Here is a 57671-nt window from a genome sequence, read left to right as displayed (position 1 = left end):
CCCGGGGCCGATGGAGGTCGTGACGGCGTGCGCGGACAGCCGGTTCGACTGCCGCGCGTAGCCGACCGCCGCGTGCACCATGGACTGTTCGTTACGGCCCTGGTGGTACGGCATGACCGGTGCCGCGGGCGGTGTCCCCCCGCCGGGCACGGTGGCGTAGTCGATGAGCGCCTGGCCGAGCCCGGCCACGTTGCCGTGGCCGAAGATGCCCCAGGTCGCACTGATCAACCGCCGCCGTACGCCGTCGCGTTCGGTGTACTGGGCGGACAGGAAGCGTACGAGCGCCTGTGCGACCGTGAGCCTCGTCGTTGAGGTCATCGGTGTTCCTCCGTGTGGTCCGGGTGCAAGCTGATCCGCAACTCCGGTACGGCTCCGCGACCCCGTCCGACTCGATGCCCGGGGCCGGGAACCTCAGTGCGCATGCTCCAGCACGCAGGGTGATCGGCCGTGTTGGAGACCTCCGGCGCGGGGCCGTAGCAAGCGGGGAGTCGTCGCTCGCACTTCGCTCCTGCCAGGGCGAAGCGGTCTCCCGCGCCGGAGGCGTTCTGTGCCCGGGCGAACACACTGTCCTCGCCCGGGAGTTGGACCTTTTGGTCCGTAATTCGCACGGTACATCCACCGCTGAGCGGAAGCACGATCCGCTGCCCGTCACCGGCGGCCGTCACAAGCCGGCCCTCACAGCAGACCAACGGCGGTGTCGACGGCGGCGGCTACATCTCCGTCCGGCGGATAGAGCAGTGAACGGCCGACCACCAGGCCCCGCACGGTGGGGAGCTGGAGGGCGCCGCGCCACTTCTCGTAGGCGCCGTCCTGGTCGTCGCCGACCTCGCCGCCGAGGAGGACGGCGGGGAGCGTGGAGGTCTCCATGACCTGGGCCATGTCGTCCGGGTTCTCGGTGACCGGGAGCTTGAGCCAGGTGTAGGCCGAAGTGCCGCCGAGGCCCGAGGAGATGGCGATGGACTTGATGACGGCCTCGGCGGAGAGATCGTTCTTCAGCCTGCCCTCGTCGGTGCGGCGGCTGATGAACGGCTCGACGAACAGCGGGAGTCGACGGGCGGCCATGTCGTCGATGGCGCGGGCGGTGGACTCCAGGGTGGTGAGGGAGCCCGGGTCGTCGTAGTCGATGCGCAGCAGCAGTTTGCCGGCGTCGAAGCGGAGCCGCTCGATGTCCTCGGCGCGGTGGCCGGTGAAGCGGTCGTCGAGTTCGAAACTGGCGCCCTGGAGGCCGCCGCGGTTCATCGAGCCCATGACGACCTTGCCGTCGAGGGCGCCGAGGAGGAGCAGGTCGTCCAGGATGTCGGCGGTCGCGAGGACACCGTCGACGCCGGGCCGGGACAGCGCCAGGCAGAGGCGTTCGAGCAGTTCGGCGCGGTTGGCCATGGCGAACTTGCGGTCACCGACGCCGAGCGCGCCGCGGGCCGGGTGGTCGGCGGCGACGATCATCAGCCGGCCGGCGTCGTTGAGCAGGGGCCGGCGGACGCGCCGGGCGGCGGCCTCGGCGATCGCCTCGGGGTGGCGGGCGCGGACGCGGACCAGTTCGGAGATGTCCACGCGGGGGCCGGTGCCGGAGTCGTGACCGGTGACACCGTCGCCGCCCTCGTGGTCCCCATGCGCGTGCGTCACGCCGCTCCCGTCCCTGTTTCCGTCCCCGCCCTCGCGTCCGTGCTCGTGCTCGGCACCCGCCACGCGGCCGGCCCTCACAGCACCGCTCCGGCGGCGATCGCGCCCTCGACCTCGGCGACCGTGGGCATCGCGGACGAGCACTCCAGGCGCGAGGCGACGATCGCCCCGGCCGCGTTGGCGTGCCGCATGATCTTCTCCAGGTCCCAGCCGGCCAGCAGTCCGTGGCAGAGCGAGCCGCCGAAGGCGTCACCGGCGCCGAGTCCGTTGAGCACGTTCACGGGCAGCGGGGGCACCTCGGCCGACTCGCCGTCCCGGTTGACCGCGAGGACGCCCTTGGGGCCCTGTTTGACTACGGCGAGTTCGACACCGGCGTCCAGCAGCGCGCGGGCGGCGGCGTGCGGCTCGCGCACTCCGGTGGCGACCTCCACCTCGTCGAGATTGCCGACCGCGACGGTGGTGTGACGCAGGGCCTCCTCGTAGAAGGGGCGGGCCGCGCTCGGGTCCTTCCAGAACATCGGCCGCCAGTCGAGGTCGAAGACCGTCGTACCGGACTTGGCGCGATGCGCGAGGGCCGCGAGCGTCGCCGTGCGGCTGGGTTCCTCGCTCAGGCCCGTGCCGGTGATCCAGAAGATCCGGGCCTCGCGGATCGCGTCCAGGTCGAGCTCGTGGGCGTCGATCTCCAGGTCCGGGGCCTTGGGCTGCCGGTAGAAGTACAGCGGGAAGTCGTCCGGCGGGAAGATCTCGCAGAAGGTGACCGGGGTCGGCAGGCCGGGGACCGGGGTGACCCAGCGGTCGTCGACACCGAAGTCGCGCAGCGCCTCGTGCAGGTAGGTGCCGAAGGGGTCGTCGCCGGTGCGCGAGACCAGGGCGACCTCACGGCCGAGCCGGGCGGCGGCGACGGCGACGTTCGCGGCCGAGCCTCCGAGGAACTTCCCGAAGGTCGTCACCTGGGGCAGCGGCACGCCCGTCTGCAGCGGATAGAGGTCCACCCCCAGCCGCCCCATGGTGATCAGGTCGTACGCCATCGACTTCCCCTTCATTTCGGCTCTCCCCGGTTTCTAGTCCCGCGGCCCGAGCCCTGTCAATGTTTTGTCCAGACATTCGGACGAGAGGGGCGGGACTGGTTGTTCGTCGGGTGCGGGTCCGTTGCGGCTTGTCGCGCCCACGCGGCGGAGCCGCAAATCGAAACAGCCCCGCACCCCTTACGGGGCGCTGTAGAGCCGTAGGACTATCAGTGGATGTCTGTTGCCTTGCGCATTCGTACCGGGCATGGGCCCGGCGGGTCCTGGGAGACCGTGCTTGGGGTGCCGCATCCTCGACTCCGTCCCGGCGTCATCAGTTACCGCGGGATACGGCTTGCCCTGGCGCGGCCCCGGGCCCGGCTTGAGGCGCCGATAGGGGCCGCGACGCTGCTCCTCGGGTTCGAAGGAGTCGTCCGGATCTCGCGGGTCGGGCGGGCGCCGGCCACGCTCGGGTCCGTGTTCTGCGGTCCTACGACCACTGCCGCGCTCGGTGAGCACAGCGGGCGGCTCGCGGGGGTCGAGGTGCTGTTGATGCCGTGGGCCGCGTTCACGCTGTTCGGTACGGCTCAGCACGAGCTCGCCGACCGGGCGGTGGACCCCGACGAACTTCCGCACGCGCTCGGCTCCCGCTGGGCCGGCGTCGGTGAACTGGCCGCCGCGCTCGCCGCGTTGCCGACCTGGACCGCCCGGTTCGGACTACTGGACGAGGTGTTCACCCGCTGGTCGGCGGCCGGTACGCCGAGTTCGGCGCGGGTGGAGCGGGCCTGGTCGGAGCTGGTGCGGAACTGGGGCGCGGTGCCGGTGCCCCGTCTCGCCGACGAAGTGGGCTGGAGCGTACGGCAGTTGGAGAACCGCTTCCGGGAGCAGATCGGACTCGGTCCCAAGGCGGCGGCACGCGTACTGAGGCTGCAGCGCGCCCGGCGGCTCCTCGCGGCCGGCCACGGCCAGGCGGAGACGGCGGCGGTCTGCGGCTTCTACGACCAGGCGCATCTCAGCGGCGAGTTCAGGGCGATGACGGGGTGCACGCCGGGCCAGTTCACGGTGGGCCGGGCGAGTCCGCCGGTGGCGCAGCCCGGGATGCCGGCCGGGGACCGGATGACGGGCGAGGCGACGAGTCTGCTGGTCGCTCCCGGTCGGGGTGCGGATTTCTCCAAGACCGGCCGGGCACGTTGATGCAGGCTGACCACCTGGCCGGTTGATCCTCGGGGACGCGCAGGCCTCCGGGGACCGGCCGGTCCGAGGGGGATGCGGGGGAGCCGGTGGGCCGGGCCCGGCGCAGCGGGTCCGGCCCACCTTGCTGTGCGCCCTGCTTCGCTGCGCCCCTCTTTTTCGCCGGGCTTCCTTCCTCGCCGCGGATGCCATCGGCCCTTCGCGCCAGGTGTCAACGCGCCGCGCCCCCGCGCCCGCGTGCGCCTTTGCGTCACTTGCGTCACAAAAGCCCCTTTCATGTCACGCATGTCGCGTGTACGCGGGTCTTGGGTCACACCCGGTCCACAGGCACTTCCCGTTCCTCACTCTGTGTCGTTGACCGGGCACAGGCTTTGTGATCGCCAGCGCAGCGCACGGCTCCCCCGACGGCCGGCCCCGGCCGCCGCCGCGGCGCGCGCAGGGAGGTGCACTGATGACCGACCGACGGCTCTGGTCGTACAAGGAAATCGCGGCCCACATCCGGGTCCAGCCCGACACCGTCCGCTCCTACCGCAAGCACGGCCTGCTGCCCCCGCCCGACCACGTGGAGAGCGGCAAGCCCTACTGGTACGCCGACACGGTCCGGGCCTGGGTGGCCTCCCGGCCGGGCAACCGGGGGCGCAGGGACGACTGACCGGAGCCGGCACGGTGACGCGGTCCGGGTCCGGGTATCGAGTGCCCGGCGCGCCCGGTTCCGCGTCGGTGCGGGTTCGGACCCGCCCGGTATCGCGTCGGCGCGGTCCTGGCTCCGCCCTCACCGCCACGGCTCGATGACCGTCACCCCCGCTCCCGGTGCCGTGCCCATCGCAGCGAGGGCGGCCGGGGTCTCGGCCAGGGTGATCGTGGACGTGGTCAGGAGGTCGGGGCGGAGTACTCCCGACCGGACCAGTTCCAGCATGGGCGGGTAGGTGTGGGCCGCCATGCCGTGGCTGCCGAGGAGTTCGAGTTCCAGGCCGATCGCGCGGGCCATCGGGACCGGGGTCGTACCGGAGGGAGAGGGGAGCAGGCCCACCTGGATGTGGCGGCCCCGGCGGCGCAGGCCGTTCACCGAGGCGGCACAGGTCTCCGGTGAGCCCAGGGCGTCCAGGGAGAGGTGGGCGCCGCCGCCCGTGAACTCGCGGATCGCCGCCGCCGTGTCCGGGGTGCTCGCACCGTCCACGCACTCCGCCGCCCCGAACTTCCGTGCCAGGTCCAGCGCCTGGGGCGAGATGTCGACGGCGACGACACGGGCGCCCGAGGCCGCCGCGATCATCACCGCCGACAGGCCGACCCCGCCGCAGCCGTGCACCGCGACCCACTCCCCCGCGGCGACCCGGCCCCGCTGCACCACCGCGCGGAACGCCGTCGCGAACCGGCAGCCGAGCGAGGCCGCCGTCGCGAAGGACATTCCGTCGGGGACAGCCACCAGGTTCACGTCGGCGTGGTCCAGTGCCACGTACTGGGCGAAGGAGCCCCAGTGCGTGAAGCCGGGCTGGGTCTGCCGCGCGCAGACCTGCTGGTCGCCGGCCGCGCATGCCTCGCAGGTTCCGCAGGCGCACACGAACGGGACGGTGACTCGGTCGCCGGGGTGCCAGTTGGCCACCCGGGTGCCTACCGACTTGATGACACCGGCGAGTTCATGGCCCGGTACGTGCGGGAGTGTGATGTCGGGGTCGTGGCCCTGCCAGCCGTGCCAGTCGCTGCGGCAGAGGCCGGTGGCCTGGACCCTGACGATCACTCCGTGGGCTGCGGGGGTGGGGTCGGGTACGTCTCGCACCTCAGCGGGGTCACCGTATTGCTCGAACACCACCGCTTTCATTCAGGCTCCCATCGCCGTTGTTGTCTGCGGGTACATCGCGGCTGGTCGCGCCGTTCCCCGCGCCCTCAGGTGGGTTCTCTCCCCCTTCGCTGAGGCCGAACCGGTCATGCACTTTCCGCAACCGACCCGGCGCCCACCAAGTCGCCCGCCCCGTCAGCCTCATCACCGCCGGAACCAGCAGGCTGCGTACGATCATCGCGTCCATCAGGACCGCCAGCGCGATGCCCAGGCCCAGCATCTTGGTGTTGGTGACTCTGGACGTGCCGATCGCGACCATCACCACCGCCAGGATCACCGCCGCCGCCGTGATGAGGCCACCGGTGCGCTGGAGGCCGTGGCGGACCGCCTGGTTGTGGTCGCCGGTGCGGTCGTACTCCTCCTTGATGCGGGAGAGCAGGAACACGCCGTAGTCCATGGAGAGTCCGAAGGCTACGCAGAACATGAGGACGGGCAGGGTCGTCTCTATGGAGCCGGTGCTGGTGAAGCCGAGCAGGCCCGAGAGGTGGCCGTCCTGGAAGACCCAGACGACCGCGCCGAACATCGCGGTGAGGCTGAGCGCGTTGAGCAGTACCGCCTGGAGGGGGATCACCACGCTGCCGGTCAGGAGGAAGACCAGGAGCAGGGTGACCACGGTGATGAGGACGGCCGCCCAGGGCAGGCGGCTCGCTATCGCGTGCTTGGAGTCGACCAGGACGGCCGCCGTGCCGGTCACCTGGGTCGTGAAGGGGGCGTCCGTGGCGCGCAGGGCACCGACCAGGCGCTGAGCCGTGGCGTCGACCGCCTCGCCCTTGGGGAGCACCGTGAAGTACGCCGAGTCGCCCTGCACCACGGGTCCGTCCACCCGTACCACCTCGGGCAGTTGGGCGATCCTGGTCCGGTACGCGGTGTACTGCGCCGGCGTCGCCCGTCCCTCGGCGAGTACTTCGAGGGTGCCGCCGGGGTTGCCCGGGAAGCCGTCGCGGATGTGCTGCTGCACGACGTGGGCCTCGGCGCCCGAGGGCAGTTGGCGGTCGTCGGCGGTGCCGAACTTGACGCCCAGGAAGGGCAGTCCGAGGAGGACGAGGACGGCTGTGGTGGCGAGGGCGAAGAAGGGGGCCCTGCACATCACGAGGGTCGCCAGGCGTGCCCAGGCCGTGCCCTCCTCGCCGGAGCCGGATGTCCGCGGGGGCCGGCCTCGGCGGAACATGCGCCGTAGATCCAGGGAGTTGACCCGGTGGCCGAGCAGCAGGAGTGCCGCCGGGAGCAGGATCAGGGCGGCTGCCGCCGCCAGGAGCACCACGGCGATGCCCGCGTAGGCGAAGGAGCGCAGGAAGTACATCGGGAAGACGAGCATCGCGGCCAGGGACACCGCGACCGTGAGGGCGGAGAAGAGCACTGTGCGGCCGGCCGTGCGCAGGGTGGTGGCGATGGCGGGCAACGGCTCGGCGCCGGTGGACAGTTCCTCGCGGAAGCGGCGGACGATGAACAGGGCGTAGTCGATGGCCAGTCCTAGGCCGAGGGCCGTGGTGAGGTTCATCGCGAAGACCGAGACGTCGGTGAACTCGGTGAGGCCGCGCAGCACCGCGTTCGTCCCGAGGATCGCGACGATGCCGATGCCCAGGGGCAGCAGGGCGGCGATCGCGGAGCCGAAGACCATCACCAGCAGCAGGAGGGTCACCGGCAGGGCGATCATCTCGGCGCGGGCCAGGTCCTCCTTGATGGTCGTCTGCATCTCGTGGCGGACGGCGACGATGCCGCCGACCTTGACCCGCACCGGGCCGTGGGTGCCGCGAAGGGCGGGCGCGATGCGGTCCAGGGTGTCGGTCGTCGTCTTCTCGTCGCCCGTGAGGTGGGCGGCGATCAGTGCCTCGTGTCCGTCCTTCGCGCGCAGGGCGGGGGATTTGGTCTGCCAGTAGGAGCCGACGCCTATGACGCCCTGCTCGCCGGTCAGCCGGGCGGTGAGCCGGTCGGCCTCGGCGGTGACCGCCGGGTCGTCCACCGAGGCGCTGCCGGAGTCGACGAGGAGCAGGAGGTTGGGCTGTGAGGCCGGGAACTCCCGCTCCAGTGCCTTGGTCGCGTACGTCGACTGGGCCGTCGGGTCCTCCCAGCCGCCGCTGCCCAACCGGTCGGCGACCCCGCTGCCGGCCACCACGGCGAGCGCGGTGAGCACCAGGGCCACGAGCAGCGACAGCCGGGGGCGGGCGGTCACGAAACGTGTCCACCCTCCGAGGTGCGGTGGGCTGTTGACTTCGGTCATCGTGCGGTGCTCCCCTTCACCATGACCCGTGCCTCCGCGCAGGCAGGTGGCAGGGGTCGGCATTGCCATAGAATGGGCAAACACGAGAGATCGCTCGCGTTTCGCCAGGATCAGAATGCGAGTGACCGCTCGCGTTTGTCAACGCCGTTCGGAGAGCTGGGGATAACTCGTGTCCGTGGACCAGGAGAAGGCCGGCCCCCGCCGCCAGGCCCGCGGCGAGCGCCGCATCGCCCAGCTGCTGGAGGCCGCCGCCAACGTCTTCTGCACGACGGGCTACACGGCCTCCAGCACCAACGCCATCGCCCGCGAGGCAGGCGTCTCACCGGGCACGCTCTACCAGTTCTTCCCCAACAAGGAAGCGATCGCGATCGAGCTGGGCGACCGGCTCATCCACCGGATGCGGGAGACCACCGGCGAAGCGCTCGCCGCGGTCGACCCGTCGACCCCACTGGAGGAGGCGATCGGCACCGTCGTCGACCGTTTCACCGCCTTCAGCTGCCAGCACCCGGTGTTCTTCGCCCTGATGCACGGCCCGGACATCCCCGGCCGGCTCACCGAGGAGCACGACGCGCTGCACGCACACCTGCTCGGCCAGGTCGAGGCACTCATCGCGGCGTTCCTGCCCGGCGCCCCCGCCGCCGACGTCACCCGTACCGCGCACCTGTGCCTGGGCCTCTACAAGGCCGGCCTGGAACTGGTCCTCTCCCACGAGGGCGCCGAACGCGACGCGTACGTCCGGGAGTTGAAGAACGTCCTGATCCGCTATCTGGAACCGCTGCTCACCGAGTACCGGGCCACCGCGGACCTCACCACGACTCGGACCCCCTGACCGCCCCTTCCGCACCGACCGGCGCCACCGCGCCCGCCGTCTTCAGGACCTTGCCGTCGGCCCCGATGGCGGTGATGGCAGTGATGGCGACGACCAGGGGCAGCGCGGTGGAGGCGAGGGCGGTGAGGGCGCGCCGCGTCCCGCCGTAAGGGATCGCGCGGGGCGAGGACGTGGACCGGAAAGCCGCGGACGAGGACGAACAGCGCCAGGAGCGTCACGAGCCGTACGGCGAACCGACGGCTGCCGTGCAGGCCATGGCGATGACCGGCCCCGCCCGAACTCCCCCACCCCGCCGACCGCCGGCATCACGGACCCGAGGCGCGAGTGCAGGTTCCCGGCGTCGCGAAGCACCGGCAGGGCCGTGCCCGGCATCGTCAGACCCAGGTCGGATCGGACGGGGTGTCGATCACCTGTCCGTCGCCCGCCCAGCCGAGTACGGCCGGCCCCGCGAGGACGCCGGCAGGATCTCGAAGACGACCGGCGGGACCGGGAGCCGGCGGCCGGTCCCGTAGGCCGGCAGGGGTGCCGGTACGGCGACGGCCATGATCAGGGCGAGCGTCCCGGACTGCGGCATGGGGTGTATCTACCATAAAGTGCCGGTAAATCTGCCCTGTAGGAGTACGAGGGGATTTGCCGTGACCTACTCTCCGCCGCCCGGCGCGCCCCGGGCCCGCATCCCCGGGCCGCAGCAGCCGCCGCCGACGTACCCCCAGATCCGCACCGGCCTGTGGAGGCACTGCCTGGGCGGCGGGCTGGCACTGTGGGCGCTGACCGCGCTGGTCACGTACGAGACGCGGAACACCACCCTGCTGCCGACACTGATCCTGCTCGGCAGCTTCCTGGTGCCGGTGACCTTCGTCCTGTGGGCGTACGAGCGGCACGGGCGCGACCTGGGTGTCAGCGTGATCCTGGGCTGCTTCCTGACCGGCGGCACCCTCGGGGTGCTCGGCGCCTCGGTGATGGAGTACTACCTGCTGCATCCCTCCCTGGGGATGTTCGCCGGCGTCGGGCTGATCGAGGAGGCCGCGAAGCTCGGGGCGCTGATGTTCGTGCTGCGCCGGCAACCGCGGCTGCACGGGATCCGCGCGGGACTGGTGCTCGGCGCGACGGTCGGCTTCGGTTTCGCGGCCCTGGAGAGCGCGGGGTACGCCTTCAACGCGGCCGTCTCCACCAGGGGCATCGATCTGCGGGCGCTCCTGGAGACCGAGATCCTGCGCGGGGTCCTCGCGCCCTTCGGGCACGGCCTGTGGACGGCGGTCGCGGGTGCGGTCCTGCTCTCCTACCGGCAGCTGAACGGTCGCTTCCGCTTCACCGGCCCTGTCGTCGGCACCTACCTCGGCGTCTCGGTGCTGCACGCCCTGTGGGACTCCACGCACGGCATCGCGATCTGGCTGGTGGCACGGCTGTCCGGCGCGGGCCTGGACAGGCACCTGTTCGCCCAGGGGTACATCCCCCGGCCGACCGACCAGCAGGAGCACCTCTTCACGATGTTCTCGATGGGCGGGATGGCCCTCGTGGCACTGCTCGGCGTCGGCTGGGTGCGGTCCCTGGCCCGCCGCGACCCGTCTTGGAGAAATACCCCCTAGGGGTATACCCTGGGTTCCAGAGTGGGCCACCGTGGGCCACTCCGACCCAAACTGCCTCCACACGCCTCCACGAGGAGAACGACATGAGCGCCCAGACCGACACCCAGCATTCCGTCACCACCGTCTACAAGGTGAGCGGGATGAGCTGCGGACACTGCGAGGGCTCCGTCTCCGGCGAGATCTCCGAACTGCCCGGCGTCAGCTCGGTGAAGGCCGTCGCGTCGACCGGCGAGGTCACCGTCGTGTCGGCCGCCCCACTCGACACCGAGGCCGTCCGCGCGGCCGTCGACGAGGCGGGCTTCGAGCTCGTCGGCCAGGTCTGAATCAGCGCCAGCACGACACTTCCGTTGTCTCCGACCTGGCCGTGCCGACCAGCTGATACTGGCTCCGCGCGATCCGGTCCGATGTCTGGAGTCCGGACATGACCAGCACCACCACAGACACCCGCACCACCACAGTCACCGGCACAGCCCCGGCCACCGAAGCGGCCGAGGTCGAGCTGCTCATCGGCGGGATGACCTGTGCCTCCTGCGCGGCCCGCGTCGAGAAGAAGCTCAACCGCATGGACGGCGTCAGCGCCACCGTCAACTACGCGACGGAGAAGGCGAAAGTCAGCTACCCGGCGGGCATCCAGGTCGCCGACCTCATCGCGACCGTGGTGAAGACCGGGTACACCGCCGAGGAACCCGCGCCGCCGGAGCCGGAGGCACAGCCCCGTCACGACGATCCCGAACTCGCCTCCCTGCGCGAGCGGTTGACCGTCTCGGCCGTCCTCGCTCTGCCCGTAGTCCTCCTCTCGATGGTCCCGGCCCTGCAGTTCGACAACTGGCAGTGGCTCGCGCTCACTCTGGCCGCGCCGGTCGTCGTCTGGGGCGGACTCCCGTTCCACAAGGCCGCGTTCACCAACGCCCGGCACGGCGCCGCCACCATGGACACCCTGGTCTCGGTCGGCACAATGGCCGCGTTCGGCTGGTCGCTGTGGGCGCTGTTCTGGGGCGACGCGGGCATGGCCGGCATGCACGACGAGTTCCGTCTCACCGTCTCGCGCACGGACGGCGCCTCGACGATCTACCTCGAAGTGGCCGCCGGAGTCGTCGCGTTGATCCTGCTGGGCCGCTATCTGGAGGCCCGCTCCAAGCGGCGGGCGGGCGCGGCCCTGCGCGCACTCATGGAGTTGGGCGCCAAGGACGTCGCGGTCCTGCGGGACGGTCGTGAAGTACGGCTCCCGGTCGGCGAGTTGGCGGTCGGGGACCGTTTCGTCGTACGGCCCGGGGAGAAGATCGCGACCGACGGCACCGTCGTCGAGGGCGTCTCGGCGGTCGACGCGTCGATGCTGACCGGCGAGTCGGTACCGGTGGACGTGGCACCGGGTGACACCGTCACCGGCGCGACGGTCAACGCCGGCGGGCGACTGGTCGTAGAAGCGAGCCGGGTCGGTTCGGACACCCAACTCGCGCGCATGGCGCGGCTGGTGGAGGACGCGCAGAACGGCAAGGCCGAGGTGCAGCGGCTCGCCGACCGGATCTCCGGGATCTTCGTGCCGGTGGTGCTGCTGATCGCGCTCGGCACCTTCGGGGTGTGGCTCGCGGTCACCGGCGATGCGGCCGCCGCGTTCACCGCGGCCGTCGCCGTGCTGATCATCGCCTGCCCGTGCGCGCTGGGCCTGGCCACCCCGACCGCCCTCATGGTCGGCACCGGCCGCGGCGCCCAACTGGGCATCCTGATCAAGGGCCCCGAGGTCCTGGAGTCCACCCGCCGCGTCGACACCGTCGTCCTCGACAAGACGGGCACGATCACCACCGGCCGCATGACTCTCCAGGAGGTCCACGTCGCCGAAGGCACCGACGAGCACGAGCTGCTGCGGCTCGCGGGCGCCCTGGAGCACGCCTCCGAGCACCCCGTCGCGCGGGCCGTGGCGGCGGGCGCGGAGGAGCGGGTGGGACCGCTGCCGTCGGCCGAGCATTTCGAGAACGTGCCCGGACGCGGCGTGCGCGGGCGCGTGGAAGGCCGTGAGGTGGCCGTGGGGCGCCTCTACGACACCCTGCCCGAGGAGTTGACCCGAGCCGCCTCCGAGGCCGAGAGCCGCGGTCGTACGGCCGTGGTGGTCGGCTGGGACGGAGAGGCGCGCGGGGTCGTAGCGGTCGCCGACGCGGTCAAGGAGACCAGCGCCGAGGCCGTACGGGAGTTGCGCGCGCTCGGGCTCACCCCGGTGCTGCTGACCGGCGACAACCGCGCGGTCGCGGAAGCGGTGGCCGCCGCCGTCGGGATCCCCCCCGGGGACGTCATCGCCGAGGTACTGCCCGAGGACAAGGTCGACGTCGTACGACGGCTGCAGAGCGAGGGGCGGACCGTCGCGATGGTGGGCGACGGGGTCAACGACGCCGCCGCGCTCGCCACCGCGGACCTGGGGCTCGCGATGGGCACCGGGACGGACGCGGCGATCGAGGCGAGCGATCTGACCCTGGTGCGCGGGGACCTGCTGGTGGCCGCGGACGCGATCCGGCTCTCCCGGAGAACGCTCGGCACCATCAAGGGCAATCTCGTATGGGCCTTTGGATACAATGTGGCGGCGCTTCCGCTGGCCGCCGCGGGCATGCTGAACCCCATGATCGCGGGGGCCGCGATGGCCTTCTCCTCGGTGTTCGTGGTCTCCAACAGCCTGCGACTCCGGACATTTCGCTGAAGTTCCCCAAAGTTACCGGGAGTTACCGGGACCTGAAGTAAGAGTCCCTCTAGAGACCGACGACGGCCTCACATAAGCTCTTCACAAGCCTCGCGCATCATCCTTACGCTGGGGTCCCGACCGCGACATCGGGGCTCTTGCGCATCTAACGGACATATGCAAGAGACGCAGATCACAGTGATGTGAACGTAACCATCGAAGGGGTTCGAAGGTCTAAGTTGACGATGTCAGCAAGCGTCTTGGGGGGCGCGAACTGGCATCTGAGGATGTCTTGGGGGACTTCCTCAGAGATGCGTTGCCGGGACACGTACACCGGGGAGCTTTGAGCGGCCCTCCCGTCGTGCGGTGTCCCGGCAGATCGCACACATCACTGGCTCCACCCAGTAGTACGAGGAGTTTTGCTCGTTCTGCTCAGTTCAACGAAGCTCAGTTTCACCGAGCTTCGGCACGACAGCGATTCAGGCGCTGGTTCTCACAGGCGCCCGGCCGGATCCCGTGGGGGGAATCCGCACCGGGACATGGGAAGGCGCCCTGTACGCCGGCCCGTGGGGGGACCGTCGGCAGGGCGCCTTCTTCCCCTTCTTTTTTGAGGCTCGGTTCGCCTCCGGGGCGGCGAAGTCGGGGCTGAGAGCGCGATCGTGCTCGACCCTGCGGGCCTCCGCGCTCTCGACACCGGCGCGCCCCTTCGGCTCACTCGCCGCTTGAGGGGAGGGAGTCGAAGGGGCGCCGTGTTGCAGCGGACCCGTTCTTAGGGGTTTTCAGGGGCGCGGGGCTGTGACATGTGCGGCTCCGCCGCGTGGGCGCGACCAGCCCCCACCGGGCCCGCAGACAAGAATCGGCGGACCCAGCGGAGCGTCTAGCGACCCTCGACCGGCACGAAGTCGCGCTCGACCACGCCCGTGTAGATCTGACGCGGGCGCCCGATGCGGGAGCCGGGCTCCTTGATCATCTCGTGCCACTGGGCGATCCAGCCCGGGAGGCGGCCGAGGGCGAACAGGACCGTGAACATCTCGGTCGGGAAGCCCATGGCCCGGTAGATCAGGCCGGTGTAGAAGTCGACGTTCGGGTAGAGGTTGCGCGAGACGAAGTAGTCGTCCGACAGCGCGTGCTCTTCGAGCTTGAGCGCGATGTCCAGCAGCTCGTCGGACTTGCCGAGGGCCGAGAGGACGTCGTGCGCGGCGGACTTGATGATCTTCGCGCGCGGGTCGAAGGACTTGTACACCCGGTGGCCGAAGCCCATCAGGCGGACGCCGTCCTCCTTGTTCTTCACCTTGCGGATGAAGGAGTCGACATCGCCGCCGTTGGCCTGGATGCCCTCCAGCATCTCCAGGACGGACTGGTTGGCGCCGCCGTGCAGCGGGCCCCACAGCGCGTTGATGCCGGCCGAGATCGAGGCGAACATGTTGGCCTGCGAGGAGCCGACGAGGCGGACCGTCGAGGTCGAACAGTTCTGCTCGTGGTCCGCGTGCAGGATCAGCAGCTTGTCGAGCGCGGAGACGACGACCGGGTCGAGGTCGTACTCCTGGGCGGGGACCGAGAAGGTCATGCGCAGGAAGTTCTCGACGTAGCCGAGGTCGTTGCGCGGATAGACGAACGGGTGGCCGATCGACTTCTTGTACGCGTACGCCGCGATGGTCGGAAGCTTGGCGAGCAGCCGGATCGTGGAGAGGTTGCGCTGCTTCTCGTCGAACGGGTTGTGGCTGTCCTGGTAGAAGGTGGACAGCGCCGAGACGACCGACGACAGCATCGCCATCGGGTGGGCGTCGCGCGGGAAGCCCTTGTAGAAGTTCTTGACGTCCTCGTGCAGCAGGGTGTGCTGCGTGATGTCGTTCTTGAACACGGTGAGCTCGTCGACGGTAGGCAGCTCGCCGTTGATGAGCAGGTAGGCGACCTCCACGAAGGTGGAGCGCTCGGCCAGCTGCTCGATCGGGTAGCCGCGGTACCGGAGGATGCCCTGCTCACCGTCGAGGTAGGTGATGGCGGATTTATAGGCGGCGGTGTTCCCATAACCGCTGTCCAGCGTCACCAGACCGGTCTGGGCACGGAGCTTCCCGATGTCGAAGCCCTTGTCGCCGACGGTGCTGTCGATCACCGGGTAGGTGTACTCGCCGTCGCCGTACCGCAGTACTACAGAGTTGTCGCTCACGTCATCCCTCACCGACGTTGTGCCTCTTCTTCGAGGTTGCCCTGACTGTCTCTACCATCCCCCATTTGGCGCAGGAGAGTGCACTCGGGGTCGACCATTGGGCCTATTGACGGCACTCAGTGCCGCCAACCTGTTCATCCTGCCCCCTCCACCCCGGCAACTGGAAGTGCTGTGTGACCTTCATGACTCATTTGATCGATCATTTTTTACGGTCAGTCTGAAGTCCAGCGCCGTGCAGCGCCGCCCGGCCGACACGGTACGCACGGCCTGGCCGATGGCCTTGCGCGATCCGACCAGCACGACCAGCTGTTTGGCCCGGGTGACGGCCGTATACAACAGGTTCCGCTGAAGCATCGTCCACGCGCTCGTGGTGACCGGGATCACCACAGCCGGATACTCACTCCCCTGCGACCGGTGGATTGTCACCGCATACGCGTGCGCCAACTCGTCCAGTTCATCGAATTCGTACGGAACCTCCTCGTCCTCGTCCGTCAGCACCGTGAGGCGCTGGTCCACCGGGTCGAGTGAGGTGACGACGCCGACCGTGCCGTTGAAGACGCCGTTGGCGCCCTTCTCGTAGTTGTTGCGGATCTGGGTGACCTTGTCGCCGACCCGGAAGACCCGGCCGCCGAACCGCTTCTCGGCGAGGTCGGGCCGGCCGGGCGTGATCGCCTGCTGCAGCAGCCCGTTGAGGTTGCCCGCGCCCGCCGGTCCCCGGTGCATGGGCGCGAGCACCTGTACGTCCCGGCGCGGATCGAGCCCGAACCTGGCCGGAATCCTGCGCGCCACGACGTCCACGGTGAGTCGGCCGACCTCTTCCGTGTCGTCCTCGACGAAGAGGAAGAAGTCCTTCATGCCGTCGGTGACCGGATGCTGCCCGGAGTTGATCCGGTGCGCGTTGGTGACCACACCGGACTGCTGGGCCTGGCGGAACACGCGCGTGAGGCGCACGGCGGGGACGGGCCCGCCGTCGGCCAGCATGTCCCGCAGCACCTCACCGGCGCCCACGCTGGGGAGCTGGTCCACGTCGCCGACGAAGAGGAGATGGGCTCCCGGGGGAACGGCTTTGACAAGCTTGTTGGCGAGGAGGAGATCAAGCATGGAGGCTTCATCCACTACGACCAGATCGGCGTCCAGGGGCCGGTCCTTGTCGTAGGCTGCGTCGCCCCCGGGCTTAAGCTCCAGCAGCCGGTGGACGGTCGACGCGTCGGCGCCGGTGAGTTCGGCGAGTCGCTTGGCAGCACGGCCGGTTGGGGCGGCGAGGACGACCTTGGCCTTCTTGGCGCGGGCGAGTTCGACGATCGAGCGGACCGTGAAGGACTTGCCGCAGCCGGGCCCACCGGTCAGTACGGCGACCTTCTTGGTGAGCGCGAGCCGGACGGCGGCCTCCTGCTCGGGCGCCAACTCCACGCCCGTACGACCCTTCAGCCAGCCCAGCGCCTTGTCCCAGGCAACGTCGTGGAAGCCGGGCATGCGGTCGGCCTGCGTGTGCAGGAGGCGGCGGAGCTGGGCGGCGAGGGAGAGTTCGGCACGGTGGAAGGGGACGAGGTAGACGGCGGTGACGGGTTCCGAGTCGCCGTCGGGCCCGGGGACCTTCTCCCGTACGACGCCGGGGTCGCCCGACTCCTCGTCAGGGAGGGCGAGTTCGGCAAGGCACTCGATGACGAGCCCGGTGTCGACCTGCAGCAGCTTCACCGCGTCCGCGATCAGCCTCTCCTCGGGGAGATAGCAGTTGCCCTGGTCGGTGGCCTGCGAAAGGGCGTACTGGAGGCCCGCCTTGACGCGCTCCGGGCTGTCATGGGGAATCCCGACGGACTGGGCGATCTTGTCGGCGGTGAGGAAACCGATGCCCCAGACGTCGGAGGCGAGGCGGTACGGCTGGTTCTTGACGACGGAGATCGACGCGTCGCCGTACTTCTTGTAGATGCGCACCGCGATCGACGTGGACACCTCGACGGTCTGGAGGAAGAGCATGACCTCCTTGATCGCCTTCTGCTCCTCCCAGGCCTCGGCGATCTTCTTGGTGCGCTTGGGGCCGAGCCCCGGGACCTCGATGAGGCGCTTGGGCTCCTCCTCGATGATCTGGAGGGTGTCCATGCCGAAGTGCTGGGTGATGCGGTCCGCGAAGACGGGTCCGATGCCCTTGACGAGGCCTGAGCCGAGGTAACGGCGGATGCCCTGGATGGTGGCCGGGAGGACCGTCGTGTAGTTCTCCACGGTGAACTGCTTGCCGTACTGCGGGTGCGAGCCCCAACGGCCCTCCATACGGAGGGATTCGCCGGCCTGGGCGCCGAGGAGCGCGCCTACGACGGTGAGGAGATCGCCGCCGCCGCGGCCGGTGTCGACACGGGCGACCGTGTAGCCGTTCTCCTCGTTGGCGTAGGTGATCCGCTCCAGGACGCCTTCGAGGACGGCGAGGTGGCGCTCGCCTGTGGGGTTCCCCGGGGGTGTCGGCTGCTGGGTGGGCATGGGTCGACGGTATCGGGTGGGTGTGACAGTGGGGTGGGGAGTCAGAAGTGGGGGTGCTGTCGCTTCAGGGCTTCGACGAAGGCGGTGAAGGCGGGGGTGGGGAAGGTGAGGGTCGCGCGGGTCGGGGTCTTGGAGTCACGTATGGCTATGTGAGTGGGGCGGTTGGCGATCTCCACGCAGGAGTTGCCGTCCCCGGCGCCTGAGTACGACGACTTCCGCCAGTGCTCGCGCATGTCCATGGAGTGCCTCACAGCTCTTTGGCCCGCCCATTAATGAAGTCACGTGACCGCTCGGGACTGAGCGACATGCCTTCTACCCTACGGAAGAGCGTTCGAAATACGCCGAGCTGGGCCTCGGAATCGACGAAAGCTGCAGCGTGAGGCGCATCGCCGACGGCCGTGTCCAGCCTGGGTACGGCACCGCCTGCCAGCATCATGGCGGCCCAGGACCCGCCGAAGCCATCCAGATCGAACGGGACGACCCGCACGGTGACATTGCCCGCCTCGGAGGCTTCGAGAAGGCTGGCGAGTTGGGCCCGCGAGGCGGCGCGGTCGCTGACGCGGACGCGGAGTGCTGCCTCGTGGATGATCCCTTCGTAGGGTTTGGGATCGGGGCCTTCGAGGATCACCTTGCGCTGCATCCGGTGCCGCACGCGCAACTCCAGGTCTCCATCGGGGAGTTCAGGGATCCCGTCGGAGAAAATGGCGCGAGCGTAATCCTCGGTCTGGAGCAGGCCGGGGATGTACTGGAACTGGACCTCACGCAGGAACGTCGCGTGATGTTCCAACTCGGCCAGGCCGAGGAAGGACGTGGGCAGGGATCCCCGGTACTCCTCCCACCAGCCTCGCGTCCGGTCGGTCGCCATGGCAACGAGGGCGTCAATGAACTCCCCATCCGTGGCTGCATAGTTGGCCGCCAGGCGACGCAGCCGCTTTTCACTCACGCCGGCGAGGCCCGCCTCGATCTGACTGATCTGCGCGGGGCTCACTCCCAGCAGCGCCGCCCCCTCGCGGGCCGCGAGGCCTGCTGCGTCGCGGAGTCTGCGCAACTCGATCGCCAGGCGCATCTGACGTGCCGTTGGCTCGCGCCTCAATGCCACGACTGCCTTCAGTGACGCGACGCACACACTGCGGAAACACCGGGACACCGGAAGCGCACCACTCCGTCCTGCCACGACGGCTGTGGCAATGCCACCGCTCGCAACCCCCGCGGCCCTCCGAATCCCCACCACCGAACCGGAGTTGACGCATGCCCGAAAGCCCGATCCCACCCAGCCCCTGGGAGTACTGCCTCTGCGTCCCGAACGACCCGCGTGCCGTCACCGTCAGCCGCCGCACCCTCCGGCTGATCCTCACCATGCACGGTCTGATCCGGCTGGCGGACACCGCCGAGCTCCTCGCGACGGAGCTGGTCGCGAACGCCGTACAGCACACGAAGGGGCCCGCCGCCCTGCGAGTCGAATGGTCCGACGGAGTCCTCCGGCTCGGGGCCTGGGACGCCGACCCCGAACCGCCGGACCCGCCACGGTCGTTGGAGGAACTCGGCGACGCGGAGGACGGGCGCGGTCTCGCGCTGGTCCGAGCCTGCGCCGATCAGTGGGGCTGGCAGCCGCTGTCCAGAAACGGCAGCCAGGGGAAGCTCGTGTGGTGCGAGCTCGGCGCCGCTTGAGCACTGGTCTGCCGGGACTGCCGGACTGCCGCGCAGGGCGCGCCAGTTCAGGGGACGGATCAGACGTTCACACCAGCCCGCCCCTCCTGCAGGAGCGCACCCGAAGCCGGCCGGCATCCGCAACTCCGAGCCGCAGCGCGGTAATAGCCGAGGTCGTACAACCCGCCCTGCGGCGAGGCGAGCAGATCAAGGTCCTCCGGTAGCTCGAAGCCGTTGAACTCGGCACGCAGTTCCAGCACGTTACGGAAGCCCGCCGGGCTCAGGGCGGCGCGTCTGGAGAGACCGTCGGCGGCGACGTCGAGGTCGTATATCTTCGCGGCGAGCTCGGGCGAGGTCTCGTCGTCCACCAGTAACTGAACGGCCGCGTCACGGTGGCGTCGGTCGAACACCCACGTCATGCCGCGAATGAAGGCTCGGAGGAAGCGGACGGCCGTGCCGGGGTTGTCCTTGAGCCAGCCGCGACTCGACGCGAGCATTCCTCCCTGGTACGGCTGGACGGTGTCCGCCACGACCCCGATGACCGGCAGGCCGGCTTCCCTGGCGCGCACCACGCCTTCGGCGTTGATGATGGCCGCTTCCCACAGCCCGTCGAGCAGGCCCTGAAAACGTGCCGGTGTGCTACCGGCCGAGATCAGCGTGTAGTCCGTTCCGGCGACCAGTCCGGCGTTGAGCATGATCTTCTCGGCGGGCAGCCCGAATCCGGAGTGCGGGACGTCGACCCCCACCCGCCGATGCCGCAGGCTCTCCGCCGTCGGGTACCCGGCCGCCCCTACGAGCGCCAGCCCCAGGCCGAGGTCGTGCGCCGCGACGATGACGTTGTCCAGGATCCGCCCAGCCGGATTGCCCGGGTTCAACTGGTAGTTGATGGCGTTGTCCGTCGCGGAGACGATGAATTCGATCTCGCGCTGGTCGACCTGGATGAACGTGGGGCGGGACGACACGAACTGCGCGTAGTCGACGTCGAGGTTCTCCTCGACGAAGTACTGGTTGGCGATGGCCGCCAGAATCGGCAGCGATCTCGAAGCGGAGCGGACACGGACCAGGGGCGGGGCCGTAGCGGCGAGTGCGGCCGGGTCGGCAGAGGGGCCGGCGGCCCACGCCTTCGCGCCCGGGACCAGGGCGCCCGCCGAGGCGGAGGCCAGCAGAACGAAGGATCGTCGCGAGAGATTTCCGAGCGCCATGCCGGCCAGCTCCTGTCGAGAGTGACTCCGCGATACGCGGAACAGACGCGCCCGTGCCAAGGAGGGATCGGGCAGCTCACACCCGGGTCTGCCCGCCAGGTCAGGAGAGCGGGTCACCCCGGACAACAGGGCTGATTCGCGTCTTGTTGATCAGGCGGCGTTGGCGTTCAGGGCAGCCCGATCAGCACGGCCAACCATCACCGCGAGCCGTCCCGCGAACCACCGGGCTCCACCGGGCACCGTTCATCACAATCCGGTCACAGCCCCTTGTTAACTTGCATGTAATCGATTCCAATCCTCGATGTAATCGATTCCACGAGGAGGTGGAACGGCGATGGCAAGCATCAAGGACGTCGCTGCCGAGGCCGGGGTTTCCGTCGCCACGGTGTCGCGTGTCCTGAACGACCATCCGTCGGTCAGCGACGACGCACGTACCCGCGTGCTGGCCGCCGTAGAGGCGCTGGACTACCGTCCGAACGCCGTCGCCCGTTCCCTGCGCACCGATCAGACCCGCACCCTCGGGCTGGTCATCAGCGACGTGCTGAACCCCTACTTCACCGAGCTGGCCCGCTCCGTCGAGGAGGAGGCCCGCGCGCTGGGGTACAGCGTGATCATCGGGAACGCCGACGAGCGGCCCGAGTTGCAGGACCACCACGTGCGGACGCTGCTGGACCGTCGTATCGACGGGCTGCTCGTCTCCCCCACCGACGGCGGCTCCCCCGGGATGCTGGACGCCGCGCGGGCCGGCACCCCCATGGTGTTCGTCGACCGGTGGATCCCGGGGCTGGACGTGCCCGTCGTGCGGGCCGACGGGCGGGCCGCGATCCGGGATCTCGTCGCACATCTGCACGGGCTGGGGCATCGCAGACTCGCCATCATCGCGGGGCCCGCTGCCACCACGACCGGCAGTGAGCGCGTCGACGCGTTCCGGGACGCGCTCGCCGAGTACGGGATCCCCCTCCCCGACGCCTACATCGGGCAGGGCGACTTCCAGGCCGAGAGCGGGCGGCGGGCCACCGAGGGCTTCCTGGATCTGCCCGAGCCGCCCGAGGTCGTCTTCGCCACCGACAACCTGATGGCGCTCGGAGCCCTGGACGCCGTACGGGCGCGTGGGCTGCGGGTTCCCGACGACCTCGCGCTGGCCGCGTTCGACGACATCCGGTGGTTCGTGCACACCGATCCGCCGATCACCGCGATCGCCCAGCCGACCCCCGAGCTGGGGCGGGCCGCCGTGCGCGCCCTGGTCGACCGGATCGAGGGGCGGGTGCCGGAGTCCGTCACCCTTCCCGCCCGGCTCGTCGTGCGCCGCTCGTGCGGTGAGCCGGGCCCCGCGCAACCCCCGGTTCCAACTGCCCCTGTTCAAACTGTTCGAAGGAGCAAGTCGTGAGCAACGACGACGAGTTGCTGCGCATCGAGGGCATCCGCAAGACCTTCCCCGGTGTCGTCGCGCTGGACGGCGTCGACTTCGATCTGCGCCGGGGCGAGGTCCATGTGCTGCTCGGTGAGAACGGCGCCGGCAAGAGCACCCTCATCAAGATGCTCTCCGGTGCCTACCGTCCCGACGGCGGCCGCATCCTGGCCGGTGGCGAGGAGGTGCGCATCCACAGTGCGCAGGACTCCGCGCGGCTCGGGATCGCCACCATCTACCAGGAGTTCAACCTCGTTCCCGATCTGACGGTCGCCGAGAACATCTTTCTGGGGCGGCAGCCGCGCCGGCTGGGGATGATCGACCGGAAGCGGATGGAGGCCGAGGCCGCCGTTCTGCTGGAGCGCGTGGGTGTGAACGTGTCACCGCGCGCCCGTGTGCGTGAACTCGGCATCGCGCGGCTCCAGATGGTCGAGATCGCCAAGGCGCTGAGTCTCGACGCGCGTGTGCTGATCATGGACGAACCCACCGCCGTCCTCACCTCGGAAGAGGTCGAGAAGCTGTTCTCCATCGTGCGTCAACTGCGCGCCGACGGCGTCGGGATCGTCTTCATCACCCACCACCTGGAAGAGATCGCCGCCCTCGGCGACCGCGTCACCGTCATCCGGGACGGGAAGTCCGTCGGGCAGGTGCCTGCCTCCACCCCCGAGGACGAGCTCGTACGACTCATGGTCGGGCGGTCCATCGAGCAGCAGTATCCGCGTGAACGGGCCGACACCGGCGCCGCGTTGCTCTCCGTCGAGGGGCTCACCCGGGACGGTGTCTTCCGCGACATCAGCTTCGAGGTGCGGGCCGGTGAGGTAGTCGGCATCGCCGGGCTCGTCGGGGCGGGTCGTACCGAGGTCGTACGGGCTGTCTTCGGGGCCGACCCGTACGACCACGGGGCCGTGAAGGTCGGCGGTTCCGCGTTGCGCGGGCACGACGTCAACGCGGCGATGACCGCAGGGATCGGGCTCGTGCCCGAGGACCGCAAGGGTCAGGGGCTCGTCCTCGACCAGTCGGTGGAGGAGAACCTCGGGCTCGTCACCATGCGGGCCGCCACCAAGGGCGGTCTCGTCGACCTCAAGGGGCAGCGCGAGGCCGCCGGGCGGATCGCGAAGCAGCTGGGTGTGCGGATGGCCGGACTCGGCCAGCAGGTACGGACGTTGTCCGGCGGCAACCAGCAGAAGGTCGTCATCGGCAAGTGGCTCCTCGCCGACACCAAGGTGCTGATCCTCGACGAGCCGACGCGCGGGATCGACGTCGGCGCCAAGGTCGAGATCTATCAACTCATCAATGAACTCACGGCCGCCGGTGCCGCCGTACTCATGATCTCCAGTGATCTGCCCGAGGTCCTCGGCATGAGCGACCGGGTGCTGGTCATGGCCCAGGGGCGCATCGCGGGTGAGCTCTCCGCCGAACAGGCCACGCAGGACTCCGTGATGGCACTCGCCGTCAGCACACCGACCCAAGCAACTACCGCTGTGGAGGGCCACCGTGGCCACTGAAACGCTCAAGAGCACGCCGGGCGCGAGTGGCGCCTCGGGGATCCGCCGACTGCTCCTGGACAACGGGGCGCTGACCGCGCTCATCGTCCTCGTCATCGCCATGTCGGCGCTGTCCGGCGACTTCCTGACCACCGACAACCTCCTCAACGTCGGTGTCCAGGCGGCTGTCACCGCCATCCTCGCCTTCGGTGTCACCTTCGTGATCGTCTCGGCGGGCATCGACCTGTCGGTCGGTTCCGTGGCGGCCCTCTCGGCCACCGTGCTGGCCTGGAGCGCCACGCAGCACGGCGTCCCGGTCGTCCTCGCCGTCGTCCTCGCGATCGCCACGGGCATCGCGGCGGGTCTCGTCAACGGTTTCCTCATCGCCTACGGCAAACTGCCGCCGTTCATCGCGACGTTGGCGATGCTGTCGGTGGCGCGCGGGCTGTCGCTGGTGATCTCGCAGGGCTCCCCGATCGCCTTCCCCGACTCGGTCTCGCACCTCGGTGACACGCTGGGCGGCTGGCTGCCGGTGCCGGTCCTGGTGATGATCGTGATGGGGCTGATCGCCGCCTTCGTGCTCGGGCGGACGTACATCGGCCGGTCCATGTACGCGATCGGCGGCAACGAGGAGGCCGCGCGGCTCTCGGGGCTGCGGGTCTCCAAGCAGAAGCTCGCGATCTACGCCCTGTCCGGTGTGTTCGCCGCCGCCGCGGGCATCGTCCTCGCCTCCCGGCTCTCCTCCGCGCAGCCGCAGGCCGCCGACGGCTACGAGCTGGACGCGATCGCCGCGGTCGTCATCGGCGGCGCCTCCCTCGCGGGCGGCACCGGCAAGGCGTCCGGCACGCTCATCGGCGCACTGATCCTCGCGGTGCTGCGCAACGGCCTCAATCTCCTTTCGGTGTCGGCGTTCTGGCAGCAGGTCGTCATCGGTGTCGTCATCGCGCTGGCTGTCCTGCTGGACACCGTGCGACGCAAGGCGGGCGCAACTCCCGTCTCCGGTACGGGCGTCGGCGGTAGCGGTGGCGGACGGGGCAAGCAGGCGACCACGTACGCCCTCGCCGCCGTCGTCACGGTCGCGATCGTCGGCGCGACCTCCTTCCTGCACAACGACTCCTCCACGACGTCGAAGCCCAAGCTCGGTCTGTCGCTCTCCACGCTCAACAACCCGTTCTTCGTGCAGATCCGGTCCGGTGCGCAGGCCGAGGCGAAGAAGCTGGGCCTGGACCTGACGGTGACGGACGCGCAGAACGACGCCTCCCAGCAGGCCAACCAGCTGCAGAACTTCACCAGTTCCGGCTACGGCGCGATCATCGTCAACCCGGTGGACTCGGACGCGGCGAGCAACTCCGTGAAGGCCGCCGACAAGGCGAAGATCCCGGTGATCGCGGTCGACCGCGGCGTCAACAAGGCGGCCGTGGACACGCTGGTCGCCTCCGACAACGTCGTGGGCGGTGAACTCGCCGCCAGGACCGTCGCCGAAGAGCTGGGTGGCAGCGGCAAGATCGTCATACTCCAGGGCCAGGCGGGTACTTCGGCGGCGCGCGAGCGGGCCGAGGGCTTCGCCAAGGGGCTGAAGGCCTACCCCGGCATCCAGGTCCTCGCCCAGCAGCCGGCCGACTTCGACCGCACCAAGGGCCTCGACGTGATGTCGAACCTGCTCCAGGCGCACCCCGACGTCCAGGGCGTCATCGCGGCCAACGACGAGATGGCCCTCGGCGCCATCAAGGCTCTCGGTTCCAAGGCGGGCAGGTCGGTCTCGGTCGTAGGCTTCGACGGCACGCCCGACGGGCTGACCGCGGTCAAGCAGGGGACGCTGTACGCGTCCGTGGCGCAGCAGCCGAGCCAGTTGGGCAAAATCGCCGTGGACAACGCGCTGCGCGCGGCTCAGGGCAAGAAGGTGGAGACGACGGTGAAGGTGCCCGTGAAGGTGGTCACCAAGGAGAACGTGGCCGGCTTCACCGGCTGACAGCGCACAGGTCACCGCACCAAGTCACCACTGTGGGGAGTCAATTGATGTACGACTACGACCTGCTGGTCGTCGGATCGGCCAACGCCGACCTCGTGATCGACGTCGAGCGGCGGCCGGGCGCCGGCGAGACGGTCCTCGGTTCCGACCTGGCCGTCCACCCCGGCGGCAAGGGCGCCAACCAGGCGGTCGCCGCCGCCCGGCTGGGAGCCCGTACGGTCCTGCTGGCCCGGGTCGGCGACGACGCGTACGGCAGGCTGCTGCTCGACTCGCAGCGGGCCGCCGGGGTCGACACGGTGGGCGTGCTGGTCGGCGGGGCGCCGACCGGGGTCGCGCTGATCACGGTGGACCCGTCCGGCGACAACAGCATCGTCGTGTCGCCGGGGGCCAACGGGAAGCTTTTCCCGGTCGACATCCAGGCCGCCGCCTGTCTCTTCCACGCCTCCCGCGTGGTCTCCGTGCAGCTGGAGATCCCGCTGGAGACGGTCGTGGAGGTCGTACGGAGTCTGGCGCCCGACAGCAGGTTCGTGCTGAACCCCTCGCCGCCCCGGCCGCTGCCGTCCGAAGTCCTGGCGGCCTGCGACCCGTTGATCGTCAACGAGCACGAGGCGAAGGTGATCCTCGGGGACGCGTGTGTGAGCGAGCGGCCCGAGGACTGGGCGCGGATCCTGCTGGCGAAGGGGCCGCGTTCGGTGGTCGTGACGCTGGGTGCGGAGGGGGCGTTGGTGGCGTCCAAGGACGGGGTCACCCGGGTGCCGTCCGTGAAGGTGGACGCCGTGGACACGACGGGTGCGGGCGACGCGTTCACCGCGGCGCTGGCCTGGAAGCTGGGCACGGGTTCGTCACTGGCGGAGGCGGCATCGTACGCGGCGCGGGTCGGGGCGGCGGCCGTCACCGGGAAGGGCGCCCAGGAGTCCTTCCCGACGGCGGACGAGGTCTCGGCACTGTGAAGAAGGCAGGGATTCTCAACCGCCATCTCTCCGGCGCGCTGGCCGAGTTGGGGCACGGGGACGGGGTGCTGGTGTGCGACGCCGGGATGCCGATCCCGGCCGGCCCCCGGGTGGTGGACCTGGCGTTCCGGGCCGGGGTGCCGTCGTTCGCGGAGGTGCTGGACGGACTGCTGGCCGAGCTGGTGGTGGAGGGCGCGACGGCGGCGCGCGAGATCCGCGGCGCCAACCGGGCCGCCACCGCCCTCCTCGACGCCCGATTCCCCGACCTCGATCTCGTCTCCCACGAGAAGCTCAAGGAGCTGTCGGCGGGTGCGCGGCTGGTCGTGCGGACGGGCGAGGCACGGCCGTACGCGAATGTGCTGCTGCGGTGCGGGGTGTTCTTCTGAAAGCGCGACAATCCGGGCGGATGTGTGACGCTCTGCACGGCCGGGTGCCGGGCGAACGAACACAGGGACGACGCAGGGACGGCACAAATTCGAGGGGGCCCGGTCCGTCGACCAAGCCCCCTCGGGTTTTCCCCTCCAACATCAGAACCCCCGCGATCCCCCCAGATCCCCCTCCAAGAGTCCTGATGCCTAGTACGACCCGCGGACTGCGCGGAGGGTTGTACGGCGTCTTGAGAATTTTTCAAAACGGCTGCCGGCCTGCCCCCAGGTGCCGACGAAACCGGACGGACGTAGCGTTTCAGGCATGAGCGAAGACTCTGCTACAGCCTTCCAGGGCGACGTCCTCGACGAGCTGGGCGACGCGAAGGTCCAGGAGATCGCGGGCCTGCTGGGGACGGACGAGGCGGGCGCCAGGGAGGTCGTCGGTACGACGGTCTCGGCGCTGTCCGGCGAGGCGGCGACCGTCGAGACGCCACAGGAGGCTCCCCTCCAGGGCGTGGCCACGCTGGGCGGTTTCGCGACCGGCGGGCTCATGGCCGGGGTGCTGGCCAAGGCGGCCAAGCCGGTGGCGAAAGCGGTCGCCAAGAAGACGGGCCTGCCGCCGGCGACCGTCACCAGGGTCGTCGAGATGCTGATCCCGGTGGTGCTGGCGGTACTGACGAAGCGGGCGGCGAAGAAGTAGGGCGGGCGGGTACGGCATACTCCTGACCTCCTGCCCCACCCCGGATCGAACGGGGTGGGGCAGGGCTCAGGGGTGTTTCAGCGCGGTACGGCAGGCGTCAGCGGACGGTGACCGAGACGGCCTTGGAGACGGTGGTGCCGTCCTTGACGCGCAGGACCGAGACGCCCTTCTTCTGGAACTTGTCGGCCAGCTTGTACGCGCCGTGGTTGACCTTGGCGGTCACCGGCAGGGACTTCCAGGTCGCGCCGGTCTTGACCTGGAGCGTCACCTTGCTGCCCTCCTTCAGGCGGGCGGTCTTGCCGGTGAAGGTGACCACGTCACCGGGCTTCACGGTGGTGTGGTTGGCCTTGAGCGTGATGCTCGGCGCCGGGGCGGGCGCGGCTACGGCGGCGGTGGCACCGACGGCGACGAGCGCGGCGGAGGCCAGGGAGACGGCGGCGATACGCACGTTCACAGATAACTCCTTGTTTTGTTTCTCGAATTACTTCTCTAATGCACCTCTCAGGCTTCTCTCATACGAGAAAAAGCCCGGAAGGCCGCGCTTCCGGGCTTTATCCCAGCCCCGCGGCGAGCACGATCCTATAGACACGACCTGGGGTTATGCGGTTCCGGAAGTCTCCGGAAAAGCCGAATCGACAGGTCAGTCACAGGAATTGCGTGCACCGCACGGGCCGTGATCTGCATTTATATAAAGGAGCTGTGTGAAGGTGGCTCTCACATTTTGGCTACCGGAGCACGTGCTCCACGAACCGTGCCGCCGTCTCCGCCAGCACCTCGCGGCCGTCCCGTGCCCACAGGCCGTCGTTGAACAGCTCGACCTCGATGGGGCCGGTGTATCCGGCGGCCTCGACGCACGACTTCCACTCCCGCATGTCGATCGCGCCGTCCCCGATCTGCCCGCGGCCGTTGAGGACGCCCTCCGGCAGCGGGGTGGTCCAGTCGGCGAGCTGGAAGGTGTGGATACGGCCGCCCGCGCCCGCCCTGGCGATCTGTGCCGGGGCCTGGTCGTCCCACCAGATGTGGTACGTGTCCACCGTGACGCCGACCTGCTGGGCGGGGAACCGCTCCGCGAGGTCGAGGGCCTGGGTGAGCGTCGAGACCACGCAGCGGTCGGAGGCGAACATGGGGTGCAGCGGCTCGATGGCCAGCCGTACGCCCCGTTCCTCGGCGTAGGACCCCAACTCGCCCAGCGCGTCGGCGATCCGCTCCCGCGCGCCGTGCAGGTCCTTGGAGCCGGCCGGCAGACCGCCGGACACCAGCACGAGGGTGTCCGTGCCGAGTGTGGCCGCCTCGTCGACGGCCTTCCGGTTGTCGTCCAGGGCGCGGGCGCGTTCGGCCGGGTCGAGCGCCGTGAGGAAGCCGCCCCTGCACAACGTTGTCACCGCGAGGCCCGCGTCGCGGACCAGCTTCGCGGTGGCCTCCAGGCCGTAGGACTGGACCGGCTCGCGCCACAGGCCGACGCCCGGGACGCCCAACTCAAGGCAGGCGTCCACCAGTTCCGGCATGCTCAGCTGCTTCACCGTCATCTGGTTGATGGAGAAGCGGGACAGGTCGGGATCGCTCACTGGGTCACTCCGTACAGGGCGAGCAGGTTCTTCATCCGTTCCTCCGCGAGCTTCGGGTCGGGGAACAGGCCCAGGCCGTCGGCGAGTTGGTAGGCGCGGGCGAAGTGAGGGAGGGAGCGGGCCGACTGGAGGCCGCCCACCATCGTGTAGTGCGACTGGTGGCCCGCGAGCCAGGCCAGGAACACCACGCCCGTCTTGTAGAAGCGGGTCGGGGTCTGGAAGAGGTGGCGGGACAACTCGACCGTCGGATCGAGGAGTTCACGGAAGCCTGCCGTGTTCCCGGTGTCCAGGACGCGGACGGCCTCCGCCGCCAGCGGGCCGAGCGGGTCGAAGATGCCGAGCAGGGCGTGGCTGAAGCCCTGGTCGTCGCCGGCGATCAGCTCGGGGTAGTTGAAGTCGTCGCCGGTGTAGCAGCGGACGCCCTGGGGCAGTCGGCGCCGGATGTCGATCTCCCGCTGAGCCTCCAGGACCGACACCTTGATGCCGTCCACCTTGTCGGGGTGGGCCGCGATGACGTCGAGGAAGGTGTCGGTGGCCGCGTCCAGGTCGGACGAGCCCCAGTAACCCTCCAGCGCCGGGTCGAACATCGGGCCGAGCCAGTGCAGGACGACGGGCTCGGACGCCTGGCGGAGCAGGTGGCCGTAGACCTCAAGGTAGTCCTCGGGGCCCTTGGCGACGGCCGCGAGCGCGCGGGACGCCATCAGGATGGCCTGCGCGCCCGACTCCTCGACGAGGGCCAACTGCTCCTCGTAGGCGGCCTGTACGTCGGCCAGGGTGCCGCCGGTGATCTGGTCGGTGCCGACACCGCAGGCGATCCGGCCGCCGACCGTCTTGGCCTCGGCGGCACTTCGGCGGATCAGCTCGGCCGCGCCCGCCCAGTCCAGGCCCATGCCGCGCTGGGCGGTGTCCATCGCCTCGGCGACCCCGAGGCCGTGGGACCAGAGGTGGCGGCGGAAGGCGAGGGTGGCGTCCCAGTCGACGGCGGCGGGCGAGTCGGGGCTCGTGTCGGCGAAGGGGTCGGCGACGACGTGGGCCGCCGAGAACACCGTACGAGAGGTGAAGGGGGTGCCGGCGGTGACGGCGAGGGGTTCGGACCGGGGCTCGTAGGCCCTCAAGACCCCACCGGTGCCCGGGAGTTGGATGGTCACAGCGAGATCTCCGGGACGTCGAGACGGCGGCCCTCGGCGGAGGACTTCAGGCCCAGCTCGGCGAGCTGGACGCCACGGGCGCCGGCCAGGAGGTCCCAGTGGTAGGGGGCGTCGGCGTAGACGTGGCGGAGGAACAGCTCCCACTGCGCCTTGAAGCCGTTGTCGAACTCGGTGTTGTCGGGGACCTCCTGCCACTGGTCGCGGAAGACCTCGGTGGCGGGGAGGTCCGGGTTCCAGACCGGCTTGGGGGTGGAACTGCGGTGCTGGGCACGGCAGTTGCGGAGTCCGGCGACGGCCGAGCCTTCCGTCCCGTCGACCTGGAACTCGACGAGTTCGTCGCGGTTGACGCGGACGGCCCAGGAGGAGTTGATCTGGGCGATGGCGCCGCTGTCGAGCTCGAAGATGCCGTAGGCGGCGTCGTCGGCGGTGGCGTCGTAGGGCTTGCCGTTCTCGTCCCAGCGCTGCGGGATGTGGGTGGTGGCGATGGCCTGGACGGACTTGACGCGGCCGAACAGCTCGTGGAGGACGTACTCCCAGTGCGGGAACATGTCGACGACGATGCCGCCGCCGTCCTCGGCGCGGTAGTTCCACGACGGGCGCTGGGCGCTCTGCCAGTCGCCCTCGAAGACCCAGTAGCCGAACTCGCCCCGGATGGAGAGGATCCGGCCGAAGAAGCCGCCGTCGATGAGGCGCTTGAGCTTGAGCAGGCCAGGGAGGAACAGCTTGTCCTGGACGACGCCGTGCTTGATGCCTGCGGCGTCGGCGAGACGGGCCAGTTCCAGGGCGCCGTCGAGGCCGGTCGCGGTCGGCTTCTCGGTGTAGATGTGCTTGCCCGCCGCGATCGCCTTCTTGAGCGCCTCCTCGCGGGCCGAGGTGACCTGGGCGTCGAAGTAGATCTCGACGGTCGGGTCGGCGAGGACCGTGTCGACGTCCGTGGAGATGTTCGCCGGGTCGAGCCCGTGCTGCTCGGCAAGCGCCTTCAGCGCGTGCTCGCGGCGGCCGACGAGGATCGGTTCCGGCCACAGCACAGTTCCGTCGCCGAGGTCTAGACCACCCTGCTCCCGCAGTGCGAGGATCGAGCGGACGAGGTGCTGTCGGTAGCCCATGCGCCCGGTCACGCCGTTCATGGCGATACGCACCGTCTTGCGTGTCACGTGTTTCCCTTCGTCCGCATACGTTTCAACAACGCAGCAAGCGCTTTCTACATATGCAGAAGCTAGCCTTTGCACACAGGTCTGTACAAGACCGTGATGGGGTCAAGTTGTTCGAGGGGGCGAACGACGGGGGTCTATGGCCTTATCGTCTGCTCGGACGGGGGCTTCCTTTGAGCAGCCTATGCACAACGGCGTACGACAAGATGCGCGACCGGAGGACGAACGACATGACGGTGACCCTGGCGGACGTGGCGGCCCGCGCCCAGGTCTCCCCCGCGACGGTGTCGCGCGTACTGAACGGCAACTACCCGGTCGCGGCCACCACCCGCGAGCGCGTGCTGCGGGCGGTCGACGAGCTCGACTACGTCCTCAACGGTCCCGCGAGCGCGCTCGCGGCGGCCACCTCCGACCTGGTCGGCATCCTGGTCAACGACATCGCCGACCCCTTCTTCGGGATCATGGCGAGCGCGATCCAGTCGGAGATCGGGGGGCCGGGCGGGCGTGCGGGCGGGGAGCGGCTGGCCGTGGTGTGCAACACAGGGGGCTCCCCCGAGCGTGAGCTGACGTATCTGACCCTGCTGCAGCGGCAGCGGGCGGCAGCCGTGGTCCTGACCGGCGGCGCCATGGAGAACGCGCCGCACGCGGCTGCCGTGGCGGCGAAGCTGCGGAAGCTCGGCGAGGCCGGGACGCGGGTGGTGCTGTGCGGGCGCCCGCCGGCGCCGGACACCGGGGCGTTCGCGCTGACCTTCGACAACCGCGGGGGCGGGCGGGAGCTGACCGAGCACCTGATCGGCCTCGGCCACCGGCGGCTCGGCTACATCGCGGGCCCGGAGGAACGGACCACGACCCGGCACCGGCTGGAGGGCCACCGGGAGGCACTGGCCGCGCACGGCATCACGGAGGACCCCCGCTGGACCGTGCACGGGCGCTACGACCGGCGGTCCGGCTACGAGGCGACGCTCGAACTGCTGCGCCGCGACCCGTCGTTGACGGCCGTGGTCGCGGCGAACGACTCCGTCGCGGTGGGGGCGTGCGCGGCCCTGCGGGAGTCGGGGCGGCGGATCCCGGACGACGTCTCGGTGGCCGGCTTCGACGATCTGCCGTTCAGCGTGGACGCGGTGCCTTCTCTTACGACGGTGCGGCTGCCGCTGTCGGAGGCGGGGGCGCGGGCCGGGCGGATCGCGATGGGGCGGGAGGAGCCGCCGCCGGGCGGGATCGCCACGGTGCGGGGGGAGTTGATGGTGCGGGGGTCTTCCGGGGCGCCTCGGAAGTAGCGCCGCCGGGGGGATCTGCTTCAAAAAGTGTGTCACTTTCAACGGGTAGTGTCACACTTTTTCAGGACACCGGTCGCCCCGCGGCCGACCTCGTTGTCAGTGCCTCCCCCTATCGTCCGGCCATGGTCTTCCCACTGCCCGGCGAACTGTCCCTGTCCCCCGGTCGCTTCGAGACCCGAGGGGAGGTGGAGGTCTGGTTCGCAGACGAACTGCCGGACGATCTGGTGAAGTTGTGGCCGCGACTGCTGGAGCGGGCCGAGGTCGGCGGGCTGTACCCGTTCATCTGCTGGCGCGATGACCCTTACCGGCCCGAGGACTTGAGCGAGGTCGACGCGATTCGGCTCGATGCCGTGCTCGCGGCGGACTTCGCCGAGTACCGGCGCCGGCGGCTGCCGTACTGGTCGAGTCCGCCGGCGGCCGATGTCCTGCCCCACGACGACGACCCGGACGACATCGCACCCTGGCCGCACGATCCCGGGCCGCCCTTCGAGACCTGGCCCGGGCTCGCGCCGGCGGAGCCGGTGACCGATGGCGGGCTGAGCCCGGCGGAGACCGCCGGGTGGACCGTGGCCGAGTTGCTCCGCACCGAGCCCTTCGTGCGCACCTGCCAGCTGGCCATGGTGCCCGCCCGCCGCAGCGCCGACGTGCCGGCGATCGTCGGGTGGTCGGCCGGGGCTCCGCTTCCGCTGCTGTGCGCGCTGCTGCGGAGCTGGGAGGAGCGGTTCGGGGCACGGGTCGTGTCCGGGTTCGGGGGCGCCCTGACCGTGTCGGTCGCCCGGCCGCCCCAGGACCTCCCGCAGGCCGGACGGCTCGCTCTGGAGCATGTGCTGACGACCGCCGACAACATCGTGGACGATCCGCCGACACCGTTCCCGGAGTACGCGGGCGAGCTTGTCGGGCGCCACGAGTGGCGGTTCTGGTGGGACTAGCCCGTTGCCTTGCCCACCCCGGAGGGCTACCGTCAGAACCGCAATACCTCTGACTGAGTCAACTACCCTGAGCGACCACCGGGGATCGATCATGACCGTCCAGGACATCCGCGCCTTCAACCGCTTCTACACGAACGTCATCGGCGCCCTCGACTACAGCCGCCACCTCTACGCCCCCTTCACCCTCACCGAGTCCCGCGTCCTGTACGAACTCGCACACTCCCCGCACACGGACGCGGCCGACCTCCGTTCCGAACTCTCGCTGGACGCCGGATACTTGAGCCGGATCCTGAACCGGTTCGAGCAGGACGGGCTGATCGAGCGGGCACCCTCGCGACGGGATCCCCGGCGGCGGCAGATCACGCTCACCGCGCGCGGGCGGGAGACCGCCGACCTGCTGGCCGAGCGGGCGGACGAATCCGTCGGCGCGCTGCTCGCGAGCGTGCCGGCCGCCGACCGACCCCGACTCTCCGAGGCGCTGCACACCGTACGCACCATCCTGTCGCAGGACACCGACGGTCACCGATCGAAGCCCGAGGACGTCGTGCTGCGGGAGCCCGGGCCCGGTGACCTCGGGTGGATCGTGCAGCGCAACGCGGCGCTCTACGCCGCCGAGTACGGCTTCAACGCCGACTACGAGGGGCTGGTGGCGCGGATCGTCGCCGACTTCGCCGAGGACCACGACCCGCATCTGGAGCGGGTGTGGATCGCGGAGCTGCACGGGCGGCCGGTGGGGTGTGTGATGTGCGTGCGGGACGACGCCCCGGGGGCCGCGCGACTGCGGCTGCTGCTCGTCGAGCCGGATGCCCGGGGGCTTCGTATCGGGGACCACCTGGTCTCTGCGGTCGTCGAGTTCGCGCGCGGTGTCGGCTACCGCGACCTCGTGCTGTGGACCAACGACATCCTCGGCGCCGCCCGCCGCATCTACCAGCGGCACGGTTTCGTCCTCGTCGCCGAGAAACCCCACCGCTCCTTCGGCCAGGACCTCGTCGGCCAGGACTGGCGCCTCGACCTGCACGCAACCGGAGAGTGACGAGTAGTGTCGTGACCATGAAGCTCGCCTTCTCCACTCTCGGTGTCCCAGGGCTCCCCGTGGCCGACGTGCTGCACCTCGCCGTCACCCACGGCTACCACGGCGTGGAGCTGCGCGCCCACCCCGAGGAGCCCGTGCACCCCGGCATCGGCACCGCCCGACGGGCCGAGGTGGTCGCCGAGTTCAAGGCGGCCGGGGTCGAAGTCCTGGGCCTCGCCGGGTACGCACGCGTGGCCGCGCCGGGCGACGACGCCCCCGTCCTCACGGAGATCCGCGAACTCCTGGAACTGGCACGGGACCTGGGCGCACCCTTCGTCCGTGTCTTCCCCGGCGGAGGCACCGAACAGTCCGCCCACGAGGCCGACGCGACCGCCGCCCGGCGCCTGGGCACGGCGGCGGAATGGGGCGCCGACCTCGGCGTACGGATCCTGCTGGAGACCCACGACTCGCACCGCACCGGCGCCGACGCGCTCCGCGTGCTCGGCCCGGTCGGGCACCGGCAGGTGGGCGCGCTCTGGGACGTCATGCACACCTGGCTGGGCGGCGAGCAGCCGGCGGAGACACTGGCCGCGCTGGGCCCTTACCTCGGATACGTCCAGGTCAAGGACATCGCGTCGCCCGACGACACCACCCCGCTGCCACTCGGCGCGGGCGTCCTGCCGCTCGCCGAGTGCGTGGAACTCCTGACCCGGCACGACTGGGACGGCTGGCTGTGCTGGGAGTACGAGAAGCGCTGGTACGAGACCGCCGCCCCACTCCCCGAGCTGCTGGCCGCCGGTCATGACCATCTGGCGCGGCTGCTCAACGACTCGGCGTAGCTCCGCCGCGCGTACGACGTCATCGAGCCGTGAGCGGCGCCGTCCCGTCCAGGCACCACTCCAGTACGGCCGGCCAGGACCCGTACCCCGCGTTCAGGTCCAGGTGGCCCGCGCCCGGGATGATCTCGGCGGGGATGCCGAGCGGGTCGCCGAAGACCGTGCGGGCGCCTTCCGGGCAGTACGGGTCGTCGTCGCCGGCGACCAGCCGGGTGGTTCCGGGGAGCGTCAACTCGGCGGTGGGCGGCGCGAATTCGGCGATCTCGGGATGCTGTACGACGACGGAGGCGGACGGCGGTGCGACCAGCAGCACCCGGTCCGCGTCACCGTCCCGGACCACCCCTCGGGCGACGGCGTGCAGCCACAGCAGGGCGGAGGCGCTGTGCGCGAGGACGACCCGCTCGCCGTCCGGCAACTCCCGCACATACCGGGAGAGTTCGCCGAGCCACACCTCCAGGTCGGGGTCGTCGGCGTCGGGCAGCTGGGGGTAGGTCACGTGGTGGCCGAGTGCGCGCAGCCGGTCGGCGAGCAAGTGCTGCCAGTGGCCCTCGGGGCGGTGGTTCTGCCAGCCGTGGAGGACGAGGTAGGCGGTCATGACGTCGATACTCCCCGTGCCACCCGCTTCTCCAACTCCGCCCGGCACACCTCCCACTCCTCCGCCGTGATCGAGTAGATCGCGGAGTCGCGCAGCCGCCCGTCCTCGCCCGGTGCCCAGGAGCGGGACCAGTTGCGCAGGACGCCCTCGAAGCGGGCGCCGACGCGCTGGATCGCGGCGCGGGAGCGGTCGTTGCGGGCGTCGGTCTTGAGGTCGACCCGGGAGACGTGCCACTCCTCGAAGGCGTGCCGGAACAGCAGGAGTTTGGCCTCCGCGTTGATGCCGGTGCCCTGTGCCGAACCGGCCAGCCAGGTGAACCCGACCTCGACGGCGTCGAGTTGATCGTCCGTCAGCCAGCAGCGGGGTTCCCAGTAGGCCGTGGCACCGACCGCCCGACCGGTCGCCGTCGAGATCTGGGCGTAGGGCGCGAGCATGCCCGTGGCCGCGCGGGCCAGCTGCGCGTCGATGTACGCGCCCACCTGGTCCGCCCTCGGCACCCAGGTGAACGCGTACGACCCCCGGTCCTCCTCCGCCGCCACCGCCAGATCGGCCGTGTGCCGGTGGTCGAGCGGCTCCAGCCGCACCGACTCACCTGTCAGGACCGGTGCCTTCAGTTCGAACCCCACACTGATCCCCTCATGTCGGCAACTGCCCCCGCAGCGCCCCGAACGCCTCGTGGAAACCCGGGAAAGTCTTGCGTACGCACCCCGGGTCGTCGAACGAAATACCCGGCACCCGGAGCCCGGTCACCGCGAAGGACATGACGACGCGGTGATCACCGTAGGACTTGATTTCCGCACCGACGGGGGTCGAACTCGGGCGGATCTCGATCCAGTCGTCCCCCGTCGCCACCTCGACGCCCAGCCGCCGGAGGTTCTCCGCGCAGGCCTCCAGGCGGTCGCACTCCTTGACGCGGGTGTTGCCGACGTCCTCGATGCGGACCGGGCCGGAGGCGAAGGGGGCGATCGCGGCCAGGGTCGGCATGGTGTCCGAGATGTCCCGCATGTTGACCGTGAGGCCGCGCAGTTCGCCGGTGCCGCGCACCCGGGTGCCGTGCGCGTCGGTCTCCACCTCCGCGCCCATGCGGCGCAGTACGTCGACGAAGCCCAGGTCGCCCTGGAGCGCGCCGGTGCCGAGCCCGGGGACGGTGACCTCGCCGCCGGTCACGGCCGCCGCCGCGAAGAAGTAGCTCGCGGTCGAGGCGTCCGGCTCGATGTCGTAGGTGGTCGCGGTGTAGCCGCCCGCCGGGACCACGTAGACCGTGCCCTCCCTGCGCACCGCCACGCCGAACGCCCGCATCATCGCGAGGGTGATCTCGATGTACGGCGCGGAGACGAGGTCCGTGACCCTGATCCGCAGGCCCTTCCTGGTCAGCGGGCCGAGGAGGAGCAGGGCGGTCAGGTACTGCGAGGACAGGCCGGCGTCGAGCACCACCTCGCCGCCCTCGACACCGGACGCCTCGACGCGCAGCGGGTGGTGGCCCTCGGCCTCCTCGTGGCGCAGTTCCACGCCCAGGTCGCGCAGGGCACGGGTCAGGGGGAGCAGCGGCCTGCGGCGCATCTGCGGGGACGCGTCGAAGCGGAAGCTGCCGTGCCCGGCCGCCGCGAGGGTGGGCAGGAAGCGGGCCGTGGTCGCACCGTCCCGGCAGTACACGTCGGCCTCGGTGACCGCCGGCCCCTGCGGGCGGCCGTCGATCTGCCAGGCGTCGGGGGTCCGGCCCACCCGGTAGCCGAGCCGCGTCAGTCCCTCCGCGAAGCCCTCGGTGTCGTCCGAGCGGAGCGGACGCCGGAGGGTGGTGACGCCGTCGGCCGCGGCGGCCAGGAAGAGCGCGCGGGCGGTGACGGACTTGGAACCGGGAATGTCGACTACGGTCATGCCCTCATGATCGGGCGGCGACCGCCCGCCGCGCCGGGACGTCCACGGGATGGACGGCCTCCGTTCGCGCGCGCGTACCTGTGCGTGACCGCATCCGTCCCGTTGTGCACGGGTTCACCAACTTCCGGGAATCCGCCCGCGGACGGGAACCCGGGCCCGTTCACCTCCGTCCAACCGGCATGCTGCCGGATGAGTCTCCGCGGTACGGCGTCGGCCTCGCTGCTGGCTGCGAATGCTGACCAACCCTCTCTCCGTACCGCGGCCGGCAGCAAGCCGTCATCGGCGCGCCCCCCTCCAACTGCGCCGATGGCGGCCTCTCCTCAGGTTTACTGTGCGCTCCCTTGACTGGCAGAAACTTCCCGGATACTGCTGAAAGCTCGGAAGTTTCCTTCATCGGACCACCTCCGGAAGGAGCGCACGTGCCCTCCAGACGTACCGTTCTCGCCGCGACCATGGGCGTCACGGCGTCCCTCGCGGTCGGCTCCCCCGCCCACGCCGACGACACCGCACTCCGCTCGCTGATCTCCCGCATGCCCCTGGAGGAGAAGGTCGGCCAGCTCTTCGTGACGCGGGTCTACGGCCACTCCGCCACCGCCCCCGACCGGGCGGACGCCGACGCCAACCTGAGCGAGCTCGGGGTGCGCACGGCCGCCGAGCTGATCGCGAAGTACCGGGTCGGCGGGATCATCTACTTCAGCTGGGCGCACAACACCCGCGATCCGCACCAGATCGCCGACCTCTCCAACGGCATCCAGAAGGCGTCGCTCGGCCGGCCGCGCGGGCTGCCCGTACTGATCGCCACCGACCAGGAGCACGGCATCGTCTGCCGGATCGGCAGGCCCGCCACCCTCTTCCCGGGCGCGATGGCGCTCGGCGCCGGCGGCTCCCGCACCGACGCCCGCACGGTCGGCCGGATCTCCGGCGCCGAACTGCGCGCGATGGGCGTCAACCAGGACTACTCCCCCGACGCCGACGTGAACGTGAATCCGGCCAACCCGGTCATCGGCGTACGGTCCTTCGGCGCCGACCCGGACGCGGTGGCCGGGCTGGTCGCGGCCGAGGTCACGGGGTACCAGGACAGCCGGGTCGCGGCGACCGCCAAGCACTTCCCCGGACACGGGGACACCGCCGTCGACAGCCACACCGGGTTCCCCGTCATCACACACAGCCGCGAACTGTGGGGAAAACTCGACGCCGTGCCCTTCCGGGCCGCCGTCAAGGCCGGGATCGACGCGATCATGACCGCGCACCTCAAGGTCCCGGCCCTCGACGACTCCGGCGACCCGGCCACCCTCTCCCACCCGATCGTCACCGGCGTCCTGCGCGACGAACTCGGCTACGACGGCGTCGTGGTCACCGACTCGCTGGGCATGGCGGGCGTCCGCCAGAAGTACGGCGACGACCGCGTGCCGGTGCTCGCACTGAAGGCCGGGGTCGACCAGCTCCTCGACCCGCCCTCCCTGGACATCGCCTGGAACGCAGTCATCACGGCAGTGCGAAAAGGGGAGTTGACCGAGGCGCGGATCGACGAGTCGGTGCTGCGGGTGCTGCGGCTGAAGGCGCGGCTCGGACTCTTCAAGGAGCCGTACGTCAGCCGGGCGGGCGTGGACCTCGTGGTCGGCAGCGCCGAACATCTCGCCGCCGCCGACCGCGTCGCCGAGCGGACCACCACCCTGCTGGTCAACCGGGCGGGGCTGCTCCCACTGTCCCGTCGCACGCACGGGAACGTCCTGGTCGTCGGCGCCGATCCGGCCTCCCCGTCCGGTACGACGGGCCCGCCCACCGGTGTACTGGCCGCCGCGCTACGGGAGTTGGGCTTCACCACGACCGTCCTGTCCACCGGCACCGCCCCTTCCGCCGAGACCGTCAGCAAGGCCGTGGCGGCGGCACGGGCGGCGGACGCGGTGGTGGTGGCGACCTACAACGTCACCGCGGCCGACCCGCAGAAGACCCTGGTCGAGCAACTGGCCGCCACCGGGACACCGGTCGTGGCCGTCGCCGTCCGCAACCCCTACGATATTGCCCAACTGCCCGCTGTCCCCGCCTACTTGGCGTCCTACTCCTGGACCGACGTCGAACTGCGGGCCGCGGCACGGGTGATCGCGGGCCGGGTGTCCCCGCGCGGGAAGCTCCCGGTGGCCGTGCAGCGCGCGGACGACCCGGCGCAGGTGCTGTATCCGGTCGGTCACGGACTGTCGTACTAGAGGTACGTTGCCCACCCGTCCCATCCCCGCCAACTGGCCCAAAGCCCCCCGCACCGCTGGCGTGCGCCCGCCGCCGCGCGTCACGCTGGGCGGGGGCATTCCGGGGGGAACGATGGGTGAGAGATGGAGCGCCGGGGCGGTGTGCGCGCTGCTCGCCGCCCTGCTGACCGGCTGCTCGTCCACGGGCGGCTCCGACACCGGTGACGGCAGCCCCGGCGCCAGGGCCGCCGAGTCCTCGACCACCCAGCCCTCCGGCTACGGCGCGGTGTTCCTCGGCGTCGACGAGTGCAGTTCCTTCGGTACGACGAGTTTCACCGAGGTGTCCTGCACCAGCGAACGGGCCGCCGCCCGGGTCATCGCCCGCTACGACGGCGCTGTGAGCAGCGGCCCCGGCTGCCCGGCGACCACCGACTTCGTGCTCCACATCAGCGCGCAGGGCACCCCGGGCACGCGCCGCGACAGCCCCGTACCGAAGGGGTACGCCTGCATGCGCAACCTCGAACCCCCGCATCCCGGCGACCCGGGTGGCGGGGGCGGGCCGCGCACCATCGTCGGCGACTGTGTCTACGGCTCGGGCAGCGGCCAGGTCCGGGAGACGGCGTGCGACGGCTCGGGGCAGAAGAAACCGCAGTACAAGGTGGTCAAGGCCGTGCTCAAGCGGGCGAGTTGCCCGGCCTCGACCGCCCTGTACGTCCAGCTCGGCGGCAGCCGGCCGGTGGGCTGCGCCCGGCCGGTGTAGTCGAACGACCACCAACGGCCGGGCGCGGCACGGGTGTTAGGGGCGCAGTGTCGGCTCGCGCTCGACGCCCTGCCGGTCCAGCCTCGCGTCGTACGGTGCCAGCGGCTTCGCCTGTGCCGTCGTCGCGGCGGGGACACCGGCCCAGGCCAGGATGCGGGCGGTGGCCAGCGCCTTCTGGTCGGCGGTCAGGGCCGCGACGTTCGCGCCGTGGTTGAGACCGGGCGCGGTGAAGACGTACGAGTCCTTCGCGCTCTTGCCGACGGCGAACCGCTCCGCGCCCCACGGGTCGTTCTGGCCGTAGACGAAGAGCATGTGGTCGGCGTGGTGGCGGACCCAGCTGTCCACGTCCCGCATCGCGCCCGGCTGGAACTTCATCGGGATGGAGCGCGGGACGAAGTTGCGGGGCGGCTGGTAGCCGTAGCGGACGTACTTCCTCTCGATGTACGGGAACTGGACGGTGGGCGCGCCGAGTTGGGTGCCCGCCTGGTAGTAGTACGGGGTGTACGGGGACAGGCCCTGGTCGGTGTAGAAGGAGAAGCCGGAGATCGTGTCGACCGAGGTCCAGATCTCGTCGTCGGTGGCGGTCGCCGCGTTCGCGGGGATGGAGTCGCAGTCGGAGAGCAGGCTGTACTGCCAGAAGCCCCAGACGTAGTCGAGGACGACGGCCTCGTAGGCCTTGTCCAGGCTGCCGACGGTGGTGAAGGTGTAGCCGTTCTCCGCCGCGTAGGCCGCGTACTTCTGCTCCAGCGGCTCCCGGCGCACCAGCGCCTCGCGCTGTACGGCGTCCAGGCGGTCGCGGCACTCCTTGGTGCCGACCTTGGTGAAGAAGCGGTCGTAGGCCGAATCCTCGTTGTTCACCACGTCGTTGGGGGCGACGTAGGCGACGACGCCGTCCATGTCGCGGGGGTAGAACCGCTCGTAGTAGGTGGCGGTCATGCCGCCCTTCGAGCCGCCGGTGGCGATCCAGTTCTTGGTGTAGATCGGCTTGAGTGCCTTGAAGACGCGATGCTGGTCGCCGGCCGCCTGCCGGATGTCGAGCTTGGACCAGTCGGCCGGTTCGGGCCGGGACGGCGTGAAGTAGCGGTATTCCAGGGAGACTTGGTTGGCGTCCGCGATCCGGGTCGGTTCGCTGCGGCTGGGGGTCGTGGAGACGTTGTAGCCGCTGGTGTAGAAGACCGTCGGGCGCGAGACGTCCTTGTGCAGCACGGTGATCCGCTGCTGGAACGTGCCCTTGGAGGGGTGCCGGTGGTCGATCGGCTGGGTGTAGTTCAGGACGAAGTAGCGGTAGCCGGTGTACGGCTTCTCCTGGACCAGGCTCATGCCGGGTATCGCCAGCAACTGATCCTTGATGTCCGTGACTTGGCGGGCCTGGGCGGCGGTGGCCACCCCGGCCGTGCTCAGTGTGCCTATGAGCACGGTGAGCGCCAGCAGCCATCTGAGCGCCTTGCGCATGCAATCTCCCCTGTGAGGCAGTTGTGAACCGGAAGCTATCCGAGCAACTACCGTCACACCAGAGGGGGTTGTTCACTCAGGGCACTGGCCGGCGGTTCAGCACAGGATCCAGCCGGAGCTGACCGAGCCGCCGGCGACCGCGCCCTTGATCCGTACGCACCGGTGGCCGGCGTGCACGGTGACCGGTCCGGCCCTGCGGATGTACCGCCCCTTGTCGACGACCGGGCGGTTGCCGCGGGCCTGGACGCTGACCGACATCGTGCGCTTGGCGCCGGTGTTCTTGGGGGCGGTGTAGGCGCAGATGTAGTCGCCCCGTCTGAAGACATGGACGGTGCCGGTGGAGAAGGGCAGCGTCGCCACCTCCCGGCCCGGGCAGACCGTGGCCGCCTGGGCACTGCCCGGGGCCGCGAGCGCGAGCAGTCCGGACGCGGTGAGCACGGCCGTGCCGAGCGCCACCCGCCGTCGTAGCGCACCCATGTCCACAGTCATCCCTCCCGCACAGCAGCCGAACAGCGTACTGATGTACGGACGCAAGACGTATGTCGAACGGTTGCGCACCCCTCGGCGGGCCGTACCCGCCGCCCCTCAGCGGACCGTACCGACCGGCTCCTCGGACTCGGGCACACCGACGAAGGTGCGCCACAGCTCCGCGTAATACCCGCCGAGCGCCAGCAGCTCACCGTGGGTGCCGTCCTCCACGACCCGGCCGTGATCCATCACCACGACCCGGTCGGCGCGGGCCGCCGTCGTCAGGCGGTGGGCGACGACGAGGGTGGTGCGGCGGCCCGCGAGGCGGTCGGTGGCCTGGTTGACCTGGGCTTCTGTGGCCAGGTCGAGGGCCGCTGTCGCCTCGTCGAGGAGGAGGATGTCGGGGTCGACCAGTTCGGCGCGGGCCAGGGCGATCAGCTGGCGCTGGCCGGCCGAGAGGTTGCGTCCGCGCTCGGCGACCTCGTGGAGGTAGCCGCCCTCCAGCGTCGCGATCATCTCGTGCGCGCCGACCGCGCGGGCCGCCGCCTCCACCTCGGCGTCGGTGGCGTCGGGGCGGCCGTAGGCGATGGCGTCGCGGACGGTGCCCTGGAAGAGGTACGCCTCCTGCGGGACCACGCCCAGGCGGTGGCGGTACGACGTGATGTCCAGGGACCGCAGGTCCGTGCCGTCGACCGTGACCCGGCCCCCCGTCGGGTCGTAGAAGCGGGCCACCAGTTTCACGAGCGTCGACTTGCCCGCGCCCGTCTCGCCGACGAAGGCGACCGTCTGGCCCGCCGGGATCGTCAACTCGACGCCGCCGATGGCCTCTTCGTCGTCCCCGTACGCGAAGTGCACCTCCTCGAAGGCGATTTCGCCGCGCAGGGAGAGGACTTCGAGCGGTTCGTCGGCGGCTCTGGTGGAGGTCGGTTCCTGGAGGAGTTCCTGGATGCGGCCCAGGGAGACCGTGGCCTGCTGGTAGCCGTCGAAGACCTGGGAGAGCTGCTGGACCGGGGCGAAGAACAGGTCGATGTAGAGCAGGTACGCGACCAGTGCACCTGTCGTCAGCGTCGCGTCGTCCACCCTTCCCGCACCCGCGATCAGCACGGCCGCCGCCGCCACCGACGACAGGAACTGCACGAAGGGGAAGTAAACCGAGATCAGCCGCTGGCCTCGCGTACGGGCCTCGCGGTAGCTGCTGCTGCGCTCGGCGAACCGCCGGCCGCCGTCCCGCTCGCGCCGGAACGCCTGCACGATCCGCAGCCCCGACACCGACTCCTGGAGGTCGGCGTTGACCAACGACACGCGCTCACGGGCGAGTTCGTACGCCTTCACGCTCGCCCGGCGGAAGAAGAACGTGGCGACGAACAGCGGGGGCAGCGTCGCGAACACGACCAGCGCGAGCTGTACGTCGATCACCAGCAGGGCGACCATGATGCCGAAGAACGTGACGACCGAGACGAAGGCCGTGACCAGGCCCGTCTGCAGGAAGGTGGAGAGGGCGTCGACGTCCGTCGTCATCCTCGTCATGATCCTGCCGGTCAACTCCCGCTCGTAGTAGTCGAGTCCGAGGCGTTGGAGCTGGGCGAAGATCTTCAGACGGAGCGTGTAGAGGACCCGCTCCCCGGTGCGTCCGGTCATCCTCGTCTCGCCGCGCTGTGCCGCCCACTGCACGGCCACGGCGACGAGCGCCAGCAGGGAGGCGGACCAGATCGCGCCGATCGCCATCTTGGTCACGCCCTGGTCGATGCCGTGCCGGATCATGATCGGCAGCAGCAGGCTCATGCTCGCGTCGACGGCGACCAGCCCGAGGCTGATCAGCAGCGGGGCGCCGAAGCCGCGCAGCAGCCGACGCAGACCGTACGAGTCCTCGGCACGCACCGCGCGGGCCTCGTCGATGTCGGGGGTGTCGGTCGCCGGCGGCAACGCGTCGACCTGGGCGAGGAGTTCGGGCGTCGCGGGCATCCCGGACAGCGCGGTGTCCTTGGGCTCGCGGTCACCGGTCCACAGGCGCGGCGTGAGCCCGCGCTCGGCGTCGAACTCGGCGTCCAACTCAGCGCGTACGGTGGTGTCTTCGGCCGGTTCGGCGGCGGGCAGGGCGTGGCCGGGCGAGACGCCGCCGAGTTCGTCGGGGTCGGTGAGGAGGCGGCGGTAGAGCGGTGAGCGCTCCTGCAACTCCTCGTGCGTGCCGATGGCGGCGAGGCGGCCCCCGTCGAGGACGGCGATGCGGTCGGCGAGGTTGAGGGTGGAGCGGCGGTGCGCTATCAGCAGGGTGGTCCGGCCCTCCATGACCTGTTTGAGGGCCTCGTGGATCTCGTGCTCGACACGGGCGTCCACCGCCGAGGTCGCGTCGTCCAGGACCAGCAGGCGTGGGTCGGTGAGGATCGCGCGGGCGAGGGCGACGCGCTGGCGCTGGCCGCCGGAGAGGGTGAGGCCGTGCTCGCCGACCGTCGTGTCGTAGCCCTCGGGGAGTTCCTTGATGAACCGGTCGGCCTGTGCGGCCCGCGCGGCGGTGAGGATCTCCTCGTCGGTCGCGTCGGGGCGGCCGTAGGCGATGTTGTTGCGGACCGTGTCGGAGAAGAGGAAGGAGTCCTCGGGGACCAGGCCGATCGCGGCCCGGAGGGAGTCGAGGGTGAGTTCGCGGACGTCGTGGCCGCCGACCAGGACCGCGCCGTGGGTGACGTCGTAGAAGCGCGGGAGGAGGAGCGAGACCGTGGACTTGCCGGAGCCGGAGGAGCCGACGACGGCGAGGGTCTCGCCGGGGCGGATCTCGAAGCTGAGGCCGTCGAGGACCGGGCGCTCGCGGTCGTATCCGAAGGACACGTCGTCGAACTCGACCGTGGCCGGGGCGTCGGCGGGGAGTTCCTTGGTGCCGTCCGTCATCGAGGGCTCGGTGTCGATGAGCTCCAGGACGCGCTCGGTGCCGGCGCGGGCCTGCTGGCCGACCGTGAGGACCACGGCGAGCATCCGGACCGGACCGACGAGCTGGGCGAGGTAGGTGGAGAAGGCGACGAACGTGCCGAGCGTGATGTGCCCGCGCACCGCGAGCCAGCCGCCGAGGGCGAGCATGGCGACCTGGCCGAGGGCGGGGACGGCCTGGAGGGCGGGGGTGTAGCGGGCGTTCTGCCGGATGGTGCGCAGCCGGCCCGCGTACAGCCGGCGGCCGACCTCCCGCAGCTTTCCGGTCTCCTGGTCCTCCTGGCCGAAGCCCTTCACCACGCGTACGCCGCTGACGGCGCCGTCGACGACTCCGGCGACGGCGGCGGCCTGGGCCTGCGCGTACCAGGTGGAGGGATGCAGCTTGCTGCGGCTGCGTTTGGCGATCCAGCCGAGGGCGGGAGCGACGGCAAGGGCGATCAGGGTCAGGGGCAGCGACAGCCAGGCCATGATCGCGAGGGAGATCAGGAAGAGCAGGACGTTCCCGATGGTCATCGGGAGCATGAAGAGGAGGCCCTGGATCAGCTGGAGGTCGCTGGTGGCCCGGCCGACGACCTGGCCGGTGGACAGCTCGTCCTGGCGGCGGCCGTCGAGGCGGGTGATCGTGCCGTACATCTCGGTGCGCAGGTCGTGCTGGACGTCGAGGGCGAGGCGGCCGCCGTAGTAGCGCCGGATGTAGGCGGAGACGTAGACGAGGAACGCGGCGACGATCAGGGCGGCTGCCCAGGGGGCCATGGAGCGGGTGTGGCCGCCGATCACGTCGTCGATGATCACCTTGGTGACCAGCGGGACGACGGCCATGACCGCCATACCGGCGAGGGAGGCGCCCAGGGCGAGGACTACGTCCTTGGGGTATCGCCAGGCGTATCCGGCGAGCCTTCTGGCCCAGCCCTGTGTCTCCCCCTGTTTCACTGCCACGCGGGTGCCTTCCGTTCGCCGATCTACGGAAGGCACCAACGCGAAACGGGGCGGATTTCATCCCTCCGCAATAAATGCCGGGGAGGGCCGGTGGGTCAGACGCGCACCCGGAGGTAGTAGAACCGGGTCGTCTGCACCGCGTTCTGGTTGTCGTCGCTGACCAGCAGGACCTTCAGGCGGCCCTTGTCCCGGCCCGTGATCACCATGCCCTCGATGTTGTCGAGGAGGGGATTCGGCTGGGGCTGCTTCGCGGTGGCGCCGAGGGACGGGCAGTCGGCGATGTCGGCGAGCAGGGTCTTCTTGACGAGGCGGACGCCGGGCTGGCCGGTGAGAGCGTCGATCTTGCTGGTGTCCGTCGCGCGGCGCGGGTCGGCCAGGTAGAGGCGGACGGTGTTGCCGACGCCGCTGGTGAAGCCGCGCTCCAGGACGAGGAGGCGGCCGTCGGGGAGGGCCTGCACCTCGGGGACGCCGAGGAAGGCGGCGTCGGTCTTGTAGGCGTACTGCGCGGCGAGCTCGAAGTGGTCGCCCCTGGTCCGGGTCCAGGTCTGGAAGCGGACGGCGCCGGAGGTGTCGCCGGCGATCGGGTACTCCATCGACGCGAGGAGGGTGCGACCGCCGGGCAGCAGGGTCAGGCCCTCGAAGGTCTGGTTGGAGACGGCCCGGCCGGCCGGGGCGACCAGCAGCGAGGACGGGACCGGGAGGCGGTCGAGGATCTTGCCGTCGGTGGAGTAGCGGCGGATGGACGGCTCGGTCTCGGAGGTGATCAGCCGGGTGCCGTCGCCGTCGATGGCCAGGCCCTCGGAGTCGAGGGCGGCGCCGTTCTCGTCGGCGAGCGGGACGACAGCCTTCGGCTGGAGGGTCTTCGCGTCGAGGCTGAACAGGGAGGAACGGTCCTCCAGCGCGGCGAGCGAGCCGTCCTTGTCCACCGCAAGCGCGGAGAAGTTGCCGACGAAGGTGCCGTCGTACGTCGTCTTGTCGAGCGCGTCGGAGAAGCGGTCGATCGAGACGGACGGTGAACAGGCGTTGGTGGTGAGGGAGTTGCTGGTACGGGAGCTGCTGGCGCTCGCGGGCCCGGCGGCGGTGAGGCAGGTGGCCGCCGCCAGGCCGGCGGTCGCGGTCGCGAGTACGGTTCTCAGGCGCATGGGCGCCACCGTAGGACGGGTGGGTGACGGGCGGGAGACCTGGCAGTTAAGCGAGGTCCCTGTGAACCGGCTAGGCGAGGTCCTTGTGGATCGCCTTCGCGACACCCTGGATCGTCGTGATGCCGTAGCTCATGGTGCTGTTGTCCTGAGTGAGGACGGACATCATGTAGTCGTGCCCGCCGCCGTTGAAGGTGCCCAGGCTGTGGACGCGCCAGCCGTGCGTGGAACGCTGCAGCCAGCCGTTCTTGACGTGCACGGTGACGGTCGACGGGGCGCCGTACGGCGTGCCCCAACGCTGGCTGGAGATCACCTGGTTCATCAACTTCAGGATGTACGCACGGGAGTTGTCGCTCAGCACCGAGTTGTTCGCGGTGACCAGTTTCAGCAGCTTCTGCTCGTCGGTCACGGTCTCCTGGGTCAGGCCCCAGTAGTTGTTCGCGCCCGGCTTGGTCTGGGTCATGCCGGCGGCGGCGAGGAAGCCCTTGATCTTCGTCAGGCCCAACTGCCTCCACAGGGTGGAGGTCGCGTCGTTGTCCGACTTGGTGATCATGGCCGTGGCGAGCGTGGTCTCCCGCGTCGTCAGATAGCGGTTGTGCTTCTTCGCGTCCCACAGCAGCGTGGCGAGAACGGTCACCTTGACAGTGCTGGCCGAGTCGTAGGCGGTCGTCGCCCGCAGTGTGCAGGTGGTGTTGGTCTTGCGGTCATAGAGGCCGACGGCGACGGTTCCCTTACGGGTCGCGAGGGCGGCGGTGATGTCCTTCTTCAGTTTGTCGGCGAGACCGGCCCTGGCGGACGTACAGCTGACCGTCGGGGTGGCGGCAGCAGCGGGCGTTGCGGCGGCCAGCACGGGTATGAGCACCCCGGCGCCCACACCGGCCGCCAGCACTCTGGCCCGGCGGGATATCCATTGAGTCATGCATGACATGACTCACAGGAAGGCGTGAAAGGTTGTACGGGTTGGGGAACGGTTGTACGACCCGTTACCCGGGCCTTTGCGAATTCACAGCCGAGTACCAGGTCCGGCACAGCACGCACTCACCCTGCCTTCGCACGATGGCCGGGTGACATCTGCCACCGATCCACACCCCCACACCGAACCCGCGTCCGCCGACTGGCCGCCGCCGGCCCCACCCGAGACGGCCCCGCCCGAGAAGGCACCCCGCTGGTCGCTGCCCGCGCTGGTCGCGATCATGGTCCTGGCCGCCGTGCTGTACTCCTGGAACCTGACCGGCTCCAGCCTCAACAGCTTCTACAGCAGCGCCGTCTACAGCGGCACGCAGAGCTGGAAGGCCTGGTTCTTCGGCTCGCTGGACGCGGGCAACTTCATCACGGTCGACAAACCGCCCTTCTCCCTGATGGTGATGGGCCTGTCGTGCCGGATCTTCGGCTTCGGCACCTGGCAGATGATGCTGCCGGAGGTCGCCGCCGCGCTCGGCACGATCTGGATCCTGCACTCGTCCGTGAAGCGGTACTTCGGCCACGTGGCCGCGACCGTCGCGGCCCTGGTCCTCGCGCTCACCCCGATCACGGTCGCCATCAACCGCGACAACAACCCCGACACCCTCCTCGTCCTGCTGATGGTGGCGGGCGCGGCCCTCGGCCTGCGCGCCGTGCGCACCGAGCGGCTGCTGCCGCTGGTCGGCTCCGCGGTCTGCTTCGGCTTCGCGTTCAACACCAAGCTCCTCCAGGGATACATCGCCCTGCCCGCCGTCTTCGCCGTGTACCTGTTCGCGTCGAAGCTCGGCTGGAAGAAGAAGCTCGTCCAACTGGCCGTGGCCACGGTCGCGTTGGCCGTCTCCAGCTTCTGGTGGGCCACGGCCGTCTCCCTCGTCCCCGCCTCCGACCGCCCCTACATCGGCGGCTCGACGGACGGCACGGCCTGGGACCTGATCATGGGCTACGACGGCTTCGGCCGCGTCTTCGGCGGCGAGGGCAACGGCGGCGGAGGCGGGGGTGGCGGCGGGGGCGGTACGTTCGCCGGCACCGCGGGCATCGGCCGGATGTTCAACGACATCCTCGGCGGCCAGATCTCCTGGCTGCTCCCCTTCTCCGCGATCGCCCTGATCGCCGGCCTGGTCCTGGTCGGCCGCGCCCCGCGCACCGACGCGACCCGCGCCGCGCTGGTCATGTGGGGCGGCTGGACGCTGCTCCACTACGTCACCTTCAGCATGGCCCAGGGCACGATGCACCCGTACTACACGACCGCGCTCGCCCCCGGCATCGCGGCCCTGTGCGGTGGCGGCGGCGTGATGCTGTGGCGTGCCTTCCGCGGCGGCGACGCGCGCTGGTCCTGGGTCCTCCCGGCCGGCCTCGCGGTCACCGGCATCTGGGCGATCGTCGTCCTGCGCCGCGCCTCGGGCTGGAACACCTGGCTGTGGCCGACGGTGGGCGTGCTGATGGTCCTCGCGATCGTGGGCCTGTTCGTCTTCCGCTCCGGCAACCGTGGCCGGCTCCTCACCGCGTCCATCGCGGCGGCGATCATCGCGGCCCTGGCCGGTCCGACGGCGTACGCCGTGACCCCGGCCGCGTCGAGCGGCTCCGGCGGCGGCATGGGCGGTACGAACCCGACGGCCGGTCCCTCGACCGGCGGCGGCATGGGCGGCGGTCCCGGCGGGGGCGGCAACCGCGGCGGCTTCGGCGGCCAGCGGGGCGGCGAGATGCCCGGCGGCACCCAGGCGGGCGGTGGCACGGCTCCCGGCGGGATGACACCGGGTGGCGGCGGCACCGGTGAGGTGCCCCAGGGCGGCGGAGCGCCGAGCGGGGCACCGACGACCGGTGGTACGGCCGGTGGCGCACCAGGTGGCCAACAGGGCGGTACGACAGGGGAGTTGCCCGGCGGCGGTACGGCTCCTGGCGGGACCGGCACCGGTACGGCTCCGGGTGGCGCCGGCGGTACGCGCGGCGGCTTCGGCGGCGGTGGCGGCATGGGCGGTACGACGTCCAGCGCGCTCATCTCGTACCTGGAGAAGCACCAGGACGGCGCCAAGTGGCTGCTCGCGGTGTCGAATTCGCAGAGCGCGGGCCAGCTGATCCTCAGCACCCACAAGCCCGTCATCTCCATGTGGGGCTTCACCGGCTCCGACAAGGCGATGACCCTCGCCAAGCTCAAGGAGCTGGTGAAGAAGGGCGAGTTGCACTACATCCAGCTCGGTGGCGGCGGGATGGGCGGCAACAGCACCCTGAACACCGAGATCACCGCGTGGGTGCAGAAGAACGCGACGGCGGTGAAGGAGAGCGCGTACGACAAGAGCGCGACGACGGAGTCGAGTTCTTCGAGCTCGTCGACGTCGACGACCAACACGTCGACGCTGTACCGGCTGGACCCGTCGGACGTGAAGTAGCGCTGACGCAGGCAACGCCGAACGGCCCCCGACCTACCCGGTCGGGGGCCGTTTTGGTACGTCAACTCGCGTAGACACGAGGCAAATTGTCGCGCCCGGTCACCTGATCGACACGTCTCGTTCATTTACAGGACCGCATGTGCATGTCACGCTCCCGATTGCCGCCCCATTCAACCCGCGTAGATGGGACACTCTTTATGTTGGTGACTCGCATGCACCGCTGGAAAACAGTGGCGTTGACCACCGCAGCGGTCCTGGTGGGCCTCGCGGCCCCGACCCTGACAGCGACCCCGGCCGCCGCCACGACGACCGCGTACGACTCGACGTATTACAAGAACGCGGTCGGCAAGACGGGCACGACCCTGAAGTCCTCGCTGCACACGATCATCAGCACCAACGTCACGAAGATCTCGTACTCCGCGGTCTGGAACGCCCTCATGGCCACCGACCAGGACCCGAACAACAGCAACAACGTGATCCTGCTGTACAGCGGCGTCTCCCGGGCCAAGTCCCTGAACGGCGGCGACGTCGGCGACTGGAACCGCGAGCACACCTGGGCCAAGTCCCATGGCGACTTCGGCGAGGTGGTCGGCCCCGGCACGGACCTGCACCATCTGCGTCCCGCCGACGTCCAGGTCAACAGCATCCGCGGCAACCTGGACTTCGACAACGGCGGCAGCGCGGTCACCAACGGCGGCGGCAGCACCGTCGACTCCGACTCCTTCGCACCGCGCGCGGCGGACCGGGGCGACGTGGCCCGCATGATCCTCTACATGGCCGTGCGCTACGAGGGCGACGACGGCTTCGCCGACCTGGAGCCCAACGAGAAGGTGGGCAACGGCAGCAACCCCTACATGGGCAAGCTCTCCGTCCTCAAGGCCTGGAACGAGGCGGACCCGCCGAGCGCCTTCGAGGAGAACCGCAACAACGTCATCTACAACACGTACCAGCACAACCGGAACCCGTTCATCGACCACCCGGAGTGGGTGGAGGCGATCTGGTAGGCGGCAGTGCTCTGTTGAACTCCCCCTGCTTCAGGGGGAGTTCTGCCGTCTCCCGATCACCTCCGGCGCAGCAGCCGCCGCGCCACCACATGCGCCCCGACCGTCGCCGCCGCGGCGACTGCCGCACCCCGTGCCACATCACCCGGTCGCGCAGGCCGCAGCACACCGGCCCGCCGCAGCCGCCCCCGCGCCCACAGCGTGAACGGGACGACCACCAGCGGCGAGGTCACCACCCCGGGTGTGTATCCACGGACGGCGGCGGCCTGGGCCATATGCGCCAGGGCGTGCAGCCCGAAGCCGTTGAGGGCCGCCTGGTAGAAGCCGGAACGGCCGCCCGTACGGTGCCCGTCGGCGGCGGCGAGCGCGACCATCCCGCCCATCACGGCGACGGCCGTCGCGAACTCCCGCCCGTCCATCGCCTCCAGTTGCCACCACACCCGCTCCGGCACCCGCGGATACCGCTCCCGCAGCCCGGGCACGTGCCCGCGGACCCAACCCGGCATCGCGGCCACCTCCTCCAGATCGTGCACCGCCCAGGCCGCCAACAGCCCGAAAGTTGCGCCGACTTCGACGACCCGGCTGCCCTCGCCCGCCTCGTGTCCACCCATGGTCGGGAGTCTGCCGCACGGACGTGCGCCCCGGCCCCCGATGTCTACGATGGGTCCGTGACCTCTCCGTCAGCGCTTCGCATTGCGACAGCCCAGGTAATGATCAGCGACGACGCCCGCCGGAACGGTCCGGTGATCCGACGGCTGATGCGGGAGGCCGCCGAGGCGGGTGCCCGCCTGATCCTGTTTCCCGAAGGCTGTCTGTCGGGCTACGCCAAGGAACAGATCCGGGACTGGGACCAGGTGGACTGGCCCGCGGTCGAGGAGGAGCTCCGTCAAGTGGCCGCGCTGGCAGCCGAGTTGCGGCTGTGGGTGGTGCTGGGCAGCGCCCACCGGCTCACCGCGCCGCACCGCCCGCACAACAGCCTGTACGTCATCGCCGACGACGGCCGGGTGGTGGACCGCTACGACAAGCGCTACTGCTCCAACACCGAGATCCTCGGCTACTACACACCGGGGTTCACACCGACCACCTTCACGGTCGACGGATACCGGTTCGGCTGTGCCATCTGTATCGAGATCAACTTCCCGGAACTGTTCGTGGAGTACGAACGCCTCGGGGTGGACTGCCTGTTGCTGTCGGCCTACCCGGTCAACTCGGTCTTCGAGGTCAAGGCCCGGGCGCATGCCGCGATGAACAACTACTGGCTGGCGATGGCCACACCGGCCCAGACCACCGCTCTCCTCAACTCCGAACTGATCAGCCCGGACGGCACCGTCCTGGCCCGGGCCGACGCCACGACCGAGCTGATCGTCGGCGAACTGGACCGTGACGCACCCGAGTTCGACATCGCCCTCAACAAGGCCCGCCCCTGGCGAGCCAGCGCCCGCCAGGGCGACATCTACCGCAGCCGCCGCGTCTCCGATCCACGGAGCGACAGCCCGGCCGACTTCGTCTGACGGGGCGGGACGGGCGGCTGCGGATTCGAAGTCCCCTCAACGCGACTTCAACCATGCTTCTCGAACTCGGGACGCCGCCCTCCCCGGCACGCGTCCCGACAGCGGCCGCCACGGGCACGCGCCGGACCCTGTACCACGTCACCCGGCGACCATTCGGCCGTTCGGTGGAAACCGGAGTCCTGTCGGTGCTCGTACGCCGACGGCGACGGCCGGGACGGCATCGTGGCTCCCGTCCCGGCCCACCCCGTCCAGGAGGACTTCATGCTCGGCACCGACTTCGTCACCGGATCGCCCAACTGGCTCGACCTCGGAAGCCCCGACACCGACGCCGCCGCCGCGTTCTACGGCGCCGTCCTCGGCTGGCAGTTCGTCTCCGCCGGGCCCGAGACGGGTGGATACGGCTTCTTCCAGGTGGACGGCAAGACCGTCGCGGCCCTCGGACCGCTCACCGAGGAAGGGGCGCGCTCCGCCTGGATGATCCACTTCAAGACCGAGGACATCGCGGCCACCGTCCAGGCCGTCACGGCCGGCGGCGGCACCGTACGGATGGAGCCCATGGATGTGATGGGCGAGGGCATGCTGGCGCAGGCCACCGACCCGCAGGGCGCGCAGTTCGCGCTCTGGCAGCCCGGCAGGACGGCGGGTCTGGAACTCACCTCGGCCCCGAACACCCTGCTCTGGGTGGAACTGCACGCCACCGCCCCGGAGGCGGACATCGCCTTCTACCAGGGCCTGTTCGGCTGGCGCAGCCAGGACATGCAGGCCCCCGGCATGACGTACCGCGTACTGAGCACCAGCGCCGGCGACCAGCAGGACGCCTCCTTCGGCGGGGTGGCGCCGCTCAACGCCGGCGAGGGCGAACAGCCGCGCTGGGTACCGTACTTCCACTCGACGGACGTCGACGCCACGATCGACTCGGCCCGCTCCAACGGCGGTTCCGTACTGATGCCGGCGGCGGACGTACCGGAGGTCGGCCGCATCGCCTGGCTCGCGGACCCCTTCGGCGCGGCGTTCGCCCTGCTGAAGCCCGATCCGCAGATGTGACGAAGGACGTGGGAGGGGGCCGGCGAAGACGGCCGCCCCCCATCACCCCGTCACCCCAAGTGCGTAGCCGCGAACATCCGCAACACAGCCGGGAGTACGACCACGGAAGGCCCCGGCTCCGCCAACGCCTTCGCCAGGTCCGACTCCAGCGCCTCCGGAGTCGTACGAACCCCTCGCACCCCGAACGACTCCGCCAGCGCCACGTAATCCGGCCGGGTCAGCTCCGTCGCCGTCGCCTCGCCGAAGGCGTCCGTCATGTACTCGCGGAGGATGCCGTAGCCGCCGTCGTCGACGATGAGCCAGGTGACGTTCAGGTCGTACTGTCGCGCCGTCGCCAGCTCCGCGATCGAGTACAGCGCGCCCCCGTCACCCGACACCGCCAGCACCGGCCGCGTGGGGTCCGCCGCAGCCGCGCCCAGTGCCGCCGGGAAGCCGTAGCCGAGGCCGCCCGCGCCCTGGGCGGAGTGGAGGTGGTTGGGGCCCTTCGCGTCGAACGCCGACCAGGCCCAGTAAGCCAAAATCGTCATGTCCCAGAAAGAAGGGGAATCGGCGGGCAGGGCCCGGCGCACGGACTCCAACACGCCCTGTTCCAGGGTCAGTTCCTGGGAATCGATGCGCTCACGGACGCGGCCGAGCAGCTCGGCCACCCGCCCCTCCGCCGTCGGATCCGTCCGCTCCGTCACCGTCTCCAGCAGCGCCTGCACCGCGTGCCACGCGTCCGCGTGGATCCCCAGCGCCGGGTGGTTGGACTCCAGTTTGCCGAGGTCCGCCTCGATCTGGATGACCCGGCCTCGCGGGGCGAACGTGTGGTAGTTCGAGGAGAGTTCACCCAGACCCGAGCCCACCACCAGCAGTACGTCCGCATCCTCCAGGAAGTCCGTCGTGTGACGGTCCTCCAGCCAGGACTGCAACGACAACGGATGGTTCCACGGGAACGCCCCCTTGCCGCCGGGGGTCGTGACCACCGGCGCCCGGAGCCTCTCCGCCAGCTGCCGCAGCTTCTTCGACGCGTCCGCCCGTACGACTCCCCCGCCCGCGATGATCGCGGGACGCGCCGCGCGTGACAGCAGGTCCGCTGCTACGGCGGTCAGTTCGGGGCGCGGCACCAGGTCCTCCGGGGTCGCGTCCACCGCCGTCACCACCGGCAGCAGGGTCTCGGCCAGCAGTACGTCCTGCGGGATCTCCACCCACACCGGGCCGTGCGGGGCCGTCAGCGCGGACTTCCACGCCTCCGCGATCGCGGACGGGATCTGTGACTGCGTGCGGACCGTGTGGACCGACTTCACCACGCCCCTGAACGAGGCCGACTGGTCCGGGAGTTCGTGCAGATAGCCGTGACGGCCTCCGCCCAGGCCCGCCGTCGGGATCTGGCTGCCGATGGCCAGGACGGGGGCCGAGGCCGCGCGTGCCTCCTGGAGTGCGGCCAGTGACGTCAGCGCGCCGGGGCCCGTGGACAGCAGCAGCGGTGCCGCCTCACCCGTGATGCGGCCGTAGGCGTCCGCCGCGAATCCTGCGTTGTTCTCCACCCGCAGGCCGATGTACCGCAGGTCGGAGCGGCGCAGCGCGTCGAACATGCCGAGCGCGTGCTGTCCGGGCAGGCCGAAGACGGTCGTCGCGCCGAGCCCGGCCAGGGTCTCCACGACCAGGTCGCCGCCGTTGCGCCCTGGGGGCGGGTTCAGCGCGGCGGTGATCTGCGCGGCCGTCGGGCGGAGTTCCAGGTCGTGGTCGTGGGTCACTTCGAACGGGCCTCGGCAATCTGACGGGACATGATGGTGATCAGGTCGTACGCGGTGTGGGACGCGGCCACCGATGTGATCTCGGCGTGGTCGTACGCCGGTGCCACCTCGACGACGTCCGCCGACACCAGGTTGCAGGATGCCAGGCCGCGCAGGATCTCCAGAAGTTCGCGGGAGGTCAGGCCGCCCGCCTCGGGCGTGCCGGTGCCGGGCGCGTGGGCCGGGTCGAGGCAGTCGATGTCGATGGAGATGTAGAGGGGGCGGTCGCCGATGCGCTGGCGCAGCTGGTCGGCGACCTCGTCGGCGCCCCGGCGGTAGACGTCGGCGGACGTCACGATGCCGAAGCCCATCTTCTCGTCGTCCTTGAGGTCCTGCTTGCCGTACAGCGGACCGCGGATCCCCACGTGCGAGAGCGCCTCGGTGTCGAGGATGCCCTCCTCCACCGCCCGCCGGAACGGCGTGCCGTGTGTGTACTCGGCGCCGAAGTACGTGTCCCAGGTGTCGAGATGGGCGTCGAAGTGCAGCAGGGCCACGGGGCCGTGCTTCTTCGCGACCGAGCGCAGCAGCGGCAGGGCGATGGTGTGGTCGCCGCCCAGGGTCATCAACCGGGCGCCGGTGCCCAGGAGTTGGTCGGCGGCCTCCTCGATGGTCTCGACGGCCTCGTTGATGTTGAACGGGTTCGCCGCGATGTCACCGGCGTCCGCGACCTGCGCCAGTGCGAACGGGGACGCGTCCTGCGCCGGGTTGTAGGGCCGCAGCAGCCGGGACGCCTCGCGGATCGCGTTGCCGCCGAAGCGCGCGCCCGGCCGGTAGGAGACACCGGCGTCGAACGGCACCCCGACCACGGCGACATCCGCGCTGCCGACCTCGTCCAGCCGCGGCAGCCGGGCGTAGGTCGCGGGACCGGCGTAGCGCGGGGTGCGCGAGGAGTCGACGGGGCCGCGGGGCGTCTCGTTGCTGGTCATGGGGACTGCCTTCTTTCCTACGCTTCGTCGCGTATGGAGTCTTTTGTGCTTCTGGCTACGACTTTACCGGTGGACGGCGACAGGTTCGGACGCGAGTTCGGGGGCCCCGCGTCCGGCGAGTCGCTCCCGCCATGCGGCCAGTACCGCCGCGTCGGTCGCCGGCGTCGCGAGCGACACGGCGACATAGGCGACGAGGGACGACAACAGGCCGTAGTAGACAGGCTCGTTGGCGAGGATGCCGTAGGTCGCCATCAGGCCGACGACCGCGAGGCCGCCGACGGCGACGGAGGCCAGCGCGCCCTGCGCGGTGCCGCGCTTCCACAGCAGGCCGCCGAGGATCGGGACGAGGAGGCCGCCGACGAGGAGGTTGTACGCCACCGTCAGCGCCTCCACCACGTTGTTCAGCGCGATGGCCGTGACGATCACCGCGACGCCCATGACGAGGATGAAGGCACGGTTGCCCCGCACCTCGTCATGCTCCTCCTCGCCGTCCCGCCGGACGGCTCCCCGCAGCTTCGAC

Annotated in this window: 49 protein-coding genes and 2 pseudogenes (2 of these 51 only partly in view); 23 read left to right on the top strand and 28 right to left on the bottom strand. The window is 70.3% G+C overall.

Annotated elements, in window-relative coordinates; all coding sequences use genetic code 11:
* The 4 genes and pseudogenes from iolD to iolC form a co-directional block, all read right to left on the bottom strand.
* Positions 1-318: the 5' portion of a 3D-(3,5/4)-trihydroxycyclohexane-1,2-dione acylhydrolase (decyclizing) gene (gene iolD, locus AB0I51_RS00775; RefSeq protein ID WP_362969984.1), read on the bottom strand. It extends 1599 nt beyond the left edge of the window; 318 of the gene's 1917 nt are visible here — the first part of the coding sequence; the start codon lies at positions 316-318; its stop codon lies beyond the left edge, outside the window.
* Positions 319-455: 137 nt separating this feature from the next.
* Positions 456-653: pseudogene (locus AB0I51_RS00770) on the bottom strand (5-deoxy-glucuronate isomerase); the annotation flags it as partial.
* Between the two features lie 22 nt (positions 654-675).
* Positions 676-1551 (bottom strand): deoxyribose-phosphate aldolase, encoded by an 876-nt coding sequence (locus AB0I51_RS00765; RefSeq protein ID WP_362971103.1) that lies wholly within the window; start codon positions 1549-1551, stop codon positions 676-678.
* Between the two features lie 146 nt (positions 1552-1697).
* Entirely contained in the window at positions 1698-2648 is a 951-nt protein-coding gene (gene iolC / locus AB0I51_RS00760; RefSeq protein ID WP_362971101.1) for a 5-dehydro-2-deoxygluconokinase, read from the bottom strand.
* A 336-nt stretch (positions 2649-2984) separates the two neighbouring features.
* On the opposite strand from iolC, the gene AB0I51_RS00755 reads away from it, so the two are divergent.
* Together AB0I51_RS00755 and AB0I51_RS00750 are read left to right on the top strand one after the other, a co-directional pair.
* On the top strand, positions 2985-3818 hold the full coding sequence (locus AB0I51_RS00755; RefSeq protein ID WP_362971099.1) for a helix-turn-helix domain-containing protein: 834 nt from the start codon (positions 2985-2987) through the stop codon (positions 3816-3818).
* A gap of 448 nt (positions 3819-4266) precedes the next feature.
* A complete protein-coding gene (locus AB0I51_RS00750; RefSeq protein ID WP_019065707.1) occupies positions 4267-4467 on the top strand; it encodes a MerR family transcriptional regulator in 201 nt (66 codons plus the stop codon).
* Positions 4468-4587: 120 nt separating this feature from the next.
* Here AB0I51_RS00750 and AB0I51_RS00745 read toward each other — a convergent pair whose 3' ends face one another.
* Together AB0I51_RS00745 and AB0I51_RS00740 are read right to left on the bottom strand one after the other, a co-directional pair.
* Positions 4588-5631 (bottom strand): zinc-dependent alcohol dehydrogenase family protein, encoded by a 1044-nt coding sequence (locus tag AB0I51_RS00745; RefSeq protein WP_362969982.1) that lies wholly within the window; start codon positions 5629-5631, stop codon positions 4588-4590.
* Positions 5600-7867, bottom strand: coding sequence for an MMPL family transporter (locus AB0I51_RS00740; RefSeq protein ID WP_362969980.1), 2268 nt, complete (start codon positions 7865-7867; stop codon positions 5600-5602). Before AB0I51_RS00740 ends, AB0I51_RS00745 begins: the two co-directional genes overlap by 32 nt.
* Positions 7868-8036: 169 nt before the next feature.
* Between AB0I51_RS00740 and AB0I51_RS00735 the strand changes: the two genes are divergently transcribed.
* Positions 8037-8696 carry a TetR/AcrR family transcriptional regulator gene (locus AB0I51_RS00735; RefSeq protein ID WP_362969978.1) on the top strand — a complete coding sequence of 220 codons (660 nt, stop codon included), beginning with the start codon at positions 8037-8039 and terminating at the stop codon, positions 8694-8696.
* 43 nt (positions 8697-8739) lie between these two features.
* Here the strand turns inward: AB0I51_RS00735 and AB0I51_RS00730 are convergent.
* Positions 8740-9270 (bottom strand): annotated as a pseudogene (locus AB0I51_RS00730) (cation:proton antiporter); the annotation flags it as partial.
* A gap of 61 nt (positions 9271-9331) precedes the next feature.
* On the opposite strand from AB0I51_RS00730, the gene AB0I51_RS00725 reads away from it, so the two are divergent.
* From AB0I51_RS00725 to AB0I51_RS00715, 3 genes are all read left to right on the top strand, one after another.
* Positions 9332-10282: a PrsW family intramembrane metalloprotease gene (locus AB0I51_RS00725; RefSeq protein ID WP_362969976.1), complete on the top strand. Its 951-nt coding sequence runs from the start codon at positions 9332-9334 to the stop codon at positions 10280-10282.
* 83 nt (positions 10283-10365) lie between these two features.
* The gene (locus AB0I51_RS00720) at positions 10366-10605 is read left to right on the top strand and encodes a heavy-metal-associated domain-containing protein (protein ID WP_362969974.1); all 240 of its coding nucleotides are present in this window, start codon (positions 10366-10368) and stop codon (positions 10603-10605) included.
* 98 nt (positions 10606-10703) lie between these two features.
* Positions 10704-12965 carry a heavy metal translocating P-type ATPase gene (locus AB0I51_RS00715; RefSeq protein ID WP_362969972.1) on the top strand — a complete coding sequence of 754 codons (2262 nt, stop codon included), beginning with the start codon at positions 10704-10706 and terminating at the stop codon, positions 12963-12965.
* An 856-nt stretch (positions 12966-13821) separates the two neighbouring features.
* Here AB0I51_RS00715 and AB0I51_RS00710 read toward each other — a convergent pair.
* The 4 genes from AB0I51_RS00710 to AB0I51_RS00695 all read right to left on the bottom strand — a co-directional run bounded on the left by AB0I51_RS00710 (position 13822) and on the right by AB0I51_RS00695 (position 18646).
* Positions 13822-15111, bottom strand: coding sequence for a citrate synthase (locus AB0I51_RS00710; protein WP_362969970.1), 1290 nt, complete (start codon positions 15109-15111; stop codon positions 13822-13824).
* Positions 15112-15291: 180 nt separating this feature from the next.
* Complete coding sequence (locus tag AB0I51_RS00705) at positions 15292-17580, bottom strand: ATP-dependent RecD-like DNA helicase (RefSeq protein WP_362969968.1); 2289 nt, start codon at positions 17578-17580, stop codon at positions 15292-15294.
* 41 nt (positions 17581-17621) lie between these two features.
* Positions 17622-17819, bottom strand: a complete 198-nt coding sequence (locus AB0I51_RS00700) for a DUF397 domain-containing protein (protein WP_362969966.1) — start codon at positions 17817-17819, stop codon at positions 17622-17624.
* 8 nt (positions 17820-17827) lie between these two features.
* Entirely contained in the window at positions 17828-18646 is an 819-nt protein-coding gene (locus tag AB0I51_RS00695) for a helix-turn-helix transcriptional regulator (RefSeq protein ID WP_362969964.1), read from the bottom strand.
* 182 nt (positions 18647-18828) lie between these two features.
* Between AB0I51_RS00695 and AB0I51_RS00690 the strand changes: the two genes are divergently transcribed.
* Positions 18829-19248: an ATP-binding protein gene (locus AB0I51_RS00690; RefSeq protein ID WP_362969962.1), complete on the top strand. Its 420-nt coding sequence runs from the start codon at positions 18829-18831 to the stop codon at positions 19246-19248.
* Between the two features lie 59 nt (positions 19249-19307).
* On the opposite strand, the gene AB0I51_RS00685 is transcribed toward AB0I51_RS00690, so the two are convergent.
* Positions 19308-20429, bottom strand: coding sequence for an ABC transporter substrate-binding protein (locus tag AB0I51_RS00685; protein ID WP_362969960.1), 1122 nt, complete (start codon positions 20427-20429; stop codon positions 19308-19310).
* A 334-nt stretch (positions 20430-20763) separates the two neighbouring features.
* Between AB0I51_RS00685 and AB0I51_RS00680 the strand changes: the two genes are divergently transcribed.
* From AB0I51_RS00680 to AB0I51_RS00655, 6 genes are all read left to right on the top strand, one after another.
* Positions 20764-21816, top strand: coding sequence for a LacI family DNA-binding transcriptional regulator (locus AB0I51_RS00680; RefSeq protein WP_362969958.1), 1053 nt, complete (start codon positions 20764-20766; stop codon positions 21814-21816).
* The gene (locus tag AB0I51_RS00675) at positions 21813-23342 is read left to right on the top strand and encodes a sugar ABC transporter ATP-binding protein (RefSeq protein ID WP_362969956.1); all 1530 of its coding nucleotides are present in this window, start codon (positions 21813-21815) and stop codon (positions 23340-23342) included. Before AB0I51_RS00680 ends, AB0I51_RS00675 begins: the two co-directional genes overlap by 4 nt.
* Positions 23332-25290 carry a substrate-binding domain-containing protein gene (locus AB0I51_RS00670; protein WP_362969954.1) on the top strand — a complete coding sequence of 653 codons (1959 nt, stop codon included), beginning with the start codon at positions 23332-23334 and terminating at the stop codon, positions 25288-25290. The genes AB0I51_RS00675 and AB0I51_RS00670 overlap by 11 nt, the downstream gene beginning before the upstream one ends.
* Before the next feature lie 47 nt (positions 25291-25337).
* Positions 25338-26240 carry a ribokinase gene (locus AB0I51_RS00665; protein WP_362969952.1) on the top strand — a complete coding sequence of 301 codons (903 nt, stop codon included), beginning with the start codon at positions 25338-25340 and terminating at the stop codon, positions 26238-26240.
* Positions 26237-26626 (top strand): D-ribose pyranase, encoded by a 390-nt coding sequence (gene rbsD / locus AB0I51_RS00660; protein ID WP_362969950.1) that lies wholly within the window; start codon positions 26237-26239, stop codon positions 26624-26626. Before AB0I51_RS00665 ends, rbsD begins: the two co-directional genes overlap by 4 nt.
* A 304-nt stretch (positions 26627-26930) precedes the next feature.
* Positions 26931-27308, top strand: coding sequence for a DUF937 domain-containing protein (locus AB0I51_RS00655; RefSeq protein ID WP_362969948.1), 378 nt, complete (start codon positions 26931-26933; stop codon positions 27306-27308).
* A 97-nt stretch (positions 27309-27405) separates the two neighbouring features.
* Here AB0I51_RS00655 and AB0I51_RS00650 read toward each other — a convergent pair whose 3' ends face one another.
* The 4 genes from AB0I51_RS00650 to AB0I51_RS00635 all read right to left on the bottom strand — a co-directional run bounded on the left by AB0I51_RS00650 (position 27406) and on the right by AB0I51_RS00635 (position 31175).
* The gene (locus AB0I51_RS00650; RefSeq protein ID WP_362969946.1) at positions 27406-27762 is read right to left on the bottom strand and encodes a hypothetical protein; all 357 of its coding nucleotides are present in this window, start codon (positions 27760-27762) and stop codon (positions 27406-27408) included.
* Between the two features lie 271 nt (positions 27763-28033).
* The gene (locus tag AB0I51_RS00645; RefSeq protein ID WP_362971097.1) at positions 28034-28834 is read right to left on the bottom strand and encodes a sugar phosphate isomerase/epimerase family protein; all 801 of its coding nucleotides are present in this window, start codon (positions 28832-28834) and stop codon (positions 28034-28036) included.
* 35 nt (positions 28835-28869) lie between these two features.
* Entirely contained in the window at positions 28870-30021 is a 1152-nt protein-coding gene (locus AB0I51_RS00640; RefSeq protein WP_362969944.1) for a dihydrodipicolinate synthase family protein, read from the bottom strand.
* The gene (locus AB0I51_RS00635; RefSeq protein ID WP_362969942.1) at positions 30018-31175 is read right to left on the bottom strand and encodes a Gfo/Idh/MocA family oxidoreductase; all 1158 of its coding nucleotides are present in this window, start codon (positions 31173-31175) and stop codon (positions 30018-30020) included. The genes AB0I51_RS00640 and AB0I51_RS00635 overlap by 4 nt, the downstream gene beginning before the upstream one ends.
* 227 nt (positions 31176-31402) lie before the next feature.
* Here AB0I51_RS00635 and AB0I51_RS00630 point away from each other — a divergent pair, with 227 nt between their 5' ends.
* From AB0I51_RS00630 to AB0I51_RS00615, 4 genes are all read left to right on the top strand, one after another.
* Complete coding sequence (locus AB0I51_RS00630; RefSeq protein WP_362969940.1) at positions 31403-32449, top strand: LacI family DNA-binding transcriptional regulator; 1047 nt, start codon at positions 31403-31405, stop codon at positions 32447-32449.
* Positions 32450-32571: 122 nt separating this feature from the next.
* Positions 32572-33378 carry a DUF4253 domain-containing protein gene (locus AB0I51_RS00625; RefSeq protein ID WP_362969938.1) on the top strand — a complete coding sequence of 269 codons (807 nt, stop codon included), beginning with the start codon at positions 32572-32574 and terminating at the stop codon, positions 33376-33378.
* A 91-nt stretch (positions 33379-33469) separates the two neighbouring features.
* Positions 33470-34411, top strand: coding sequence for a bifunctional helix-turn-helix transcriptional regulator/GNAT family N-acetyltransferase (locus tag AB0I51_RS00620; RefSeq protein ID WP_362969936.1), 942 nt, complete (start codon positions 33470-33472; stop codon positions 34409-34411).
* A 17-nt stretch (positions 34412-34428) separates the two neighbouring features.
* A complete protein-coding gene (locus AB0I51_RS00615; protein ID WP_362969934.1) occupies positions 34429-35229 on the top strand; it encodes a sugar phosphate isomerase/epimerase family protein in 801 nt (266 codons plus the stop codon).
* A gap of 19 nt (positions 35230-35248) precedes the next feature.
* Here the strand turns inward: AB0I51_RS00615 and AB0I51_RS00610 are convergent, their stop codons facing one another.
* Genes AB0I51_RS00610 through aroA form a run of 3 tightly spaced genes read right to left on the bottom strand, consistent with a single transcriptional unit; the run spans position 35249 to position 37696 of the window.
* Positions 35249-35821, bottom strand: a complete 573-nt coding sequence (locus AB0I51_RS00610) for an alpha/beta hydrolase (RefSeq protein ID WP_362969932.1) — start codon at positions 35819-35821, stop codon at positions 35249-35251.
* Positions 35818-36447: a GNAT family protein gene (locus tag AB0I51_RS00605; RefSeq protein ID WP_362969930.1), complete on the bottom strand. Its 630-nt coding sequence runs from the start codon at positions 36445-36447 to the stop codon at positions 35818-35820. The genes AB0I51_RS00610 and AB0I51_RS00605 overlap by 4 nt, the downstream gene beginning before the upstream one ends.
* Positions 36448-36457: 10 nt before the next feature.
* A complete protein-coding gene (aroA, locus tag AB0I51_RS00600; protein WP_362969928.1) occupies positions 36458-37696 on the bottom strand; it encodes a 3-phosphoshikimate 1-carboxyvinyltransferase in 1239 nt (412 codons plus the stop codon).
* A 419-nt stretch (positions 37697-38115) separates the two neighbouring features.
* Here aroA and AB0I51_RS00595 point away from each other — a divergent pair, with 419 nt between their 5' ends.
* Both AB0I51_RS00595 and AB0I51_RS00590 read left to right on the top strand, forming a co-directional pair.
* Positions 38116-39900, top strand: a complete 1785-nt coding sequence (locus AB0I51_RS00595) for a glycoside hydrolase family 3 protein (protein ID WP_362969926.1) — start codon at positions 38116-38118, stop codon at positions 39898-39900.
* 112 nt (positions 39901-40012) lie between these two features.
* Positions 40013-40639, top strand: a complete 627-nt coding sequence (locus tag AB0I51_RS00590) for a hypothetical protein (protein WP_362969924.1) — start codon at positions 40013-40015, stop codon at positions 40637-40639.
* Positions 40640-40675: 36 nt separating this feature from the next.
* On the opposite strand, the gene AB0I51_RS00585 is transcribed toward AB0I51_RS00590, so the two are convergent.
* The 5 genes from AB0I51_RS00585 to AB0I51_RS00565 form a co-directional block, all read right to left on the bottom strand.
* The gene (locus tag AB0I51_RS00585; RefSeq protein WP_362969922.1) at positions 40676-42091 is read right to left on the bottom strand and encodes a S28 family serine protease; all 1416 of its coding nucleotides are present in this window, start codon (positions 42089-42091) and stop codon (positions 40676-40678) included.
* Positions 42092-42187: 96 nt separating this feature from the next.
* A complete protein-coding gene (locus AB0I51_RS00580; RefSeq protein ID WP_362969920.1) occupies positions 42188-42580 on the bottom strand; it encodes a hypothetical protein in 393 nt (130 codons plus the stop codon).
* A 96-nt stretch (positions 42581-42676) separates the two neighbouring features.
* Entirely contained in the window at positions 42677-46411 is a 3735-nt protein-coding gene (locus tag AB0I51_RS00575; RefSeq protein ID WP_362969918.1) for an ABC transporter ATP-binding protein, read from the bottom strand.
* A gap of 95 nt (positions 46412-46506) precedes the next feature.
* Positions 46507-47553 (bottom strand): esterase-like activity of phytase family protein, encoded by a 1047-nt coding sequence (locus tag AB0I51_RS00570; RefSeq protein ID WP_362969916.1) that lies wholly within the window; start codon positions 47551-47553, stop codon positions 46507-46509.
* Positions 47554-47623: 70 nt separating this feature from the next.
* A complete protein-coding gene (locus AB0I51_RS00565) occupies positions 47624-48469 on the bottom strand; it encodes a serine hydrolase (RefSeq protein ID WP_362969914.1) in 846 nt (281 codons plus the stop codon).
* Between the two features lie 145 nt (positions 48470-48614).
* Here AB0I51_RS00565 and AB0I51_RS00560 point away from each other — a divergent pair, with 145 nt between their 5' ends.
* Both AB0I51_RS00560 and AB0I51_RS00555 read left to right on the top strand, forming a co-directional pair.
* Positions 48615-50894, top strand: coding sequence for a glycosyltransferase family 39 protein (locus AB0I51_RS00560; RefSeq protein WP_362969912.1), 2280 nt, complete (start codon positions 48615-48617; stop codon positions 50892-50894).
* Between the two features lie 197 nt (positions 50895-51091).
* Positions 51092-51898: an endonuclease gene (locus tag AB0I51_RS00555; RefSeq protein WP_362969910.1), complete on the top strand. Its 807-nt coding sequence runs from the start codon at positions 51092-51094 to the stop codon at positions 51896-51898.
* 56 nt (positions 51899-51954) lie between these two features.
* On the opposite strand, the gene AB0I51_RS00550 is transcribed toward AB0I51_RS00555, so the two are convergent.
* A complete protein-coding gene (locus AB0I51_RS00550; protein ID WP_362969908.1) occupies positions 51955-52506 on the bottom strand; it encodes an HXXEE domain-containing protein in 552 nt (183 codons plus the stop codon).
* Between AB0I51_RS00550 and AB0I51_RS00545 the strand changes: the two genes are divergently transcribed.
* Positions 52423-53406: a carbon-nitrogen hydrolase family protein gene (locus tag AB0I51_RS00545; protein ID WP_362969906.1), complete on the top strand. Its 984-nt coding sequence runs from the start codon at positions 52423-52425 to the stop codon at positions 53404-53406. The genes AB0I51_RS00550 and AB0I51_RS00545 overlap by 84 nt on opposite strands.
* Before the next feature lie 261 nt (positions 53407-53667).
* A complete protein-coding gene (locus AB0I51_RS00540; protein ID WP_362971095.1) occupies positions 53668-54450 on the top strand; it encodes a VOC family protein in 783 nt (260 codons plus the stop codon).
* A gap of 50 nt (positions 54451-54500) precedes the next feature.
* On the opposite strand, the gene AB0I51_RS00535 is transcribed toward AB0I51_RS00540, so the two are convergent.
* The 3 genes from AB0I51_RS00535 to AB0I51_RS00525 form a co-directional block, all read right to left on the bottom strand.
* Positions 54501-56186: a thiamine pyrophosphate-binding protein gene (locus AB0I51_RS00535; RefSeq protein ID WP_362969904.1), complete on the bottom strand. Its 1686-nt coding sequence runs from the start codon at positions 56184-56186 to the stop codon at positions 54501-54503.
* On the bottom strand, positions 56183-57151 hold the full coding sequence (gene speB / locus AB0I51_RS00530) for an agmatinase (RefSeq protein ID WP_262057999.1): 969 nt from the start codon (positions 57149-57151) through the stop codon (positions 56183-56185). The genes AB0I51_RS00535 and speB overlap by 4 nt, the downstream gene beginning before the upstream one ends.
* A 63-nt stretch (positions 57152-57214) precedes the next feature.
* Positions 57215-57671 carry the final stretch of a sodium:solute symporter gene (locus AB0I51_RS00525; RefSeq protein ID WP_362969902.1) on the bottom strand. Its footprint extends 1010 nt past the window's final position, so 457 of the gene's 1467 nt are visible here — the last part of the coding sequence; its start codon lies beyond the right edge, outside the window; its stop codon occupies positions 57215-57217.

Origin of the sequence: Streptomyces sp. NPDC050549 (assembly GCF_040655035.1) — a bacterium.
Lineage (GTDB): Bacteria > Actinomycetota > Actinomycetes > Streptomycetales > Streptomycetaceae > Streptomyces.
The sequence above is the reverse complement of the archived record's forward strand: the minus strand, read 5'-3'. Positions and strand labels throughout refer to the sequence as shown.

Coding starts and splice junctions, on each gene's coding strand:
- iolC (WP_362971101.1), bottom strand. CDS start 2,648: ATGGCGTACGACCTGATCACCATGGGGCGGCTGGGGGTGGACCTCTAT.
- AB0I51_RS00750 (WP_019065707.1), top strand. CDS start 4,267: ATGACCGACCGACGGCTCTGGTCGTACAAGGAAATCGCGGCCCACATC.
- AB0I51_RS00745 (WP_362969982.1), bottom strand. CDS start 5,631: ATGAAAGCGGTGGTGTTCGAGCAATACGGTGACCCCGCTGAGGTGCGA.
- AB0I51_RS00740 (WP_362969980.1), bottom strand. CDS start 7,867: ATGACCGAAGTCAACAGCCCACCGCACCTCGGAGGGTGGACACGTTTC.
- AB0I51_RS00720 (WP_362969974.1), top strand. CDS start 10,366: ATGAGCGCCCAGACCGACACCCAGCATTCCGTCACCACCGTCTACAAG.
- AB0I51_RS00715 (WP_362969972.1), top strand. CDS start 10,704: ATGACCAGCACCACCACAGACACCCGCACCACCACAGTCACCGGCACA.
- AB0I51_RS00705 (WP_362969968.1), bottom strand. CDS start 17,580: ATGCCCACCCAGCAGCCGACACCCCCGGGGAACCCCACAGGCGAGCGC.
- AB0I51_RS00700 (WP_362969966.1), bottom strand. CDS start 17,819: ATGGACATGCGCGAGCACTGGCGGAAGTCGTCGTACTCAGGCGCCGGG.
- AB0I51_RS00695 (WP_362969964.1), bottom strand. CDS start 18,646: ATGCGCCTGGCGATCGAGTTGCGCAGACTCCGCGACGCAGCAGGCCTC.
- AB0I51_RS00690 (WP_362969962.1), top strand. CDS start 18,829: ATGCCCGAAAGCCCGATCCCACCCAGCCCCTGGGAGTACTGCCTCTGC.
- AB0I51_RS00685 (WP_362969960.1), bottom strand. CDS start 20,429: ATGGCGCTCGGAAATCTCTCGCGACGATCCTTCGTTCTGCTGGCCTCC.
- AB0I51_RS00680 (WP_362969958.1), top strand. CDS start 20,764: ATGGCAAGCATCAAGGACGTCGCTGCCGAGGCCGGGGTTTCCGTCGCC.
- AB0I51_RS00665 (WP_362969952.1), top strand. CDS start 25,338: ATGTACGACTACGACCTGCTGGTCGTCGGATCGGCCAACGCCGACCTC.
- AB0I51_RS00655 (WP_362969948.1), top strand. CDS start 26,931: ATGAGCGAAGACTCTGCTACAGCCTTCCAGGGCGACGTCCTCGACGAG.
- AB0I51_RS00645 (WP_362971097.1), bottom strand. CDS start 28,834: ATGACGGTGAAGCAGCTGAGCATGCCGGAACTGGTGGACGCCTGCCTT.
- AB0I51_RS00630 (WP_362969940.1), top strand. CDS start 31,403: ATGACGGTGACCCTGGCGGACGTGGCGGCCCGCGCCCAGGTCTCCCCC.
- AB0I51_RS00625 (WP_362969938.1), top strand. CDS start 32,572: ATGGTCTTCCCACTGCCCGGCGAACTGTCCCTGTCCCCCGGTCGCTTC.
- AB0I51_RS00620 (WP_362969936.1), top strand. CDS start 33,470: ATGACCGTCCAGGACATCCGCGCCTTCAACCGCTTCTACACGAACGTC.
- AB0I51_RS00615 (WP_362969934.1), top strand. CDS start 34,429: ATGAAGCTCGCCTTCTCCACTCTCGGTGTCCCAGGGCTCCCCGTGGCC.
- AB0I51_RS00610 (WP_362969932.1), bottom strand. CDS start 35,821: ATGACCGCCTACCTCGTCCTCCACGGCTGGCAGAACCACCGCCCCGAG.
- aroA (WP_362969928.1), bottom strand. CDS start 37,696: ATGACCGTAGTCGACATTCCCGGTTCCAAGTCCGTCACCGCCCGCGCG.
- AB0I51_RS00590 (WP_362969924.1), top strand. CDS start 40,013: ATGGGTGAGAGATGGAGCGCCGGGGCGGTGTGCGCGCTGCTCGCCGCC.
- AB0I51_RS00585 (WP_362969922.1), bottom strand. CDS start 42,091: ATGCGCAAGGCGCTCAGATGGCTGCTGGCGCTCACCGTGCTCATAGGC.
- AB0I51_RS00580 (WP_362969920.1), bottom strand. CDS start 42,580: ATGACTGTGGACATGGGTGCGCTACGACGGCGGGTGGCGCTCGGCACG.
- AB0I51_RS00570 (WP_362969916.1), bottom strand. CDS start 47,553: ATGCGCCTGAGAACCGTACTCGCGACCGCGACCGCCGGCCTGGCGGCG.
- AB0I51_RS00565 (WP_362969914.1), bottom strand. CDS start 48,469: ATGACTCAATGGATATCCCGCCGGGCCAGAGTGCTGGCGGCCGGTGTG.
- AB0I51_RS00555 (WP_362969910.1), top strand. CDS start 51,092: ATGTTGGTGACTCGCATGCACCGCTGGAAAACAGTGGCGTTGACCACC.
- AB0I51_RS00550 (WP_362969908.1), bottom strand. CDS start 52,506: ATGGGTGGACACGAGGCGGGCGAGGGCAGCCGGGTCGTCGAAGTCGGC.
- AB0I51_RS00540 (WP_362971095.1), top strand. CDS start 53,668: ATGCTCGGCACCGACTTCGTCACCGGATCGCCCAACTGGCTCGACCTC.
- speB (WP_262057999.1), bottom strand. CDS start 57,151: ATGACCAGCAACGAGACGCCCCGCGGCCCCGTCGACTCCTCGCGCACC.